Annotated in this window: 35 protein-coding genes and 1 pseudogene (1 of these 36 running past the window's edge); 11 read left to right on the top strand and 25 right to left on the bottom strand. The window is 60.1% G+C overall.

The features are described 5' to 3' along the window. Positions 1–57: 57 nt before the first annotated feature. From AC2LD7_RS06850 to hemA, 6 genes and pseudogenes are all read right to left on the bottom strand, one after another. Positions 58–252: pseudogene (locus tag AC2LD7_RS06850) on the bottom strand (LysR family transcriptional regulator); the annotation flags it as partial. Between the two features lie 18 nt (positions 253–270). Further along, positions 271–1,479, bottom strand: a complete 1,209-nt coding sequence (locus tag AC2LD7_RS06845) for an MFS transporter (protein WP_313506770.1) — start codon at positions 1,477–1,479, stop codon at positions 271–273. A gap of 57 nt (positions 1,480–1,536) precedes the next feature. Continuing rightward, positions 1,537–3,390: an asparagine synthase (glutamine-hydrolyzing) gene (asnB, locus tag AC2LD7_RS06840; protein ID WP_484597014.1), complete on the bottom strand. Its 1,854-nt coding sequence runs from the start codon at positions 3,388–3,390 to the stop codon at positions 1,537–1,539. Between the two features lie 22 nt (positions 3,391–3,412). Beyond that, the gene (locus AC2LD7_RS06835; protein ID WP_313314350.1) at positions 3,413–4,483 is read right to left on the bottom strand and encodes a Gfo/Idh/MocA family oxidoreductase; all 1,071 of its coding nucleotides are present in this window, start codon (positions 4,481–4,483) and stop codon (positions 3,413–3,415) included. After that, a complete protein-coding gene (locus AC2LD7_RS06830) occupies positions 4,480–4,983 on the bottom strand; it encodes a GNAT family N-acetyltransferase (RefSeq protein ID WP_484597013.1) in 504 nt (167 codons plus the stop codon). Before AC2LD7_RS06830 ends, AC2LD7_RS06835 begins: the two co-directional genes overlap by 4 nt. Next, a complete protein-coding gene (gene hemA / locus AC2LD7_RS06825) occupies positions 4,983–6,215 on the bottom strand; it encodes a 5-aminolevulinate synthase (RefSeq protein ID WP_484597012.1) in 1,233 nt (410 codons plus the stop codon). Before hemA ends, AC2LD7_RS06830 begins: the two co-directional genes overlap by 1 nt. 139 nt (positions 6,216–6,354) lie before the next feature. Between hemA and AC2LD7_RS06820 the strand changes: the two genes are divergently transcribed. After that, positions 6,355–7,218 carry a helix-turn-helix transcriptional regulator gene (locus AC2LD7_RS06820; RefSeq protein WP_484597011.1) on the top strand — a complete coding sequence of 288 codons (864 nt, stop codon included), beginning with the start codon at positions 6,355–6,357 and terminating at the stop codon, positions 7,216–7,218. A 483-nt stretch (positions 7,219–7,701) separates the two neighbouring features. Here the strand turns inward: AC2LD7_RS06820 and AC2LD7_RS06815 are convergent, their stop codons facing one another. The 7 genes from AC2LD7_RS06815 to AC2LD7_RS06785 form a co-directional block, all read right to left on the bottom strand. After that, entirely contained in the window at positions 7,702–8,322 is a 621-nt protein-coding gene (locus tag AC2LD7_RS06815; RefSeq protein WP_484597010.1) for a TetR family transcriptional regulator, read from the bottom strand. Positions 8,323–8,413: 91 nt separating this feature from the next. Continuing rightward, complete coding sequence (locus tag AC2LD7_RS06810; RefSeq protein WP_313314363.1) at positions 8,414–9,550, bottom strand: sodium ion-translocating decarboxylase subunit beta; 1,137 nt, start codon at positions 9,548–9,550, stop codon at positions 8,414–8,416. A gap of 10 nt (positions 9,551–9,560) precedes the next feature. After that, entirely contained in the window at positions 9,561–11,342 is a 1,782-nt protein-coding gene (gene oadA / locus AC2LD7_RS06805) for a sodium-extruding oxaloacetate decarboxylase subunit alpha (protein WP_459653482.1), read from the bottom strand. Positions 11,343–11,361: 19 nt separating this feature from the next. Next, entirely contained in the window at positions 11,362–11,610 is a 249-nt protein-coding gene (locus AC2LD7_RS06800) for an OadG family protein (protein ID WP_131647862.1), read from the bottom strand. Positions 11,611–11,637: 27 nt separating this feature from the next. Continuing rightward, entirely contained in the window at positions 11,638–14,247 is a 2,610-nt protein-coding gene (acnB, locus tag AC2LD7_RS06795) for a bifunctional aconitate hydratase 2/2-methylisocitrate dehydratase (protein WP_459653483.1), read from the bottom strand. Positions 14,248–14,870: 623 nt separating this feature from the next. Next, positions 14,871–17,216 carry an FdhF/YdeP family oxidoreductase gene (locus tag AC2LD7_RS06790; protein WP_484597009.1) on the bottom strand — a complete coding sequence of 782 codons (2,346 nt, stop codon included), beginning with the start codon at positions 17,214–17,216 and terminating at the stop codon, positions 14,871–14,873. Between the two features lie 166 nt (positions 17,217–17,382). Continuing rightward, the gene (locus tag AC2LD7_RS06785) at positions 17,383–18,282 is read right to left on the bottom strand and encodes a LysR family transcriptional regulator (RefSeq protein WP_484597008.1); all 900 of its coding nucleotides are present in this window, start codon (positions 18,280–18,282) and stop codon (positions 17,383–17,385) included. Positions 18,283–18,496: 214 nt separating this feature from the next. On the opposite strand from AC2LD7_RS06785, the gene AC2LD7_RS06780 reads away from it, so the two are divergent. The 3 genes from AC2LD7_RS06780 to AC2LD7_RS06770 all read left to right on the top strand — a co-directional run bounded on the left by AC2LD7_RS06780 (position 18,497) and on the right by AC2LD7_RS06770 (position 21,361). Continuing rightward, positions 18,497–19,438 carry a Rieske 2Fe-2S domain-containing protein gene (locus AC2LD7_RS06780; RefSeq protein WP_484597007.1) on the top strand — a complete coding sequence of 314 codons (942 nt, stop codon included), beginning with the start codon at positions 18,497–18,499 and terminating at the stop codon, positions 19,436–19,438. A 29-nt stretch (positions 19,439–19,467) separates the two neighbouring features. Then, positions 19,468–20,511: an aromatic ring-hydroxylating oxygenase subunit alpha gene (locus AC2LD7_RS06775; RefSeq protein ID WP_042926810.1), complete on the top strand. Its 1,044-nt coding sequence runs from the start codon at positions 19,468–19,470 to the stop codon at positions 20,509–20,511. A 70-nt stretch (positions 20,512–20,581) separates the two neighbouring features. Next, a complete protein-coding gene (locus AC2LD7_RS06770) occupies positions 20,582–21,361 on the top strand; it encodes an SDR family oxidoreductase (RefSeq protein ID WP_484597006.1) in 780 nt (259 codons plus the stop codon). Here AC2LD7_RS06770 and AC2LD7_RS06765 read toward each other — a convergent pair. After that, a complete protein-coding gene (locus AC2LD7_RS06765; protein WP_484597005.1) occupies positions 21,343–21,768 on the bottom strand; it encodes a VOC family protein in 426 nt (141 codons plus the stop codon). The two genes, AC2LD7_RS06770 and AC2LD7_RS06765, sit on opposite strands and share 19 nt — an antisense overlap. Positions 21,769–21,952: 184 nt before the next feature. Here AC2LD7_RS06765 and AC2LD7_RS06760 point away from each other — a divergent pair, with 184 nt between their 5' ends. The 5 genes from AC2LD7_RS06760 (at position 21,953) to AC2LD7_RS06740 (ending at position 28,813) form a co-directional block, all read left to right on the top strand. Then, positions 21,953–23,155, top strand: coding sequence for an MFS transporter (locus tag AC2LD7_RS06760; protein WP_484597004.1), 1,203 nt, complete (start codon positions 21,953–21,955; stop codon positions 23,153–23,155). Between the two features lie 201 nt (positions 23,156–23,356). Next, positions 23,357–25,597, top strand: a complete 2,241-nt coding sequence (locus tag AC2LD7_RS06755) for a CoA transferase (RefSeq protein ID WP_484597003.1) — start codon at positions 23,357–23,359, stop codon at positions 25,595–25,597. Positions 25,598–25,696: 99 nt separating this feature from the next. Continuing rightward, complete coding sequence (locus AC2LD7_RS06750; protein ID WP_021208048.1) at positions 25,697–26,434, top strand: SDR family NAD(P)-dependent oxidoreductase; 738 nt, start codon at positions 25,697–25,699, stop codon at positions 26,432–26,434. 28 nt (positions 26,435–26,462) lie between these two features. After that, positions 26,463–27,764 (top strand): acyl-CoA dehydrogenase family protein, encoded by a 1,302-nt coding sequence (locus AC2LD7_RS06745; protein WP_484597002.1) that lies wholly within the window; start codon positions 26,463–26,465, stop codon positions 27,762–27,764. Next, a complete protein-coding gene (locus AC2LD7_RS06740; RefSeq protein ID WP_484597001.1) occupies positions 27,761–28,813 on the top strand; it encodes a phosphotransferase family protein in 1,053 nt (350 codons plus the stop codon). The genes AC2LD7_RS06745 and AC2LD7_RS06740 overlap by 4 nt, the downstream gene beginning before the upstream one ends. A gap of 25 nt (positions 28,814–28,838) precedes the next feature. On the opposite strand, the gene AC2LD7_RS06735 is transcribed toward AC2LD7_RS06740, so the two are convergent. From AC2LD7_RS06735 to AC2LD7_RS06725, 3 genes are all read right to left on the bottom strand, one after another. Next, entirely contained in the window at positions 28,839–29,504 is a 666-nt protein-coding gene (locus AC2LD7_RS06735) for a TetR/AcrR family transcriptional regulator (RefSeq protein WP_484597000.1), read from the bottom strand. A gap of 157 nt (positions 29,505–29,661) precedes the next feature. After that, positions 29,662–29,883: a ferredoxin gene (locus AC2LD7_RS06730; protein WP_484596999.1), complete on the bottom strand. Its 222-nt coding sequence runs from the start codon at positions 29,881–29,883 to the stop codon at positions 29,662–29,664. Between the two features lie 212 nt (positions 29,884–30,095). Next, positions 30,096–31,370: a cytochrome P450 gene (locus tag AC2LD7_RS06725; RefSeq protein ID WP_484596998.1), complete on the bottom strand. Its 1,275-nt coding sequence runs from the start codon at positions 31,368–31,370 to the stop codon at positions 30,096–30,098. A gap of 493 nt (positions 31,371–31,863) precedes the next feature. On the opposite strand from AC2LD7_RS06725, the gene AC2LD7_RS06720 reads away from it, so the two are divergent. After that, a complete protein-coding gene (locus AC2LD7_RS06720; protein WP_484596997.1) occupies positions 31,864–32,622 on the top strand; it encodes an SDR family NAD(P)-dependent oxidoreductase in 759 nt (252 codons plus the stop codon). Between the two features lie 81 nt (positions 32,623–32,703). Further along, complete coding sequence (locus tag AC2LD7_RS06715; protein WP_181101638.1) at positions 32,704–33,060, top strand: hypothetical protein; 357 nt, start codon at positions 32,704–32,706, stop codon at positions 33,058–33,060. 118 nt (positions 33,061–33,178) lie between these two features. On the opposite strand, the gene AC2LD7_RS06710 is transcribed toward AC2LD7_RS06715, so the two are convergent. The 8 genes from AC2LD7_RS06710 to AC2LD7_RS06675 form a co-directional block, all read right to left on the bottom strand. Further along, positions 33,179–33,688, bottom strand: coding sequence for a DUF1993 domain-containing protein (locus AC2LD7_RS06710; protein ID WP_484596996.1), 510 nt, complete (start codon positions 33,686–33,688; stop codon positions 33,179–33,181). A gap of 75 nt (positions 33,689–33,763) precedes the next feature. Then, positions 33,764–35,131, bottom strand: coding sequence for a DUF1329 domain-containing protein (locus AC2LD7_RS06705; protein WP_484596995.1), 1,368 nt, complete (start codon positions 35,129–35,131; stop codon positions 33,764–33,766). A 416-nt stretch (positions 35,132–35,547) separates the two neighbouring features. After that, entirely contained in the window at positions 35,548–35,922 is a 375-nt protein-coding gene (folX, locus tag AC2LD7_RS06700) for a dihydroneopterin triphosphate 2'-epimerase (protein ID WP_255962102.1), read from the bottom strand. A 1-nt stretch (position 35,923) separates the two neighbouring features. Continuing rightward, positions 35,924–36,481, bottom strand: coding sequence for a GTP cyclohydrolase I FolE (gene folE, locus AC2LD7_RS06695; RefSeq protein ID WP_042926793.1), 558 nt, complete (start codon positions 36,479–36,481; stop codon positions 35,924–35,926). 90 nt (positions 36,482–36,571) lie between these two features. Continuing rightward, a complete protein-coding gene (locus AC2LD7_RS06690) occupies positions 36,572–37,255 on the bottom strand; it encodes a TetR/AcrR family transcriptional regulator (RefSeq protein WP_484596994.1) in 684 nt (227 codons plus the stop codon). A 14-nt stretch (positions 37,256–37,269) separates the two neighbouring features. Beyond that, positions 37,270–38,451, bottom strand: a complete 1,182-nt coding sequence (locus AC2LD7_RS06685; protein ID WP_484596993.1) for an acetyl-CoA C-acetyltransferase — start codon at positions 38,449–38,451, stop codon at positions 37,270–37,272. A 287-nt stretch (positions 38,452–38,738) separates the two neighbouring features. Further along, positions 38,739–39,641, bottom strand: a complete 903-nt coding sequence (locus tag AC2LD7_RS06680) for a hydroxymethylglutaryl-CoA lyase (protein ID WP_255962099.1) — start codon at positions 39,639–39,641, stop codon at positions 38,739–38,741. A 233-nt stretch (positions 39,642–39,874) separates the two neighbouring features. Further along, positions 39,875–40,594, bottom strand: partial view of an acetyl/propionyl/methylcrotonyl-CoA carboxylase subunit alpha gene (locus tag AC2LD7_RS06675; protein ID WP_484596992.1) — the end only. The gene runs 1,194 nt beyond the window's last position; the window shows 720 of its 1,914 coding nt (coding positions 1,195–1,914); the start codon falls outside the window, past its right edge; it ends in the stop codon at positions 39,875–39,877.

Genomic DNA, 40,594 nt, shown 5'->3' with positions numbered 1-40,594 from the left:
GCCCTGGGTCAAATTTCAATCGGCAAGGTGGGTCAATTTTCCATCAGCGCCAACATGCAACAGGACCGTGCCGGCCCAGGTGAGACGCGTTCGGCGCGTTGTGCGTTCGAACAGCTGCACACCCAAGCGGTACTCCAAGTCCTTGATGGTCCGCGACAAGGGCGATTGCTCCATATGCAAACGTTCGGCAGCCCGTGCGAAATGCAGCTCCTCGGCGACGGCCACGAAACAGCGAAGATGACGAAGCTCCAACTTGCACCTCCAGCTAGGTCAATGGTTAGTTTCAGGTTGGACTGTGCGCGGCCAGGCTCGCTGACGACGAAGGTTGAGAACCTGAAGCAGTGCGCCGAGTAAGGCGATCAAGCCGGCACAGGCAGCCAGCGTCCAGGTGGGCATCTGTAGCAGCAGGACGAAGCCTCCGGCGGCCGCACCTATGGCGCTGCCCAGGTACAGCGCCGATTCGTTGAGAGCGATCGCAAGGTTGCCATCGCCGTGTGCCTGCCTGGCCTGTATCAGTTCGTTGTTCTGCGGTACCTGCAGGGCCCAGCCTACGGCGCCCCATGCCATGATCGGCAGCATGACCAGCCATGTGCCGAGCGTGGCCGCAACCGGCAAGAGGAACAAGGAGACCGAGAGGATCACCATAATGGCGAAGACCAGCACGGGCCCCCTGACTCGATCGACAACCGGGCCCACCAGAAAGCTGCCGAGTACGCCGCCGATGCCCCAGATCCAGAGATAGGGCGTTACCGAGCGCACTGCACCGAGTTTCGGGTCGGCGAGCAGTGGGGCGATAAAGGTGTACATGCCCAGACTGGCAACGGCTGCTAGTAGGGAAATCAGTAGAATGGTCATCACTTGCCCATTGGCAAGGATCCTGAGCTTCTGCCGCAGGGAGCTGGTTGGCGCGGCTGGCAGCCTCGGCAACAGCAATGTCAGGCCTGCTAAAGCCAGCAGCCCCAGCGAGGTGACGAGCCAAAGTGCAGCTTGCCAGCCAAAGCTGTCTGCGATCATCAAGCTCACTGGAACACCCAGCACGACGCCGCTCGCCATGCCTCCCATGATGATGGCGATCGACTTTCCGCGCCGCTCGGGCGATGAGAGCGCTGCTGAGGCGCCGATGCCCATGGCGAGGTAGACGCCAGCGCCTATTCCGGCTAGGGCCCGCCAGATCACCAGTTCGGTAAACTCTGCTGCGAGGGCGCTGGCCGCGTTTGCCAGAACGAACAATCCAAGGGCAAACAGCAAACCGGTGCGTTGATGATCGGGCGGGGTCAGCGCAACGAATACCGGCGAGCCAAGGCCATAGGCGAGGGTAAAGGCGGTCACCAGTTGCGCAGCCACAGCGACCGAAACGGAAAAGGAGGCCTCAATTAGGGGAATCAGGCCTGCTGTGACATAGGAGGCCATGCCCAGCGCAAATGCACCGAGTGCGATCAGGTAGATGGGAAGTTGCTTGTTGGGATACGGGGTATTCATAGTATCGCCGCTCCATGAAGAAGGCTGGACGCGGCCGTCGGACCGCGTCGCGCTGAGTTAAAGATCGATGCTGACATCCTGTTCGGTCAGCCAGGTGTTCAGGCCAACCGCCAGCTCCATGCCCATGCGGTCGTACATGGGCGAGGTGTCGCCAACGGGTCTCTCCAGGGTGCGCTTGATCTGCGATGCATCGAGAAGGGCTCGCACAGGTGCGTCCTTGTCGGCCATGATCTGGGCGAGTGAGGTGCGAAGCGCCTGCTCGTAAGCAGGATCCTGCGTCGAGGGGTAGGGGCTCTTGACCCGATCGCTGATTGATTCGGGCAACAGGTCACGAGTCGCCGCACGCAAGATGCTCTTTTCGCGCCCGTCGAAGGTCTTCATTGCCCAAGGAATATTGAATGCGTACTCGACAAGCCTGTGGTCACAGAAGGGGACCCTGACCTCAAGACCGACGGCCATGCTCATCCGGTCCTTGCGATCAAGCAGTGTCTGGACGAAGCGGGTCAGGTTGACGTAGCTCATCTGGCGCATGCGCCGATCCGTTTGCTCCTCCGACGGTAGTACTGGGGCTTCGCTGAGCGCCTGACTGTAGCTGTCCTGTACGAACCCGGGCAGGTCTAGCTGACGTAGCAGCGCCGGGTCGAAGAGGGTCTTGCCGTCGAAGTATTTGCCAGTCACAGACACCAGCCAGGGAAAGGTCTGGGCCTGGATCGCCGCAGGGTCGTGGAACCAGCGGTAGCCCCCAAAGACCTCGTCCGCGCTTTCTCCGGACAGTGCAACGGTGGAGTGCTGGCGCACTTCCTGGAACAGCCGATAGAGCGATGGCCACATGTCGCCCCAGAAAGCAGGCGGTAGATCGAGCGCCTCGATGAGTCGATGGCGAAGCGCCGGATCGGCCAGCTCTCGGCTGTCCAGGACGATCTCGTGATGACTGCAGTGGATACGCTCAACCAAGTCGCGAACGAAGGGCGCATCAGGCGTGCCCCTGACTGCATCGCTGGCAAAACTGCTGCCGTGATCGAGAAAATCGACCGAGAACGAGTGAATGTTTTCCTTGCCTTCAGCAAGCAGTTTTCTGGACGCCAAGGCGGTGATGATCGACGAATCGAGACCACCGGATAACAGGCTGCACAGGGGTACATCCGAAACGACTTGCCGCTGCACGATATCTTCCAAAAGATCTCGCGTATGCCGGACGGTCTGGTCAAGAGTATGACCATGCTCACGAGCCTCGAGTCGCCAATAACGGTGTCGTGTGAGGCCCTGACGATTGATGCGGACGACCTCGCCAGGCAAGACTTCACGCATGCCGTCATACACTGCATGGCCCGGAGTTTTGACCATCTCCAGGATCTCACGCAGCCCGTCGGCCCTTACGGTACGGGGCACGAGCGGGTTGGCTAACAGGGCCTTGGGTTCGGACCCAAACACCACCCCGTCGACCGTCTCGTAGTAATAAAGCGGCTTCACGCCCATCCGGTCACGAACCAGCAGTAGTTCCTGCGTTGTGAGGTCCCAAACCGCGAAGGCATACATCCCGTTGAGCCGCTGGACGAATCCCTCTCCCCATTCTAGGTAGGCGCGCAGGACCACTTCAGTGTCGCTGAGGCTTTCGAAACGATGGCCGCGTCCTTTCAGCTCGGCGCGCAGTTCACGAAAGTTGTAGGTCTCACCGCTGTAGGTGATCGCCGCCGCTTCTAACCCGTCGTCGCGTCGAGCCAGCATGGGCTGCCGACCGCCTTCCAGGTCGATTATCGACAACCTTCGATGGCCAAAGCCGATTGGACCCGCTATCCAGATCCCCTCGGCGTCGGGCCCCCGATTTGCCATCGTCTCGGTCATGCGCTTCAGCATATTGCGTTGCGCCTGCATGTCTTGGCTGTAGGACAGCCATCCAACTATTCCACACATGTGGTTCTCCTACTGATATCCATCAGCCGAGGGCTTCCAGGTCGCTGCCCTCGACGAGCAAGGCGCGCTGAGCGCCACGGTTGTAACGGGCCGCGGCAGGGGTGAGCGCGCGATGCTCCAGTTGATTGAGCAATTCCTGTAGCTCGACGGCGTCGTCCAGGCTGGCGAATGGGAGGGGAGGCGGCTGGCGCCGCACGACCCAGTCAAGGACCTGTTGGCAGAACTCAGAAAGCTTGTGCAGGGTCTCGAGTCCCGACTGGCTGGGAGAGAGTCGGCGCTCGTGCAGCACGAGCGCCGTGCCGTCGATATCCCGCATCCAGATCCGCAGATGGTCATGATCCCAGCGCGGCGTATCGAAGGTCAGTCGCGCTTGGATAAGCTGGTCTTCCCGATCGACAAAGCTGAAGTCAACGGTGCGTTGGCGAACGACGTTGACGAAGCTGCTGTAGCCGGTGATTGGCGCGGAACCAAGGACAGCGGTCAGCTGCACGGTGTCGAGAACCGCAAGTCCGGATACCGAAAAGTCTGACCGGATACCCAGAACGCCATCCAGTCGCAGCGGACCCGCGGTCGGGCATACCCAGCGCAGCAGATCCAACGCATGAATCGCTTCACTGGTAACTCCGCAAGTGGGCCGGTAGTCATTGATGCGATCCTTGCCCCAATAGAAGCTGGCACGTACCAATTCCCACCCATGGCGGGCAACCCATGCACGCAAGATCTGCGTCGCCTGCGAATAGCGCTCGATCAGATTCAGCGCGAATCCGCCGACACCGCTGAGCGCGTCTTGGACGCCGTTCAGCGCGTCAGTGGGTGTGGCGAGCGGCTTTTCGCAGACGAGAAAGCCTTGGTAGCCCGCAAGCTGGCGCAATACATCGGCGTGACTTATATCGTTGGCACTGACCACTACGATATCGGGTCCGAAATGCTGGAGCGCACTGTCAATGCAGGCGAAGTAACGCAGCGGCGTAGCTTTCTGACGTCGTCCGACATATGCGATAGAGGTCGAAACACCGGCTCGGTTTGCGACATGTTCGAATGCTTGGCGAAATCGCTGTCCGGCGTAGCCCAGGCCAATAATCAATACGTTCATGCTGACGCCCCCTGGCGAAGCAGGAGGCTCTCGTCTGTTGGGCAGAAGCCAAGACGTTCGTACAGCCCGGATGCGCCTGCTGTAGTCTGGAGCGCTACCGTTGCAACGTCCCGGTTGCCAAACCAGCGAAGCAGATGATTGATGAGCTGAGTTGCGATGCCGTGCGCCCTCCATTGCGGATCAACCACAACCGACTGGATCCATCCGGACAGACCGTTAGCATTTGCAGCGGTGGGCGCCCTGAGATCGATGATTCCAGTAGCACAGCCGGCGACCTGCCGAGTTTCACGGTGCTCAGCTACGAGCACCTGCACACTGTCATGTACCCCTAGGTGCTCGGTTAGCCAGTGCTTATACGCCGTACGCCATCTTTCAGAGTCCTTCCGGCTGCGGCTGGCGTAGATGGCTGACGTACCGTCCAGCAAGAAGGACCTCAGATCTATCAGCCACTCGATGTCCTCGTGCGTCGCGTATCGCACGGTGAACGATAAGTTGTTCATCAGGCCACCTCCGAAGTGAAGGTTTTGGATGCCAAAGGGATCGCAAAATGGTCGAAGGTTTCGCGCAGGGAAATGGCTAGATTCTCGATCTGGGCTTGGCTGTGGCTGGGCGTTGCGTTAACCCGAAAGCGCTCCGTACCGACCGGCACAGATGGGTAGTTAATTGGTTGGAGATAGACCCCATGTGTATGTAGAAGCCGCAGGGCGGCAACTTTGCAGCGCTCAGCGTCACCGACCAATACCGGCAATACGTGCGTCTGCGAGCAGGGCATGACGGGAATGTCGTGTTGTTTCAAACGCTCGCGCAATAAGGCAGTGTTGATCTGTAGCTTCTGGCGCTCGTCATCGCTTGACTTGAGATGCTCGACGCTTGCCAGGCAGCCAGCCGTGACGGCAGGAGGAAGGGACGTGGTAAAGATGAAGCCTGTCGCAAAGGATCGTACTGCGTCCACGATGACGCGGGTCGATGCGATGTAACCACCGATTACGCCGATGGCCTTGGCCATGGTGCCTTGGATGATGTCGATTTCGTCGACCAGGTCGAGCTCGGCAGCGATGCCGGCCCCTCTAGCACCGTACATGCCGACCGCATGAACTTCATCGAGATAGGTCAGCGCATTGAAGCGCTTGGCAACTTCCACGATGTCGGCAATCGGTGCGATGTCGCCGTCCATCGAGTAGATCGACTCGAACACAACCAGCTTCGGTTGATTAATTGGATAGCGGGACAGTATCTGGGTCAGGTGTTCCACGTCATTATGGCGAAACACCTGCCGTTCATTCGGTGTTGCTCGGATGCCGTTGACGATCGATGCGTGATTCAGCGCATCGCTGATCACGACACAATCGGGGATTTGCCTCAGCAGGCATTGGAGGGTGGCGTCGTTCGAGCCAAAACCGGTCGGGAAAACCAGTGCCGCTTCTTTATCGTGCCAGTCGGCAAGGCTCGCCTCGAGTCGCTCATAAAGCTCGTAGGAGCCACCGATGTTGCGCGAACCGCCTGAGCCAGCGCCGTACGTTTCCAATGCCAGGTGCATCTGCTCGCGTACGGTCGGGTGCTGCGACATTCCTAGATAGTCGTTGCTGCACCATACAACGACCGGATCCGGCTGCTCGCCGTTCAGCTTGGCGAACGGATACTGGCCGCAGATGCGACTGAGAGTGGTAAAGGTGCGGTACTGGTTGGAGGACTTCAGTAACTCCAGTTGCTCACGAAGCAATGATTGGTACATCCGAATATCTCCTGAACGATCAAGCCGCTCGATGCCGGCCAGCTTTCTGGAACGGGCATTGGCGACGAGGAGTTATTCTTAATCCCGCTTCGATGGGGTTACAATTTGACCTCTTATGCTATTACTGGAGAGTAACTGGATGAGCGCGCCTCGCAGCCTTGAGCGAAACCGGGCGGAGCTGGCCAACTTTCTGCGAAGCCGCCGTGAACGTATTTCTCCACAGGACGTGGGCTTGCCTTCTGGTGCAAGACGGCGGACTCCGGGGCTTCGACGGGAGGAAGTCGCAGCCCTCGCCGGGGTAGGACTGTCTTGGTACACCTGGCTGGAGCAGGGGCGAGAGATCAGCGTATCTGCGACTTTCCTCGAAAATCTGTCGCGCACGTTGAAGCTGGACGCCACCGAAAGACGGCATCTTTTTCTGCTGGCGCATCAGAGGCTCCCGCCAGAGCCGGGCAAAACTTGGTGTGTCGTGCCACCGCTCGTTCATCGGTTGATGGCCGATCTCCCAATGCGTCCGGCGTACGTCCTCAATCTTCGCTGGGATGTGCTGGCTTGGAACGCGGCTGCAGATAAGGTCTTCGCTTTCTCGAGCGTTCCGACAGAGCGGCGCAACTTCCTTTGGCTGTTGTTCACCGCATCTTCGATGCGCGCATTGCTCGACCCGTGGGAGGATCAGGCCCTGCAAATCCTGTCGAGTTTTCGCCGTGATTTCGTCAGGGCAGCCAAGGACCCCGACATTGGAGCATTGGTTAAAGATTTGGAGAAGATCGATACCGATTTCAGGACCTGGTGGCGGCAACAGGATATTCATGGACCCTGCCAGGGCATCCGGAATTTTCAGATCGACGGGATCGGCCAGGTGGTGTTCGATCACACCTCACTCACGATCGATGTCGACCGGGACTTGCGGCTTGTCTACTATGCGGCGAAAGAGGGGCAGGTGCAAAGCCGGCATTTTGAGCACTGGCTGACGACCTTGAGCGGAAACGCGATCGGCGTGTAGCAGGCCTTTACCCAATACTTGGGTAAGTGAGGTAGGCAGGTCGCACAGAGCACATGGTTACTAAGACTTCGGTGTACGCCGAATTCAAATATTCTCAACGATACGGTGTTTCTCTCATCAGGCTGTTGGACCGCTTTGCAGCATTACGTACTTAACCGCGGGGCTTGTAAGGGCGCACGTAGCCGATGATCCCAACTGGCCTGAGGGGCTATGAAATGGCTGGAGCTACATGGGTAGGTTGGGCCAGCTGCTGATGGTTGTTGCGACCATCGACCTGATTTATTCAAGCGGCATGGCTCCTATAAAGCCTTTGTAAAAGATAAATGATCAAGTTCAACAATGCTGCCGGAAAACAGTATTTTTTTCCTTAGGGCTAATCTTTCTGACTTGGCCAGCGCATAACTCTGCGATTCGGTCACTATGTTTTGCAGCGACGTTGTCACGTCAAATCCATAAGTTCTTGAGGGCAAGGATGCCAAATCGTTAGATATTTTCCCAGTTTCTGACGAGGCCTCGAAAAAGCGGGTCGATCAACGGACCGCTGTCCCCTATTGGGTCGAACAATTGCGGGTTTCTTGTCCAATCAGTGAACAAGCCGATAATAAGAGCATGGATCGAGATTGCAGCCATTCGAGGTGTTACACCTGGCTGCAGTATCTTAATGTTGCTGGCAAGTATCTGCTCACATTGATCAATAAGCTGAATTATCAAGAAATTGTGGCGAGCTTCCGCTGCGATAAGCTCGTCGGTGAACTCGCAGCGATGCAGAAGAATTTTCATGACGCGGCTTTTTTGCTGGTCTGTCGCCAGAGCATTTAGGCCTTCTACACATAAGTCCCGTAATAAGCGCAACGAATGTTGTGAAGAATTATCAGTGGTCACTCCCATTATTTTTTCAGGCGATATTCGAACCTGGTCGAGCAGTTGGTTTAATAGGTCGGCTTTGTTTTCGAAATGCCAATAAACTGCACCACGCGTTACGCCTGCATCATGGGCAATCTGACTCAGACTCGTTCGTGTCACTCCGTTAGCTAGAAAGAGTCGCTCCGCAGATGCGAGAAGTGCCGTCCGAGTTTTTTTGGCATCTTCTTTTGTTCGTCGCATTCTTTCTCTCAAAACTTTGTCTGCTGGTCGTATTACTAGGCAGGTGTAGTTGTGTTCCTGACGACACGTGATACCTTAGCCTAGCGGTTAGTCACCCTACGAAACTCAGCAAAATGCCCGCAGCAACAGCGGAGCCGATGACCCCCGCCACGTTCGGTCCCATTGCATGCATGAGCAAGAAGTTCTGTGGATTCGCCTCGAGCCCCACCTTGTTCGACACCCTCGCAGCCATGGGTACGGCCGATACGCCTGCCGAACCAATCAGTGGGTTGATCTTGTTCGTGCTGAACATGTTCATCACTTTAGCCATCAGCACACCGGCGGCCGTTCCGCCACAAAACGCAACCATGCCGAGTACCAGAATTCCCAGGGTCTTCATCTGCAGGAAGGCTTCGGCAGACAGCTTGGAGCCGACGGTCAAACCCAAGCCGATGGTGACGATGTTGATCAGCGCATTACGCGAGGTATCAGCCAGTCGATCGACCACCCCACATTCACGCAGCAGGTTACCGAAGGCGAACATGCCCACCAGCGGAGCGGCATCCGGCAATAACATGCCAATCATCAGGGCAAGCATCAGCGGGAAGACGATCTTTTCCGCCTGACCGACATGGCGCAGCTGCGTCATCACGATGGCGCGCTCTTCCTTGGTGGTCAGTGCCCGCATGATCGGCGGCTGAATCAACGGAACCAGCGCCATGTACGAGTAGGCCGCCACGGCAATCGGACCCAGCAGGTGCGGTGCGAGCTTGGCGGTAACGAAGATCGAGGTCGGGCCGTCCGCACCGCCGATGATGGCGATCGAAGCCGCCTCGCGCATGCTGAACTCCATACCCGGAATCCCCATCGCTGCCAGCCCCAACGCACCGAGCAAGGTGGCGAAGATACCGAACTGCGCTGCCGCACCGAGCAGCAGGGTCTTAGGGTTGGCCAGCATAGGACCGAAGTCCGTCATCGCCCCCACGCCCATGAAGATCAGCAGGGGGAACACGCTGGTCGGCAAACCCACTTCGTAGAGCAGGTGCAGGATACCGGCACCCTCGGCCATGTTGGCGACCGGAATGTTGGCGAGCAGGCCCCCGAAGCCGATCGGGATCAGCAACAACGGCTCGAACCCCTTGCGAATCGCCAGATAGATCAGGGCAAGGCACACCACGATCATCAGCAACTGGCCGGGCTCCAGGTGATACAGACCGGTGCTGTGCCACAGCTTGAGCAACTTATCCATGCAGCACTCCTTAAGCGATGGTCAGCAGGCTATCGCCCACCGACACCGCGTCGCCGACCTTGACGTTTACACCCGAGACGGTGCCGGCCTTGAATGCACGGATTTCAGTTTCCATTTTCATGGCTTCGAGGATGATCACCAGATCGCCCTCCTGAACCGACTGACCGGGCTGTACGAGCACCTTGAAGATATTGCCTGCCAGCGGTGCCAGCTGAGGCTCACCAGTGCCAGCGGCCGGTGCAGAAGCGGTTGCAGCTGTTGCGCCAGAAGCGTCACCGATCGGCTTGAGTCCCTCGATGTCGCCACCTTCGTTGACCTGTACCACGTACGACTTGCCGTTGACCTCGACGGTGTAAAGCTCGGATACGCCCGCTTCGCGTGGCGCCTGCTCGTTGCCGGTCGGCATCGGCTCGAAGGCGGCGGCGTTGCCGCGGTTCTCGAGAAACTTGAGGCCGATCTGGGGGAACAGCGCATAGGTGAGGACGTCATCGATCTCGTCCTTGGCCAGCTTGATGCCTTTCTCCTGAGCCAGGCCTTTCAGCTCGGCGGTCAGCTTGTCCATTTCCGGCTGTAGCAGGTCGGCGGGGCGGCAGGTGATGACTTGCGCGCCGCCGAGCACGCGTTGCTGCAGTTCGGTATTGAAGGGAGCCGGCGCGGAGCCGTACTCGCCCTTGAGGATGCCGGCGGTCTCCTTGGTGATGGACTTGAAGCGCTCGCCGGTGAGCACGTTAATGACAGCCTGTGTGCCAACGATCTGCGAAGTTGGTGTCACCAGCGGGATGAAGCCGAGGTCTTCGCGGACGCGGGGGATCTCGGCCAATACCTGGTCAAATTTGTCGAGCGCGCCCTGCTCCTTCAGTTGGCCTTCCATATTGGTCAGCATGCCGCCAGGCACCTGCGCGACGAGGATGCGTGAATCAACGCCCCTGAGCGTGCCTTCGAATTTCGCGTATTTCTTGCGTACCTCGCGGAAATAGGCGGCGATTTCTTCCAGCAGTTCCAGATCGAGCCCGGTGTCGCGCTCGGTGCCCTGGAAAATCGCCACCACCGATTCGGTCGGCGAATGCCCGTAAGTCATCGAGAGCGACGAGATAGCGGTGTCTACGTTGTCGATGCCAGCCTCAACGGCTTTAAGGATGGCTGCCGTCGACAGGCCCGCCGTAGCGTGACACTGCATATGGATCGGAATCGACAGGTTCGTCTTAAGGCGCGAAACCAGCTCGAAGGCCGTATAAGGCGTAAGAATACCGGCCATGTCCTTGATCGCGACCGAATCGGCGCCCATGTCTTCGATCCGCTTGGCCAGATCGACCCACATCTCCAGGGTATGCACCGGGCTGGTAGTGTAGGAGATAGTGCCCTGGGCATGCTTACCCTGCTGCTTGACGACACGCAGCGCGGTTTCGAGGTTACGCGGATCGTTCATCGCATCGAAGACGCGGAACACGTCGACGCCGTTGACCGCTGCCCGCTCGACGAATTTTTCCACCACATCGTCGGCGTAGTGTCGATAGCCCAGCAGGTTCTGACCGCGTAGCAGCATCTGCTGACGGGTGTTAGGCATCGCTCTCTTTAGCTCACGGATGCGCTCCCACGGGTCTTCGCCTAGATAGCGAATGCACGCGTCGAAGGTCGCGCCACCCCAGGATTCAACCGACCAGAACCCCACCTGATCGAGCTTGCCGGCAATCGGCAGCATGTCTTCAAGACGGACGCGGGTGGCCAGAATGGATTGGTGGGCATCACGTAGCACCACGTCGGTAATGCCGAGCGGCTGTTTGACAGAACTCATGAGCGAACTCCCTTTCTGATCAACCGCGGCGCGCGCGGTGCTGATGAATAGCGGACTGGATGGCGCTCAACTCGTCGCCATCCAATTCAATAAAGGCAGAAGGGCTCGGCGCTGCATGCATGACCGGAGTCGGCGTTGGCTCGAAGCGACCCACGCAGAACGACATGAGCCGGATGCAATAGATAAGTAGGACAAGAAATACGAAGACAGAACCTAAGCCGAACAGCATAAGTTCGACGCCTTCCCAGAGGAGCTGGTTAGAAGTCATAACGGAAACCGCCTTGTTAGGTTCGAATTAAACAGCGACCACGTCAATCTTCGCCTTGGCCGCGGACTCACGGAACTCAGCGATCTGGTCGAAGCTCAGGTAGCGGTAGACATCGGCAGACATGGTGTCGATCTGTTTCGCGTACTGCATGTACTCCTCGACGGTCGGCAGCTTGCCGGTAATCGAGGCGACTGCAGCCAGCTCGGCAGACGCCAGGTACACGTTGGTGGCATCACCCAGGCGGTTCGGGAAGTTACGGGTCGAGGTAGAGACCACGGTCGAACCGGTCTGGACACGTGCCTGGTTGCCCATGCACAGCGAGCAGCCTGGCATTTCCATGCGCGCACCGGCCTTGCCGTAGATGCCGTAGTAGCCTTCTTCGGTCAATTGGTGAGCGTCCATCTTGGTCGGCGGAGCCAGCCACAGACGGGTCGGAATGCCACCCTTGACCTTGTCCAGCAGCTTACCGGCAGCGCGGAAGTGACCGATGTTGGTCATGCACGAACCGATGAACACTTCGTCGATCTGCTCGCCAGCAACGCTGGAGAGCAGGCGGGCGTCGTCCGGGTCGTTCGGGGCGCAGAGGACTGGCTCTTTCACGTCGGCCAGATCGATCTCGATCACGGCGGCGTATTCGGCGTCCTTGTCGGCTTCCAGCAGGCTCGGCTTGGCCAGCCACGCTTCCATCGCCTGGGCACGACGCTCCAGGGTGCGGGCATCGCCGTAGCCTTCGCTGATCATCCAGCGCAGCAGGGTGATGTTGGAGCGCAGGTACTCGGCGATTGCGTCTTCGGGGAGCTTGATGGTACAGCCGGCAGCGGAACGTTCGGCAGAGGCGTCGGACAGTTCGAAGGCTTGTTCAACGGTCAGGTTGTTCAGACCTTCGATTTCCAGGATGCGGCCGGAGAAGATGTTCTTCTTACCCTTCTTCTCGACGGTCAGCATGCCTTCTTGAATGGCGTAGTAGGGGATGGCATGGACCAGGTCACGCAGGGTGATGCCCGGTTGCATTTCGCCCTTGAAGCGCACCAGTACGGATTCCGGCATGTCCAGCGGCATGACGCCAGTGGCGGCAGCGAAGGCTACCAGACCGGAACCGGCCGGGAAGGAGATGCCCATCGGGAAGCGGGTGTGCGAGTCGCCACCGGTGCCGACGGTGTCCGGTAGCAGCATGCGGTTCAGCCAGCTGTGGATGATGCCGTCGCCCGGGCGCAGAGAGACACCGCCACGGTTCTTGATGAAGTCAGGCAGGGTGTGGTGGGTGTTGACGTCGATTGGCTTCGGATAGGCCGCAGTATGGCAGAAGGACTGCATCACCAGATCTGCAGAGAAGCCCAGGCACGCCAGGTCTTTCAGCTCGTCGCGGGTCATCGGGCCAGTGGTGTCCTGGGAGCCGACGGTAGTCATCTTCGGCTCGCAGTAGGTGCCTGGGCGCACGCCCGTGCCTTCCGGCAGGCCGCAAGCGCGACCGACCATCTTCTGCGCCAGGGTGAAACCCTTGCCGCTGTCAGCCGGGGCGATCGGCATCTTGAACAGGTTGGCCGGACCAAGGCCCAGTTCGGCGCGCGCCTTGTCGGTAAGGCCACGACCGATGATCAGCGGAATACGACCGCCAGCGCGGACTTCGTCCAGCAGTACGTCGGTCTTCAGCTCAAAGGTGGTGACCAGCTCGTCGCTACCGTGGCGGCGCACTTCGCCCTTGTATGGATACACGTCGATGACGTCGCCCATGGCCAGGTTGGAGCAATCGAACTCGATAGGCAGGGCGCCGGCGTCTTCCATGGTGTTGTAGAAGATCGGGGCGATCTTGGTGCCGAAGCAGAAGCCACCCGCGCGCTTGTTCGGCACGTTCGGGATGTCGTCGCCGAAGAACCACAGCACCGAGTTGGTGGCGGACTTGCGCGAAGAGCCGGTGCCGACCACGTCGCCGACGTAGGCGACCGGGAAGCCCTTGGCCTTCAGTGCTTCCATCTGCTTGATCGGGCCTACCGAGCCGGGAACGTCCGGGTTGATGCCGTCGCGGGCCATTTTCAGCATGGCTAAGGCATGCAGTGGGATGTCGGGGCGCGACCAGGCGTCTGGAGCTGGTGACAGATCATCGGTGTTGGTTTCGCCGGTGACCTTGAACACGGACAGGCTGATCTTTTCAGCCAGCGCCGGGCGGTTCTGGAACCACTCGCCATCAGCCCAGGACTGCAGTACGGCCTTGGCGTTGGCATTGCCGGCCTTGGCTTTTTCGGCGACGTCGTGGAAGGCGTCGAACATCAGCAGGGTGTGCTTGAGTTGCTCGGCGGTCACCGCGGACAGCTCGGCATCATCCAGCAGCTCGACCAGGGTGGCGATGTTGTAGCCGCCCTGCATGGTGCCCAGCAGTTCAACGGCGCGTTGCTTGTTGATCAGTGGAGAGGTGGCTTCGCCTTTGGCGATGGCGGAGAGAAAGCCTGCCTTGACGTAGGCAGCTTCGTCGACACCGGCAGGGACGCGGTTGGTGATCAGGTCGACCAGGAAGGCTTCTTCGCCGGCTGGCGGGTTCTTCAATAGTTCGATCAGGCCTGCGGTCTGTTCGGCGTTCAGCGGCAAGCCAGGAAGTCCTTGGCTGGCGCGTTGTCCGAGTAGAATTCGATAAGCTTCGAGCACAATGTTTTCTCATGCAGCCCTGAAAGCAGGCCGGATAGTCGGGTTAATTTGTAAAGCCGAGGGGGCAAAGCAAACCGAGCGTTAAGAATCGAACAGGGCCTATCTTGCAGCCTGCGGCGCTTAAGATGTCGAGGCGAATTCCAAAAATATGAACAAAATATGGATAAACGTACAGAAAGTAAGTTGCATACGGTTCGTTGTCAAACTCAAATTGGTCAAAACAAACCCGGCGTGAATCGAGGGCTGACGTGCGACCCAGCCATCGTGGTGCCGAAGCGGTTGTTTATATTTGCGGACCGGCTGCTCATGAATTCGATGACACTCCCGTTGTTATCGGAAATGGCGCGGACAAGGCGGGGTGCCTGACTCTTAGCTCATGGACTTTTTTCAGCGGCCGGATTGCTTGCCGCAGTGACGTGGATGACCGTCAGACCCGCTACTGTCAGCCTGCGATAAGCGATTTGCCCCATTTGTGAGCGACCAATGAACGCTGGGTTTGGCCAATGACACGCTGCAGCGATCCGAAGCGTTTGCGACGCGCCCAGACGCTCCCACCAACGCCGAAGGTTGCTGGGTCGCCCATCTCAGGTTGGGCTAGCTACACGGACACGTGCATCGCTTCGTCATGCATGCGCTAGCAAATCCCGCTCCGTCTGTTTTCCGTTTTTTATCACCTTGATGGCGACGAACTTGGATGTAGGTGTATGGCTTCCTTCACCGAAGCTTCCTAGCGGCACCAGTGGATTGGTCTCCGGGTAATAGGCGGCGGCCTGGCCCAAGGGGGTGTCGTAGGCGAGAAGGGTAAATCCGCGCACCTTCCGCTCGATGCCGTCGTCCCAGAGCGAGATCAGATCAACGACTTCTCCGTTCTCGAACCCGAGCCGTTGAAGATCGCTTGGGTTGACGAACACAACCTCGCGCATGCCTTTGACTCCGCGATAGCGATCATTCAGCCCATACAGCGTGGTGTTGTACTGATCGTGCGAACGCAGGGTCTGCAAGATGAGATCCGGCGTTTGGCCGTCGCGGCTGGCCTCTGCCGGCACCAGGTCCAGGGGCAGCGGGTGGTGCTTGAACTGAGCACGACCGCTCGCAGTATTCCAGGTTCGGCGTGCGGCTGCGTTGCCCAGGTAGAAACCGCCGGGCTGCTTGAGTTTGGCATTGAAGTCGGCGAAGCCGGGGATGGTTGCTTCGATCAGTTCCCGAATGCGTGCGTAATCTTCCACCAACCATTGCCAATCCACCGGATGCTTACCGAGTGTGGCGGCGGCGATGCCAGCGACGATCGCCGGCTCCGAGCGCATCTGTGGCGATAGCGGCTGCAACTGGCCCCAGGAGGCGTGAACCATGCTGAACGAGTCTTCGACCGTCACGGCTTGCGGGCCGCTGGCCTGCAGGTCGATGTCGGTGCGGCCGAGGCAGGGCAGAATAAGCGCCTGTTTGCCAATGGTCAGATGGCTGCGGTTGAGTTTGGTGCTGATCTGTACCGTCAGCTCGCAATTGCGCAGCGCTTCGTGGGTGCGGGGCGAGTCGGGCGTCGCCTGAGCGAAATTGCCGCCCAATCCGATGAACACCTTCGCCTGGCCGGCAAGCATGGCGTTGATCGCTTCGATCGTGTTGTGGCCATGTGCGCGTGGCACGCTGAACGAAAAGCGCTGCTCGATGGCATCCAGCAACGCCGCTGGCGGCCGCTCATTGATGCCCATGGTGCGATCGCCCTGGACATTGCTGTGACCGCGCACCGGACAGGCGCCAGCGCCCGGTTTGCCAAGGTTGCCGCGCAGCAGCAAGAGGTTGGCGATCTCCTGAATGGTTGCTACTGAATGGCGATGCTGGGTGATGCCCATGGCCCAGCAGACGATTGCCCGCTCTGCGTGGCGGTACATCCGCGCAGCCTGTTCGATATCGGCGCGCGACAGCCCCGATTGCCCCTCGATCAGCGACCAGGGCGTAGCGTCGATGACGTTCAGGTAGTCATCGAGCCCCTGCGTGTGCTCGCCAATGAAGGCATGGTCGAATACCGCGTCGGTGCCTTGCTGCTGTGCGTCGCGCTCCCATTGAAGAAGAAACTTCGCCATTCCGCGCAACGCTGCCAGGTCGCCGCCGAGGTTGGGACGAAAATAGGCGGTATTGGTCGGTGCATCCTGGTTGCCGAGCATCTCGAGCGGCTTCTGCGGGTGCTGGAAACGTTCCAGACCGCGTTCTTTCAAGGGATTGAAACAAACGACCTGAGCACCGCGCTCTACTGCTTCGCGAAGCGGTTCGAGCATGCGCGGATGGTTGGTGCCGGGGTTCTGGCCGAGCACGAAGATGGCGTCGGCATGAGCGAAATCATCGAAGGTAACCGTGCCTTTGCCGACACCGATGCTGCCGCCGAGCGCGACGCCGCTGGCCTCATGGCACATGTTCGAGCAGTCGGGAAAATTGTTGGTGCCGAACGCGCGACCGAACAGCTGATACAGAAACGCCGCTTCGTTGCTGGCCCGTCCCGAGGTATAGAACTCCGCCTGATGAGGCGTTTCCAGCCTGTTCAGCTGCTCGCCGATCAGAGCGAAGGCCGCATCCCAGCCGATCGGCAGATAATGATCAGTGTCGGCGTCGTAGCGCATGGGCTGGGTCAGGCGACCCTGGTACTCGAGCCAGTAGTCGCTTTGCTCGCGCAATTGGCTGACGCTGTAACGGGCGAAGAATTGGGCGTCGACACGTCTTTTGGTCGCCTCCCAGTTCACCGCCTTGGCGCCGTTCTCGCAAAACTTCACCGTATCGTCATGGGGCGAATCTCCCCAGGCGCAGCCGGGGCAATCGAAGCCGCCGTTCTGGTTGGTTTTCAGCAAGGTGCGAATGTTCTTCAGCGCGTTGCCGCTGCCCAGCCATGATTGCGCCACGCTGCGCAGCGCGCCCCAGCCACCAGCGGGACCGTGATAGGGCTGGTAACGAGAGGCAGGCTGGAAACGGGTCGGGCGGCTCATGCTCAATACTCATCTGCGCGTAGGTTCACATCGACCTCCTGTACCCAGGTAAGGCCGAGCCGTGCGCGATTTGCACCACGACCTGTGGAGCCTATGAGTTCTATGGCAACAGCGTCCAATCGCTATGTTCGATTGCGTGATCGACACGCTTGATCACCGGTTTGGCTCAATCCGGCGTGTCGACAGCGCAGAGCATGGCCTCGGCTTCGGCGAAACAGGCTTCGCCGAGCACCGAGCGTGGGGCATCGAGGCGAAGAATCAGTCCAAGCGGGGCAAGCGTGCTGGCCTCATCGATAGGCGTCAGGGTCAGATGGTCCGCCAATTCAACGAGCCCGCTGTCCAGCGGCATCACCGCGCAGCATAGGCCTGCACTGACGCCCTGCAGCAGATGATGCACCGCGTCGGTTTCCAGTTTAGGCGCGGGATTCAGGCCGCGACTGCGCAACGCGTGATCGATTGATTGCCGGAAATGCATGCCGCTCGACAACATGCCGAGCGGCAGCGTCGCCAGCGCCTCCCACGTGACAGAGGCACCTGGAAAGCGAAAGTGACGCCGGTCGTGCAGCAACCCCATCCGCGTTTCACCCAGCGGCAGGCTGGCGAAATGTGCCTGGTCGAGACGCTCTAAATAAGAGATGCCCAGGTCGAGCTGGTTCCGGTTCAGCCTTTCCAGAATCTGATCGCTGCTCAAGGCGAACAGCTGGAAGTGCAGGCTTGGATGCCGCTCGGCGAACAGGGTTACCAATTGCATCGGATTGAAACCCGCCAGCGGTACCACGCCCAAACGCAGACTGCCCACCAGCTGGCCGCGACAGGATGCTGCCTCGGCGTAGAGGCCGTCCTGCGCCGCAAGCAGGCTACGGGCCCAGGCCAGAATGCGTTCACCCTCCGGGGTAAAGCCCTCGAAACGCTGACTGCGCGTCACCAGATGCAGGCCCAGCTCATCTTCCAACCCGCGCAAGCGCATCGAAAGCGTAGGTTGAGTGACATGGCAGCGTGCTGCGGCCTGGCCAAAGTGCCGGGTTTCGTCCAGCGCTACGAGAAATCTCAGCTGCTTGATATCCAATGGTGCGTCTCAAACAAGGGGTGGCCGTATCCGTGAGGATTTGCGATCAAAACGCCTACATGTACCGGCGGACACAATATGTACAAAATATTAAAATATGCCTATTAAATGTTGTTTCGTTTTACACCAAGGTCTACTTTGGTCTGAGGCGAGGCGCCCGGATCGGGGACGTCGCCTGGCTGCATCTACAATAACAATACGAGGCAAACATTCGATGGCGACCAGCTCATGGTGGGCTTCGGCCCTTTGCGAATCCGTGAATAATGTAAAGCCTCTCGCCGTGACCTGCGGCGGGGAAGAACTGGTTCTGTTCCGCAACGCTGAAGGGCAGGTCTTCGCCCTGGAAGATCGCTGTCCGCACCGGCGGGTGCCGTTATCGCTAGGCTGCGTCGTGGGTTCCGGGCTGCAGTGTGGCTATCACGGCTGGACGTTCGATGGAGCCAGCGGCGCCTGTACCGCTATCCCGAACCTGAGCGCCAGCGAACGCGTCCCGCAGCGCCATGCGGCGCGCGCCTTTATGGCAAGAGAAAGTAACGGTTTCGTGCATGTATGGGTGGGCGACGGCGAGCCGGACGCCACCTTGCCAAGCGCCGATTATTCCCCTACGGGGCGTGAGTACACGGGAAGCGCCGTCGTCAGCATGACTCACGATGAGTACCTCGCCGTGATGCTGGATGGCCCCAACTGCCTGTTGGGCTTCGACGCAGTGCAAATAACGGATTTCTTCCTGGGCGATCCGCAACTGATGAACGACCGTCTCGTGCTCGACAGGGGCGCGGTCTGGTCGAGTCAGATTTTGCCGTCGCAGTTCGTTGCCGACTACCCGCTGATCGTTCGCACGGCGGTTCCGCTGCGTGGCGGCACCATCCGGGTGGATCTGCTGAGCCAGGACGAAACGCCGCTCAGCACGCTTTTCATCGGTGCGACCGCCAACCGACGAGGCACCACCAGCCTCTGTTGGCGCGGCTTCCAGCACACGACCAGCATGGCGGGTGCGCCGTTGCGCTGGCGCGCCTCACGGACTGCAGGCAGAGCGCCATTCAGCGTGAATGCCACGATCGATGGCTCGGCCATCGCCGCGTTACTGGTCGCACCCTCGCGTGACTTACATGAGTTGCGTCAGCAGATAGTCGTTGAACAACGCCTCGCCGTCTGACCTTCATTCAGCTGAACCCGGAGAATTCCATGCACGCCGCCACGCCTCTTTCCGATGCACAGCCGCAAGCCGCTGCGCGCCGGATTCGCAAAGACTGGACACCGACCAACTATGACCTGCGCGATACCTGGTTCCCGGTATCCCACAGCCGCGATGTCACCGAGCGGCCCATCCGCCGGATCATCCATTCCCAGAGCTATTACCTCTGGCGAAAGGACGGTCGGCCATTTGCGGCCGAGTTTCATCCCGAGCGCCTGCATGCCGAGCGTGCATCGTTCACCGAGTTTACCGGCGGTATGGGCTACTACCCGGTTGTCGAGCGCTACGGTTACATCTGGGCCTGGTATGGCAATCCTGATGCGGCCGATTCCTTGCTGCTGCCGCACATCCCGTTTCTGCCGGTTGATGGCAGTCTTCCTGGTTACACCCAGCGCACGGTTCGTTTCGATGCCAGTTCTGCCTTGTCGGTGGAAAACCTCATCGACCTGACCCACGCCGACTTTCTACACGCCAATACCATCGGCGACGGAATATCGGAATCGGACGTGGTGGAAGTGGAGTGGACCTCGGAAACCGTGACCCGTACCCGCACGGTCGCGCAGAAGTCCGTCGCGCCAGTGATGCGTTGGGTCGGCGGTGTGCGAGCGAAGTACCAGGATTTCCGCGCCGTGCTGCATATTCATCTGCGCAGCAACGTGTGTATCTCCTATCCGCGCTTTCGTCCGGGTTACGACGTGCCCAACCTGCAGCCATTCCTGCCGGTGGGCAAACACCGCTCGCGCTGCGACGTGACGTTCAACACCACGGCGGCACCGGCACCGTTCCGCTATCTGATGCCGCGTATCAATTACATCATCCAGCCGCAGGACAACTCCGTGGTGCGTCCGCAGAACCAGCGTTATTTCGAGCCGGGTGAACGCATCGACCTGCACTCGCGCTTCGATGCGCCCGGCACGCGTTATCGCTTTCAGATGGAGCAACTGGCCGAACGTCAGCGCAAGGGCGATTTTTCCTATGGCTCCGATGCCGAACCGGGTCGGGACATCACCCAATTGCTGGGTATGGACGGCTGATACCTCACCTGCGCAAGGACGTCGAACACTCAATACGCCGACACCGTTGGCAACCACAGGAAGCAGCGTTATGGATTTGGGAATCGCAGGGCGCAGCGCAATTATCTGCGCTTCGTCTCGTGGCCTTGGCAAGGCCTGCGCGCTGGCGTTGGCGCAGGAAGGTTGCCGCGTATTGATCAACGGTCGCGATGCAGAGCAGTTGGAGCGCACGGCTGCGGAAGTCGAGACCGCTACAGGTCACAGGCCGCTTGTCGTGCGCGGCGACCTGAATACCGACGAAGGCCGAGCCGCCCTGATCGCCGCATGTCCCGCGCCCGACATCCTGATCACCAACAACGGCGGCCCCGCGCCGGGCAGGATCGAAGACTGGGACCATGCGGCCTGGCTGAAGGCCATCGAGGCAAACATGTTGTCGGCGATCATGCTGATCCAAGGCGTGGTCGGTGGCATGCGCGAGCGTCGCTTCGGACGGATCATCAACATCACCTCGGCCATGGTGAAATCGCCGCGCCTGCCCTTGGGACTTTCCACCGCCTCTCGGGCAGGGCTGACGGCGTTTTCCAAGGCGTTGTCCAGCGAAGTGGTGCGCGACAACGTGACCATCAACAACCTGCTACCTGAACGCATCGAAACCGACCGCTTGCGCTACATGACCGAGCAGCTTGCCAAGCACAGAAAGCTGAGCCTGGAAGATGCGCGCACCGAGATGCTCAGGCCCGTAGCGGCGCGGCGGTTCGGTAAACCGGAAGAATTCGCCGCGGCTTGTGCATTCCTTTGCTCTGTTCAGGCGAGCTACATCTCGGGGCAAAACCTTCAAGTGGATGGCGGGAGCTACGATGGCTTGATCTGACGCGGCGGCAAGCGGGCTTTCCAGTCTTCGGGAGGCGTTTCCTCAGCCGCGAAGTCCAGCTCCACTTCCACGCCATTGGGGTCCAGGAAAAACAGCTGCCAGGTACGGACCGCCCCCGGCGCTCTGATGACACGAAATTCGATGCCGCGATCTTCGAGCAGTTGCCATGTCTGCTGCAGCCCTTCGGCCCAAAACGCCATGTGGTCGAGCACGCCGCGGCGGGGCTCTGGCATTCGCTGCACCTGCACCACGTGCAGCAGCGGGTGGCCGTTGGCATAGAGCCACAAGCCAGCCACCGGAAAAGGCGGGCGCGGGCCTTCGGTCAACCCGAGCAGGTCAATGTAGAACTCGCGCGTTGCCTGCAGCTGATCCGTCACGATCGTGAAGTGATCCATTCGTTCGATCACGAAGCTCTCCCCTGGATGTGGTTGCATCGCGTATGAACATACGCTGACATCGCGACGCTGAGTAATTGTACATATAGCTGATATCTGTCTATATTCAATATTCCAACAATAAGAATGATTTGAATGTACACATCCGATTCTGCTTCACGCCCTGCACCAATCCTTTCCGCTTACGGCACCGCTTGTGACCCTGTCGGCGTCCTCTGACGGAGCGCTCGCTGAGCCCTTTCCTTACTTCAAGCTGTGGGTCCTGGTGCTGTGCCAGATCGGCATGCACTCATGCCTGACCGGGATGCGCATGGCCGCGCCACTGCAGCTGCTGCAACGCGATATGGATGTCTGGGCGGTCGGCGTGGTGATGGCGATGTTCGCGACCGCGCCGGTATTTCTCGCCCTGACCGCGGGTCGCATGGCGGACCGACACGGCTATCACCGCCCGACACGCATCGCCGCGAGCCTGTCCTTTGCCGGCGCGGTGATCGCCAGTTCGACGAGTCATTACCTGTGGCTTTGTCTGGCTGCCGCACTCTGTGGCGGCGGCTCCAGTTTCGGGTTGATCGCGCTTCAGCGCACGGCGGCGCGCCTGGCGCGTAACACAGGCGAGCGCATGAAGGTATTTGGTTGGATCGCTATCGCGCCGGCCCTGGCCAGCCTGATCGGGCCTCTGGGAACGGGGCTGCTGATCGATCAGTACGGCTTTCGCATTGCGTTTGCGGCCTTGGCGATACTGCCCCTCGGTACGCTGTTGCTATCGCAGTGGGTGCCGCGCGAACAGATGGCCGCGCCGGTATCGCGCGAGCAGCGACGCCCTGCATGGGATCTGCTGCGCGAGCCGTCGTTTCGCCGATTGTTATTCATCAACTGGCTGGTGTCGGCCAGCTGGGATGTGCATTCCTTTGCCTTGCCGATTCTGGGCAATGCCCGGGGCATGAGCGCCTCGGTGATCGGCGCGATCCTCGCCGCCTACGCCGTCACCTCGACACTGGTGCGGCTGCTGTTGATACCGCTACTGGCCAATCGTCTGTCGCAGCGCTCGATCATCTTGAGTGCCCTGCTGCTCACCGCAGCGGTGTACGCCATCTACCCCTGGCTCGGCCCCGCCTGGGCGATGGCCCTGGGAACCGCCACGCTGGGTGTTGCGCTGGGCACCATTCAGCCTGCGTTGATGACACAACTGCATCATGTAACCCCCAGTGCGCGTCACGGCGAAGGGCTGGCGGTGCGCTCGGTATTTATCAATTGTTCCGGAGCCAGCATGCCGCTGCTGTTCGGCGTGCTGGGCGCGGCGCTTGGTGCCGCGTCACTGTTCTGGTTGATGAGTGGCGTGCTGCTGGCGGGTAGCTGGCAGGCGCGTCGGCTAGGCGCTGCCGGGGGATTGCCACAGTAAGCTGCAAAAAATCGTACGAAGTCAGTGCGAATAAACAATTTATAGGATTCTGTATAAAAACTATCAGTCTGACACTGGAATCATCCTGATTCATGCACTAGCTTCTTAATTCGCCGAACGAGGCCGGGCACGGTTTCGCTCCGGCGTAGAACAGCAGAACAGTGAAACATTGGAACAATAACAAGACACCCAGAGGTGCTTATGAACGAGTCAACGCTGCACGGCCTGCGTGTGGTCAGTCTGGGGTCGGGTATCGCGAGTGCTGCGGCGGGTTTGCAGCTGTACGAAGCGGGTGCCGAGGTGTTTCTGGTCGAACCGCCCGACAACCCGGCTCGGCGCGAGGAAGCGCTGTTCGCGGTGCTCAATCGGGGCAAGCGCAGTGTCACGCTGGATATCAACGTGCCGGACGGGCAGCAGCGGCTCGAACGGCTGCTGGCCGCGGCCGACGTGCTTATTCACGAATTCACTCCCAAGCAGGCCGCGACGCTGGGGCTCGACGATGCACAGCTGGCGCAGCGCTTTCCTGCGTTGATCGTTTCGGCCATTACCGGCTGGCCGAAGAAGCATCCACTGGCCGGGGCAGTGCCACGTGAAACGCTGGTGCTGGCACGCCTGGGCCTGCTCGACGAACAGCCGGGCCACCGCCCTGGGCCGGTCTTCGTGCGCATGCCCTTTGCCAACTGGCTGGCAAGCTGGCTGTGTGTGGTGGGCGTGATGGCGCGGTTGATCGCGCGTGATCGTGATGGCCGTGGCGGCGCCGCGCACACCAGTCTGGCTCAGGCCGCGCTGGTCCCGATGACCATGCACTGGAGCCGCGCGCAAACACCGACGCCGGTATTCGCCAAGGGGCTGGACAAGCACATTCCGATCCCGCTGCACCAGTGCGCCGACGGTCGCTGGATTCATGTGCATTACTCGCCGGATAAAGCCCCGTGGATGGCCAATGCCATGGCAGAACTGGGCGAGGCGGAAGTCGCCCGGCTCAATGCGCAATGGCCGCCGAGCCACGTGGCGCCGAATTTCGGAGCCAACCGGGCCATCATCGCCACGCGGCCCGCTCATGAGTGGGTCGAGCATTTCTGGCAGCACGATGTTTCGGCGCAGATTGCCGCGCCCTTCGGCGAGATCTATTTCGATGAGCAGGCGCGACTGAACGGATATGTGGTCGAAGTGGAAGACGCCACGCTCGGCAAGACGCTGCAACCGGGGCCAGCCTGGAAGATCACCCCACCGGCACGCATCGGCCGTTCCGCACCTCAGCCCGGCGCGGACAATGGCAGCGACTTCAAGGACTCGCCAACGCTGCGTCTGGTTCCGGGCACTGGGCGTCAGGGCGAGCCGTTGCCCCCCTTGCATGGCCTCAAGGTGCTCGATCTGGGCGCGTATCTGGCCGGGCCGTTCGCCTGCATGATGCTGGCCGATCTAGGCGCAGAGGTTGTCAAGGTCGAGGCCCCGACCGGCGATGCCATGCGCCGACTGGAACGCATTTTCAGTGGCACTCAGCGCGGCAAGCTGGGCGTAGCGCTAAAACTCGGCGATGAGCTGAGTCAACCGGCGGTCGAGGCGCTGGTGCGCTGGGCCGATGTGGTCCATCACAACATGCGCCTGCCGGCGGCGCGCAAGCTGAAGGTCGATTACGACAGCCTCAAGCGGATCAATCCGCAACTCATCTATTGCCACGTCAGCGCTTACGGACCCACCGGACCACGTGCCGATTGGCCCGGCTTCGACCAGCTGATGCAAGCCTCTTGCGGTTGGGAAGTGGAGCAGGGCGGTGCCGGCCAACCGCCGATGTGGCTGCGTTTTGGCGTTGGTGATTTCTTTGCAGGACTTTCTTCGTTGTACGTTCTGCTGTTGGGGCTTTACCAGCGCGCGCGGACCGGTGAAGGGCAGATGGTGAACGCGTCGTTGCTTGGCGCGACCTTGCTCACCATGAGCGAAGCGGTGGGCCGTGAGGACGGCAGCGTCACGCCCATCGCGCATCTGGACGCCAGCCAGACCGGCCTTTGCGACACGCACCGGCTGTATTGCTGCAATGACGGTTGGATCGCCGTGGCGGCGCTGGAGCCCGAAGAAGCGCAGCGTTTCCGTGCGCTGGCCGGAGCGGACCCCGAAACGTATTTCGTCGGGCGGACTCAGGCCGATGCGCTGTCATCCTTGAGCGCACAAGGCGTGCCCGCCGAAGCCGTTCTCGAGGCGCAGCTCGACCCCTTTCTCGACAACCCCGACCACGCCGCGGCTGGCTTGCATACCCACTATCAACATGCGGTGTACGGCGAGCTGCAACAGATTGGCGCGTTCTGGGATTTCGGTGATCTGCCGTTGTCGCTGGATCGTCCGCCGCCCGCCCTCGGCCAGCACAGCCGCGATGTACTCGGCGGGCTTGGCTTGGAAAACAGCGAACTGGAACGTCTGGCCGCGGCGGGTGTGGTTCGGCTGTAAGCAATTGATGCACGAAGGCGGCCCACTCCGGCCGAAGTCAACGATGAACCCGACCCGATCGTTCAACCGTGGGTTGGGTTGAACACACAGGAATAACGCATGAACGAATTGGATTTCAGCGGCAAGACGGTGCTGGTCGTTGGTGGCTCCAGCGGCATCGGTAACGGCATCGCGCAGAACTTCCGTCAACGCGGCGCCGAGGTGCACGTCTGGGGCACTCGTCCGAGCGCGCAGGATTACGCCGACTCGGCGGATTCGCATCTTGAAGGGCTGCACTACGCGCAGGTCGATGTCTCCAACGCCAACCTGATCGAGGCGGCGATCGTGCCGTTCACTCGACTCGACGTGCTGGTTCAGGCGCAAGGTACGGTGCTGTACGACCGTCAGGAATTTCTCACCGACGGCTTCAAGAAAGTCGTCGATATCAACCTCACCAGCCTGATGGTTTGCGCGCAGAAGTTCTTCGAACTGCTGAAGGAATCACGAGGCGCGATGCTCATCGTCAGCTCGGCCGCCGCCTTCCATTCGACCCGCGGCAATCCGGCCTACAACGCCTCCAAGACCGGCGCTTTCGGTTTGACGCGCACGCTCGGCGAGGCGTGGGCGCGTGAGGGTATCCGAGTCAACGGCATTGCGCCGGGCCTGGTGGAAACCAAGCTCACACGCATCACCACGGAACACCCCAAACGTCTCGAAGGTGCGCTACGTGGCATCCCGCTGGGCCGCCTCGGCACCCCGCAGGACATGGCCAACGTTGCGCTGTTCCTGGCTTCGCCGCTGGCTGGCTACATGCTGGGTCAGACCCTGTTGGTCGACGGCGGCATGCTGCTCGCTTGAGCGCCACTCATATTTTTTGGAGCACGACATGGCCTGGGATTTCGAAACCGATCCGGACTTTCAAACGGAACTGGACTGGATCGACCGCTTCGTCCGCGAAGAGGTCGAGCCGCTGGAACATGTACTGGGCAGCCCCTGGAACATCCACGATCCGCTGTTCAAACAACTGGTGCGTCCACTACAGGCGCAGGTCAAGGCGCGCAAACTCTGGGCCTGTCATCTTGGTCCGGAGCTGGGCGGGCCGGGATACGGCCAGGTACGCCTGGCCCTGATCAACGAAATTCTCGGCCGCGCACTGTTCGCGCCTATCGTGTTCGGCTGTCACGCGCCGGATTCGGGCAACGGCGAAATTCTCGCCCACTACGGCAGTGAGGAGCAGAAGCGCAAATACCTCGAACCCTTGCTCGATAACGAGATTGTCTCCTGCTTCGCCATGACCGAGCCCCAGGGCGGGGCCGACCCTAGCGTGTTCACCACCGAGGCCGTACGCGACGGCGATGACTGGCTGATCAGCGGCGAGAAGTGGTTCGGCTCCAATGCACGCTATGCGGCGTTCTTCATCGTCATGGCGGTAACCGACAAGAGCGTTTCGGTGCACAAGGGCACCACCATGTTCATCGTGCCGGCGAATGCGCCGGGCGTGGCCATCGTGCGCAACGTCGGCATAGCGGATGATCCGGAGGCGACGCACGCCTACCTGCGTTTCGACAAGGTGCGGGTATCGTCCGCCGACCTGCTCGGCAATCCCGGCGAAGCCTTCGTCGTCGCTCAAGTGCGACTCGGCGGTGGTCGCGTGCACCACGCCATGCGTGTGATCGGCCAGGCGCAGAGAGCGCTCGATGCGTTGTGCGAGCGCGCCCTGTCGCGCACCACGCAAGGTGGCCTGTTGGCCGAGAAACAAATGGTGCAGGAAAAGATCGCCGACTCCTGGATCGAACTGGAGCAGTTCCGGCTGCTGGTGATGCGCACCGCCTGGCGTATCGACAAGTACCAGGACTATCTGCGCGTGCGCAAAGACATCGCCGCGGTAAAGGCGGCGATGCCCAAGGTGCTGCATGACATCGCCGCCCGTGCGCTGCATGTGCATGGCTCGATCGGCGTATCCGATGAGATGCCGTTCGCCGGGTACATCCTGCGCTCCTTCCAGATGGGGCTGGCGGACGGGCCGACCGAGGTGCACAAGGTGACGGTGGCCAGACAGCTGCTGCGCGACTATCAGCCAAGCGACAGCCTGTTTCCCAGCTACCATCGCCCGACTGCGGCGGCACTGGCGCGTGAAAAATATGCTGACGCGCTGGCGACGCTGGAACAAAGCGGAGAGCAGCGTTGAGCGGCGGGGCTGACTGGCATGAGCTGGTCGATCTCGCCCGCTTGGGCGCCTGGATGGATGAGCGGGAGCTCGCGTCCGGGCCGCTGGAAAACGCCGTGCGACTGACCGGCGGCACCCAGAATCTGTTGCTGCGCTTTCGGCGAGGCGAGCGTGAATTCGTGCTGCGTCGGCCATCGGCGGCGCTACGAGAAGTAGGCGGCAAGACCATCGCGCGCGAAGCTCGCATGCTAAAAGCGCTGGCGGGCAGTCGGGTGCCGCATGCGGGCTTGGTCGCCGCCTGCGATGACGAGGCCGTTCTGGGCGCGAAGTTCTACCTGATGGAACCGGTGGATGGCTTCAACCCCAATTCCGCGGCCGGCTTGCCGCTGCCCCACGCTGCCGACCGCGACATGCGTCGGCGCATGGGGCTGGCCATGGTCGATGCGCTGCTCTGCCTTCATGAGCTGGACTATCGAGCCATCGGCCTCGACGGCTTCGGGCGCCCCGACGGTTTCCATCAACGACAAGTCGCGCGCTGGCTGCATCAGCTCGAAAGCGTCGCCGGCTATGCCGGTTGGCCGGGCGCAGACAGTCTTCCCGGACTCGACCGGCTGGCGCGCTGGCTGAATGACAACTGCCCGCAACGGTTCAGCCCCGGCATCCTGCATGGCGACTATCACCTGTCCAATGTGATGTTCAGCCGCGAGGGGCCGGCGCTCAGCGCGATCGTCGATTGGGAGCTGGCTACCATTGGCGATCCTCTGCTTGATCTGGCCTGGCTGGTGGTGACATGGCCGGACGCCAGCGGCCATGGCGCCGGCACGATCGAGGTGCATCCCTGGGACGGCTTTCCCGCAGCGGATGAATTGGTGGCGCGCTACGTGGTGGGCAGCTCCCGAAGCTTCGAAGCCTTTACCTGGTATCTGGTACTGGCGGCTTTCAAGCTTGGCATATTTCTCGAAGTCAGTTACGCCCGGGCCTGCGCGGGCAGGGCGTCGATGGAGCACGGTAGAAAGCACCACGCCTCGGCGCTGCGGCTGTTCGAGGGCGCTTTGCTACGTATCAGCTAGAAGTTCGATAGAGGATCGCGCCCGGCTAGATCGTCGGTCGGCTCAGTGGAGGTCGGTCGGATATCAGAACAGCGCTCAGCACAAAATCGATTGCATAGCTGCGCCACGCCAGCAGACCGGCGGGTGTGCTGGTATCGAACCCCGTGGCGGTGGATGTGATGTGCCGGCTGGTGAACCAGAGGGTGGTCAACAACATGGAGGCCCCGCAGAACAGACGGGTGTCTATTTGGGGCAAGAACTCACCGCTTTTAATGCCTCGGTTGAGGATTCGTTCCATCAGGTCGGTCAGGGGAACCGCTATGGAACCAAAGCGGTTCTGGTTCTGAGCACCATGCTCATAGAGGCGGAAGCTCTCCTGGGCGAGCGATCGCAACTCGGGATTCGCGCCGTACTGGTCGAAAAGATACTCCAGCAGAACGGTGAGTGCCTGGCGTGGCGGCAATTGATCAAGGTCCATCGCATGCAGGTTTTTTATGATCTGTGCAGTACTTTCATTCAGCACGCTTATGAATAGGTTTTCCTTGTTATCGAAGTACTGATAGATCAATTGGCGCGTCACGCCTGCTGCGCTGGCGATTTCTTCAAGCCTTGCGCCCGCCAGGCCTTTTTCCGAGAAGATTCGGCGCGCCTCGTCAAGCAGGCGCTCCAGCGTGGCGCGCTTTCGGGAGAAGGCTTCGCGTGGTTGTTGCATGGTGTCTCGATGTCGTGTGGGCAAGTATCAGAGCCTAAGACATCTCGTCCAAGGCAGCCAGGCCCATGAGTGGGCGTCTATTCTGCATCCGCCATGCCCGCTGTATAGATGAAGCATAGAAGCACGCACGGATTGGGTCTGGCTGCAGGTTCAACCTTTACTCTGTAATCGCCTCCAGCCAGATCGCCTCGGCAGGGCAGGCCGCAGCGCCCTCGCGAGCGCTTTCCTCCAGCTCGGGCGCAAGCCTGTCGGAGGCCAGATAAACGAGTCCGTCATCGTCGAGTTTGTAAATTTCCGGGCAGACTGCGGCGCAGAGGCCGTATCCGCAGCAACGGCTGCGATCGGCCACGACTTTGTACTGGGTTGTGTGCAGGCTCATAACGTAACTCCGGCCAGGTTTTAATGACTGAGCGCCAAATTGGCGAAAATAGGGTTAGCCCAGAGGCTAAGCCATTGCCGCAGCGGTGCCCATTGGGTTGGGTTCGGGAATATCGTTCCGGTAAACATAGTGATGGAATTTCCAGTTGGCGCTGCTGAACGGCAATCGACAGAGGGCCTTGCGGCCACCTCGTTTATCGGCTCGCTACCGCTTCAATCCCAAACCACGTGAATGTCGCGGGTGCCGCGCAGCTGGCCACCTGAAATCCTGGGTGCCGGCATGGACGGGTCCAGGCGCATGTTGGGAAAAAGATCGAGCATCGCGTTGATGGCGCAGTTCAGCTCCACCTTGGCGACGAACTGTCCAATGCACATATGCGGGCCAAAGCCAAAGCCGAAGGACGGCTTTACCTTGCGGTCGATATCGAATTCGTCCGGATTTTCAAAAATGTCTTCGTCCCGGTTGCCGGATATGGTCATGCACTGAACCATCCCGCCTTTCGGCACGACGATCCCGCCGATCTCGACCTCCTTGGAGGTCTGGCGAACCTTGAAGGTGGAAATCGGCTCATGGCGAATGCCCTCGTCTATCAGCTTGCCGATCAGGCTGCGGTCGTTGCGGATTCGCTCGACCAATTCCGGGCGTTGCATCAGGTTGGTCATGATGCAGCTGAACGTGCGAGTGGTGGTTTCGCCAGCTGCCGGCGTCAGCGAACGGACAAAAGTGGTGATCTCATGGTCGTCCAGCGAGCGGCCGTCGGCTTCAGCATTTATCAAGCGGCTGATCAGGTCGGTTTCCTGCGTGCCTTGTGCCCGCCTCGCCACCACGACTTCCTTGATGCCGTCGTACAGATGCTTGGCCGCTTGCCCTGCCAGAGGGCCATAGATTTTGGCCTTTTCCGGGTCGATCTGATTGCCCGCCACCATGGCCAGCGCCCAGGTGGCGTACGTTTTGTATTTTTCGGTGTCGCTGGTGGGAAATCCCATCAGCGCATACATGACGCGGATAGGGAAATCCAGCGCGAAGTCCATCAGGTTGGCTCGCTTGTTGGGCACGAGCTGTTGCAAATAATCCTCGCGAATCACCCGGTCGATCTCCGGTCGCCACTTGTTGACCGTCTCGGGCATGAATACCGGTTGCAACAGCGCGCGGGTCTTTCGGTGCTGCTCGCCGTCCATTGCCAGAATGATCAGTCCGTCGAAGAAGGCGCCCAGCCCTTCGGCGATGAAGCCGTTGGTATAGGTGTCAGCGTCGCGCATGATGGCCATGACGTCCTTGTGCTTGAACACCGTTACCGTCGCCTTGGCCGCTTTGGCGCCCGCATTCGTCGGTACCTTTAAATAGGTATCGACAAAGTCGCCTTTCATCACAGGTTCGTTTTGCCGGTACTGACGGCACAGCGCATGGATATCTACATCAGTGCCGAGGTAGGTGTCGCTTACGGCGTGGTAGGCCGCGACGATGTCGAGTTCTTCGAATTGGCTCACGGGTTTGGATTCCAAATGCGGGTTTGGTTTAGTTGTTCTCGCGTCTCACCGGTTTGCTCCGAACCGTTGAGACCAATGAGTGGTAACCGGGCTTCTGCCCTTGCGCGCCGGGCGCAGCTCAATGAGGAATTACCTTAACAGCCCGGATTCAGGCCGGCTGAGAAAGGGGTTTACACGGCGTAAAGTTGCCGGTCGCATAGCGACGACGACAGTAGCCACGCTTTATTTGGAATCATCGTGAGGAGCCAGGCCGGAAGGGAGAAGGGGCGCATATGTATCCCGGCTTGGCTGAAATTTCGGGTTAGCGTTTGACTTCGGGTCAAACGAAAAAGCCTGTCAAAGCGCGATGCGGCGGCACGCCATTTCTGTGCCAACTAAGCTTGTTGAAGCCTTGCGGCGTTGCAGGGCGAACAGTTCTTGCGACAACCACGCGATTGGGGGTGGATCGCCAGATTGCCACTTGATCGGACTTCCCGCTTTGTTTGGAGTCAGCATGCAGTTAAAGAATAAGCGCGTCATAGTAACGGGTGCAGCACGCGGCATCGGCGCAGCAGTAGTCAAGGCTTTCGTAAGCGAGGGCGCGCATGTGGTGAGTCTCGACTTGCGCCAGAGCGAACGGCATGACGCGGCGGAAGGCGGCGGCTGGACGCGTTCGTACAGCTGCGATATTGCGGATGCTGAATCGGTAAAACGTGCTTTTGGCTGGGCTGTCGAACAATTGGGCGGATTGGATGTATTGGTCAATGCTGCCGGAATAGCGCCTAACGCGACCGCGGATGAAATCACCCTGGATGAGTGGGAAACAGTGTTCGCCGTGAATGCCCGAGGCACCTTTCTGACCAACCGCGCGGCCTACGAGCATATGCGGCAAGGTGGTGGAAGGATTATTAATTTCGCCTCGGCTGCCGGTGTAGGAGGGCAGCCAGGTAAAGCACATTACGCTGCGAGCAAGGGCGCGGTCCTGGCATGGACGCGCACCGTCGCCCGCGAGTGGGGTCCGCACGGTATTACCGTGAACGCCATCGCTCCGGCGATATGGACACCGATGTACGACGCCACCCGAGCCAGCATGAGCGACGCCCAGTTGAAGCAGCACGACGCGGTCATGGCGGGTCTGATTCCACTTGGAGGCAGGCTTGGCGATGCCACGCAAGACCTGGCGCCCGTTCTGGTTTTTCTGGCCAGCGAAGCTTCACGCTTCATGACGGGCCAGACGCTGATGGTCGACGGCGGGATGTTGATGCTGAGTTGAGATAGCGACCGGAGCATCAGATGCCACGGATCGGCTTTGATATTCAGGGGCATTAGCCCCGCCTTACCGGAGGTAACGACAATGAACAAGAACATGTTGATCTTTTGCGGTCTGGCTATCTGTCTGCCTGTAACGGCAATGGCTGATGGGCTCGATCTGGACAAGCAGCTGAACGGTCTCGACATCGAGACCGAGGTGGTCGGTTCCAGCGGAGGAGGGAGTGCTGGCACGGCCACTGCCAGCACAACGCAGATGCTGCAAATCACTAACAATGCCGATGTCAGCGTTACCTGCGAATTGCAGCCGGGACCGGCTGAAGCTCAAAGCGATGCACCGCCACCCACCACCATCGAGCCGGGCGAACAGACCAGCCTCGCCGTGCCGGGTAAATACACCGGTGCACCCCTGCAAGCCAAGTTGGTCTGCGAGCCTCAATAAATTTGCAGTGATGCAGTGCTAAAGAAATCGCCGGGCATATGCCCGGCGACTTCGTTCTTCTGGCACCCCGTGCGGGCGCGCGCTTTATAAGCACATCCCCGCGTGCAGCACTATCGTGTTACTTGAGGCCGCCTAGGAAGTCCATCTTGCCGAGCGGTACGCCGCGGTGCCGAAGAATGTCGTAGGCGGTGACGACGTGGAAGAAGAAGTTCGGCAACGAGAATATCTGCAGGCTGCCCTGGCCGGTGAACGGAAGGTCGGCGCGCGGTGTGGCCAGTACTATCTCGCGGTCTTCGCTGCCGTTGAGATCTTCGGGGTGAACGCTTTCCAGAAGGGAGACGGTTTTGCTAATCCGCGAGCGCAGCTCGGCGAAGCTGCGATCCTCATCTTTTTGAAGTTCGGCAGGCTTGCCCGTGATGCCTGCGACAAACAGCAGTGGATGCAAGCATGCCATCTGAATCTGCTGGCTGAGGTTGAACATGTCATCGGTTAACCGGGCTTCAAGCAGGTCTTTCGGATTGGTGCCCGTTTCGTCCGCATGGGCCTGCGCCTTGACGAGGATGTTTGAAAGGTTATTCAGCAGGCGGGTGAAATAAAAAACAGATGACTGGTGCATGGTGAGCGCCATTGTCGTTCTCCTGGTGAGGGGGTTGATAGAAAGCGGCCAGCGGGAGCTACAGGCTGCCCGCCGGCGTTACTGGCGTCAGCGCTGAGTGATGCGGCTGACAATGGCTTCGGCGTTCATCTGCCGTTCAGGTAGCGCTTCCTCGGGAATCCTGAATCCGCCCTTCAGCCCGTCGTTGATCACGCCGTACATGCCCTTGTTGAAGTCGTAGATGACGTTCTTCACCGCGTATGGGATCTGCTTGTCATACAGCTGAACGCCACTCAGGAACATCGAGCGGTAGAGGTTGCCTTCCTGGTCCCAGGCGTCATACAGACCCGCGCCAAAGGTATCTTCATCCACGTAGTAGCGCCGCTTGCTGTAGACGTGGCGCATGCCCGGCTTGAGGGTGGCTTCCACCACGTAGACGCGATGCAGCTCCCAGCGCTCGTATTTCGGGTTGGCGTGGTTGTCGCTGAATTGGTCCATCTGGTCGGCCTGGAAGTTGAACTCGTAGGCGTTGTAGGGGATATACATCTCCTTCTTGCCAACGAGCTTGAAGTCGAAACGGTCCTGCATCCCAGCGAACATCTGCAATTCGTCGAACAAGGTGACGCCGCCCTGGCTCGCCACTGGCGTGTCATAGGCGAACTCCGGCGCAAGCTTCACGCGCCGTTGGCCTGGCGTATAGCTCCAAGCGCGGCGTGGCTTTTTGGTCGGATCGAGATAGTCGTTGATCCCCACCACTTCACCGGCTCGGCGTGCAGGCTGCTTGTTCAGCGAAAACACCCGCGCGTACATCTCGGGATCACGGTCATCGCGATCCGTCTGGTAGTAGGGAAATTCTTCGTAGGTCGCTTGTTCGGCCGCCTTGGTGATGGTGCCGTTGGCGTCGATGACCCAGCTGTTGGAGGACGTCGTGGTGGTGGCGGTCGGCCCGTTCTTGTAGCGCAGCAACTGGTTCCACATCACTTCATTGCCGGTTTTCGGAATCGGGAACGGAAGGCCCCCACGGCACTCCGGCTCGATGGACAGCCCCTCGTTGTAAGTGTTGCAGGCGGTGGCATTGCGCACCGTCGCTTCCATTACCTTTTCCGGATACGCGGCGGTGCGATGGCTCGGATACACGTCCATGTACCAGGTTTCGGGATTCTTCTTGAGCAGGTGCTTCTGGCCGTCGCTGAGCTTGTCGGCGTACTGGTCGGCGTTGGACGCATCGATACGGAACAGCGGCTTTTCGTCCTTGAACGGATCGGCCCAGAAGCCGCTGTCAGGCTTGAAGTCGGCAGGGGCCGTGGTGAGTCCGCCTTCATAGGCTGGAATCGTACCTTCGGCGTTACCGGCCTTGGTCGCGCCAAACCGGGTGAGCTCGTTGCCCAGTTGCTTGGCTTCTTCAGGGCTGACGGCGGCGATAGAGAAAGTCGTGATGCCGCTGAGGGCAGCACAAAGAGCGAGTTGGAGTTTCATCGGGGGGTCAGTCTCCGTTTTTGGATTTATTAATGGAGCTTCTTCGAGCAGGAGCGAGGTCGTGCATCAGGACCTACCCTAGCCGTTAACGGTTTTTGCGGCTTGCGTACCGTTTTATCTCGGGTCAAACGAAACAGCGCCGAGTCGCTGGCGAATAAATGGTGGGGTTGTAGGCTGAGGTACAGCAGCCCGTGACGGCAGGTTCCGATCGATCAACACATTGCAGGCGCCAGGCGTAAGCCTCGATTTCACGACCGACAAACAGGTACTGATGCCGATTCGACTCGCCACGCGAGCGAATCCCCGTAACCAGGAGCGACTGGTGGTTCGCTGCTCTACCTTCGGGTGAGCAGCTTTTTTTTTTCCGCACGTCCGACGACCATGCAGGCTTCGCGGTGTAGTGCTCGCCGAGGCGATCAATCGCGGTGCCCGGCCAGGGTGATCGACACGGATTCGGCAAAGCGCAGGGCATGTGGCTTGTCGATTTCCACTTCGGCATAGCGTACGGCCTGTGGTGCCATCGCCAGATCCAGCACTTCTTGGGTCAACCGCTCCAGCAGGGCGAAGCGGTTTTCCTCGACATGCCGAATGATCGCCTTGGTGATGGTGCGGTAATTGAGAGCCTGTTCGATGTCGTTATCGCGTACCGCATCGGCGGCCGGGTACAGGATGGTCAGGTTGATCAGCACGTCCTGCTTGTTACGGATTTCATCTTCCTTGATGCCGATATAGGTACGCAGGCGCAGATTCTTGACACGGATCCGCGCCATCCCCGGTTCCAGTCTCGGCATGTCAGCGGCCTCGAATGAGCTGCAGAAATTCCTGGCGGGTGTTGTACGAATCACGGAACCCACCGAGCATCACCGAAGTTGTCATTACCGAATTTTGCTTCTCGCAGCCCCGCATCATCATGCACATGTGCTGCGCTTCGATGACCACGGCGACGCCAGCAGCGTTGGTTACCTGCATGATCGCGTCGGCGATCTGCTTGGTCATGTTTTCCTGAATTTGAAGACGCCGGGCGAACATATCGACGATTCGCGCCACTTTGGACAGGCCGAGGACTTTGCCGGTAGGGGTGTAGGCAACGTGAGCCTTGCCGATGAAAGGCAGCATGTGGTGTTCGCACATTGAATAGAGCTCGATGTCACGGACGATGACCATTTCATCATTGTCCGACTCGAAAAGTGCGCCGTTGACAACTTGCTCAACGGTCTGGCCATAACCCTGGCAGAGGTACTGCATGGCTTTTGCGGCCCGCTTGGGGGTGTCCACCAGACCTTCGCGTTCCGGGTTTTCGCCGACACCTTCGAGAATGCCGCGATAGTGCTGAATCATGTCTTCGTTCATAACTGCTTCCTTAACGTTTGCCTCGATTTTCGTGGAGGCTATTGGCATTGAGGTGAAGCACCTTTGTATTGAAGCAACTGCGTCGGCTGCTCAGGCCGAGCGAGCCAGCGGTAAAGATCGTTCCGCGCTGGGTCCCGCCAGCCCACCAACCGCCATCTGCGTCACTACTGCTATAAAACCTTCGACTGCAGAGGCATCGTCCGGTGACCACCAGGTGGGCGCATCCTCGAGGATCGACATCAGGCTGCGCGCGACAGCGCTCCTTTGTTCGGCCGTGACCGGTGAGGGTATCTGCCGAAGAATTTTTTCCAAGTGATCGACGTGAGCCTGTCGAGTTGCCTCGATTGAAGCGCGTTGCTCGGCGCTCAGGCAGCGGGACTCCCGGCGAGCCAGCACCAACCGATGTTGATGCATCAGGTTGTATCGAATGTGCAGGTCGACGTAGCTGCGCAGGCGGGTCAACCCGTCCGCCTGACAGGGATCATCGGCCTCCAGTAGATCCAGCAGGTCCGTTTCGTGCTCCTCGATCAGCTCGAAAAGCAGGATTTGCTTGCTCTCCATATGGTTGTACAACGAGCCGGCCTGCATGCCGAGTGCCATGGCCAACTGGCGCAGGCTGACCGCCTGAAAGCCATGCTCGACGAATAGTGTCAGCGCCACTATTCGTAGTTGCTCATGCACCGGCGGTGTGTCAGCCCGCACCGGTCGGCTGGCGTCGCCGTGGGCGAGGTCAATCAGCGGTAGCGGTCTGCCCCGTTGGTAGCTTGCGCGCATGGAGCGGTTCACGGTCAGTCGCGCTGCAATGTCAATGCGACGCCCTGGCCACCACCGATGCAAAGCGTGGCCAGACCTTTCTTGGCGTCACGGCTCATCATCTCGTGGAGCAGGGTAACCAGCACACGACAACCGGATGCGCCGATAGGGTGACCCAGAGCGATGGCGCCGCCATTGACGTTGACCTTGTCGCTGTCCCAGCCCAGCTCTTTGCCGACCGACAAAGCTTGTGCGGCAAAGGCTTCGTTTGCTTCGATGAGCTCGACTTCTTCGAGTGTCCAGCCGGACTTGTCCAGGCACTTGCGACTCGCGTTGACCGGTCCAATCCCCATGATCGCCGGATCTACGCCAGAGCTGGCGTAACCCTTGATGGTGGCCAGAATCGGTAGGCCAAGCGCTTTGGCCTTGGACGCGCTCATCAGCAGCACCGCTGCCGCACCATCGTTAAGCGTCGAGGCGTTGCCGGCTGTGACGCTGCCGTTCTTATCGAAGGCTGGTTTGAGTTTGGCCAGAGACTGGGCAGTGGTGTCTGGCCGGGGCTGCTCGTCGGTATCGAATAGCAAGGCATCGCCTTTGCGCTGCGGAATGGATACGGGTGTGATTTCCGCCTTGAAGCGACCACCCTCGATAGCGGCCGCCGCGCGCTGTTGGGATTGCGCGGCGAAGGCGTCCTGTTCCTCCCGGGTCAGTTTGTAGCAGGACACGAGGTTCTCTGCGGTGATACCCATGTGATAGTCATGAAAGGCATCAAGCAATCCGTCCTGCAGCAGCGAGTCGGCCAGTTGGGCATGGCCCATGCGTAGGCCGGTGCGCGCCTTGGGTAATACATAAGGCGCGAGGCTCATGTTTTCCATGCCGCCGGCAATGACGATTTCGGCATCGCCGCAGCGTATTGCCTGGGCAGCCAAATGCACGGTTTTCAGGCCGGAGCCACAGAGCTTGTTCACTGTCATGGCTGGCACGCTATAGGGAAGGCCGGCATTGATCGCTGATTGCCGCGCGGGATTCTGCCCGCATCCAGCGGTAAGCACCTGGCCCATGATCACTTCGTCGACCGTGGCTGGGTCGATGCCGGTTTTCTCCAACAATGCGCGGATTACCGTGCTGCCCAGTTCCGTCGCGCTCACGTTGGCTAGCGCGCCTTGGAAAGCGCCGATTGCAGTGCGAGTTGCGGCAACGATTACAACGTCTTGCATGTTTTATCTCCTTTAACCCTGATGCCGCCGGTGAAGCGACCCTGCAGGGAGAATAAAAAAGCACCCGCCGTCAAAAGGTAGGGGAGCAGAGCGTAACGGCGGACGCTTGGGTAATTGGCGCTGCATGTGGCAGCGAGTGGCCTGCTGTATCTGTATTTCAACCGCTTCACTGACGCGCTGGAGCGCTAACCTCGACGCCTGTTTTGCGACAGCTTGTTCTTGCATTGAGCCAAACGAGTTCATGTTTGTGTTGTAAGTCGGCCGCAGGTCAGCCCATCGATTCGTTGTCACAAGGCACTCAGCCGCGCCCGCGCGACCCTCGATCCGTTGGGGCGGCCTAACAGATCGCTGATGCGTTGCCCGGCTGCGACCAGCGCATCCAGATCGATACCCGTCTCGATGCCCAGGCCGTTAAGCATGTAGAGCACATCCTCGCTGGCAACGTTGCCGCTGGCACCCTTGGCGTAAGGGCAGCCGCCGAGCCCGGCGACCGAGCTGTCGAATACGCAGAGGCCTTCCAGCAGGCTGGCATAGATATTCGCCAGCGCCTGACCATAGGTGTCGTGGAAGTGGCCGGCGAGCTTGTCGCGCGGCACCTCGCGGCTGACGGCCTCGATCAGTTGGCGGGTTTTACCCGGCGTGCCGGTGCCAATGGTGTCGCCCAGCGAGACCTCGTAGCAGCCCATGGCGAATAATTCGCGCGCGACGTGGGCGACGCGCTGCGGATCGATCTCGCCTTCGTAGGGACAACCCAGCACGCAGGACACGTAGCCACGCACCTGAATGCCGTTTTCGCGCGCCGCTTCCATCAGCGGGGCGAAGCGCGCCAGGCTCTCGTCGATGGAGCAATTGATGTTCTTCTGCGAGAACGCCTCGGACGCGGCGCCGAACACCGCGACTTCGTTGACACCGGCTTCGATGGCCGCTTCGAGGCCTTTCAGGTTCGGCGTCAGGGCCGCATAGGTCACGCCCGGTTTTTGCCGGATCTGCGCGAAAACCTCGGCCGAGCCGGCCATCTGTGGCACCCACTTGGGCGACACGAAACTGCCGACCTCGATGTACTGCAGGCCGGCGGCGCTGAGGTCGTCCACCAGCCGCACTTTGTCGGCGACGCTGATCGGCTGCTTTTCGTTCTGCAGGCCGTCGCGGGGGCCGACTTCCACCAGACGGACGTGTTTGGGCAGAGTCATGTGTCCTCCATGGGTGTCGCGATGTTTGCAGCGTCACCTGGGTTAGGGGTCAGATCGTGAGACCTTTTCATCGTGCCTGGTGGGCTGAAGCCCACCCTACAAGGCTAGTCTGTGGCGTGAGCCACCCATATAAGCGGGGTGCAGAATCTCAGCAGGGTAGGCCGGGCGGCGCTCCGCTTCAGCTCACCAATGCCATGCAGAAGTTTCCGCATCACGCCGTTTTCCATCCTGCGTCAGGCGTCTTCCAGCTCCAGCAATACCGCACCTTCGCTGACCATATCGCCTTCGGCATAAAACAGACCTTTGACCACGCCTGCCTGTTGCGCACGGATGCTGTGCTCCATCTTCATCGCTTCGAGCACGATGAGCGTGGCGCCGGCCTCGACGCTTTGCCCGGCCTCGACCAGCACCCGAACGATGCTGCCGTTCATGGGCGCGGTCAGGCCGCCCTGGTGCTGGTGGCAGGCCTCGACTTCAGCGATGGGGTCGAACGCGGTTACGGCGTGCAGCTCGCCATTCCATTCCAGATAGAGCGTGCAGCCCTGGCGGATGGCTTTTGGAAGATGCGTGATCTCGGTTGCGGCGCGACTGCTCACGCGTACCTGACGGCTCTCGCCATTGCACATCAGATGCACACTGGTTTGCGCCGGTAATCCGAAGCGCAGGCCATCGCGCTTTGCCCATGGTGAGTGGAGATCGTCTTCACGGACCTTGGCCGGCTCGGTCTGCACGAAGAGCTCGCCGGCCAGTTGCCAGAATTCATCGGCCAATTCGCCAGGTTTGCGCATCAGCTCCGCTTCATGACGCGGAATGAAACCGGTGTCCAGTTCCGCGTCGGCAAAAGCAGGGTGGCCAATTACGCGCCGCAGAAAAGCCAAGTTGGTCCGCACGCCGCCGACGTAGGTTTCATCGAGCATAGTCAGCAGTCGCAGGCGCGCTTCCTCGCGGTTCTC

The organism is Stutzerimonas sp., assembly GCF_982611455.1.
The sequence above is the reverse complement of the archived record's forward strand: the minus strand, read 5'-3'. Positions and strand labels throughout refer to the sequence as shown.

What these genes read in the sequence shown, in the direction of transcription:
- oadA (WP_459653482.1), bottom strand. Translation starts at nt 11,342, where the DNA reads ATGAGTTCTGTCAAACAGCCGCTCGGCATTACCGACGTGGTGCTACGT.
- hemA (WP_484597012.1), bottom strand. Translation starts at nt 6,215, where the DNA reads ATGTACCAATCATTGCTTCGTGAGCAACTGGAGTTACTGAAGTCCTCC.
- AC2LD7_RS06750 (WP_021208048.1), top strand. Translation starts at nt 25,697, where the DNA reads ATGAACGAATTGGATTTCAGCGGCAAGACGGTGCTGGTCGTTGGTGGC.
- folE (WP_042926793.1), bottom strand. Translation starts at nt 36,481, where the DNA reads ATGAACGAAGACATGATTCAGCACTATCGCGGCATTCTCGAAGGTGTC.
- AC2LD7_RS06770 (WP_484597006.1), top strand. Translation starts at nt 20,582, where the DNA reads ATGGATTTGGGAATCGCAGGGCGCAGCGCAATTATCTGCGCTTCGTCT.
- AC2LD7_RS06685 (WP_484596993.1), bottom strand. Translation starts at nt 38,451, where the DNA reads ATGCAAGACGTTGTAATCGTTGCCGCAACTCGCACTGCAATCGGCGCT.
- AC2LD7_RS06710 (WP_484596996.1), bottom strand. Translation starts at nt 33,688, where the DNA reads ATGGCGCTCACCATGCACCAGTCATCTGTTTTTTATTTCACCCGCCTG.
- AC2LD7_RS06790 (WP_484597009.1), bottom strand. Translation starts at nt 17,216, where the DNA reads ATGAGCCGCCCGACCCGTTTCCAGCCTGCCTCTCGTTACCAGCCCTAT.
- AC2LD7_RS06705 (WP_484596995.1), bottom strand. Translation starts at nt 35,131, where the DNA reads ATGAAACTCCAACTCGCTCTTTGTGCTGCCCTCAGCGGCATCACGACT.
- AC2LD7_RS06820 (WP_484597011.1), top strand. Translation starts at nt 6,355, where the DNA reads ATGAGCGCGCCTCGCAGCCTTGAGCGAAACCGGGCGGAGCTGGCCAAC.
- AC2LD7_RS06680 (WP_255962099.1), bottom strand. Translation starts at nt 39,641, where the DNA reads ATGACTCTGCCCAAACACGTCCGTCTGGTGGAAGTCGGCCCCCGCGAC.
- AC2LD7_RS06730 (WP_484596999.1), bottom strand. Translation starts at nt 29,883, where the DNA reads ATGAGCCTGCACACAACCCAGTACAAAGTCGTGGCCGATCGCAGCCGT.
- AC2LD7_RS06735 (WP_484597000.1), bottom strand. Translation starts at nt 29,504, where the DNA reads ATGCAACAACCACGCGAAGCCTTCTCCCGAAAGCGCGCCACGCTGGAG.
- AC2LD7_RS06745 (WP_484597002.1), top strand. Translation starts at nt 26,463, where the DNA reads ATGGCCTGGGATTTCGAAACCGATCCGGACTTTCAAACGGAACTGGAC.
- AC2LD7_RS06815 (WP_484597010.1), bottom strand. Translation starts at nt 8,322, where the DNA reads ATGCGACGAACAAAAGAAGATGCCAAAAAAACTCGGACGGCACTTCTC.
- AC2LD7_RS06775 (WP_042926810.1), top strand. Translation starts at nt 19,468, where the DNA reads ATGCACGCCGCCACGCCTCTTTCCGATGCACAGCCGCAAGCCGCTGCG.
- AC2LD7_RS06810 (WP_313314363.1), bottom strand. Translation starts at nt 9,550, where the DNA reads ATGGATAAGTTGCTCAAGCTGTGGCACAGCACCGGTCTGTATCACCTG.
- AC2LD7_RS06720 (WP_484596997.1), top strand. Translation starts at nt 31,864, where the DNA reads ATGCAGTTAAAGAATAAGCGCGTCATAGTAACGGGTGCAGCACGCGGC.
- AC2LD7_RS06830 (WP_484597013.1), bottom strand. Translation starts at nt 4,983, where the DNA reads ATGAACAACTTATCGTTCACCGTGCGATACGCGACGCACGAGGACATC.
- AC2LD7_RS06755 (WP_484597003.1), top strand. Translation starts at nt 23,357, where the DNA reads ATGAACGAGTCAACGCTGCACGGCCTGCGTGTGGTCAGTCTGGGGTCG.
- folX (WP_255962102.1), bottom strand. Translation starts at nt 35,922, where the DNA reads ATGCCGAGACTGGAACCGGGGATGGCGCGGATCCGTGTCAAGAATCTG.
- AC2LD7_RS06690 (WP_484596994.1), bottom strand. Translation starts at nt 37,255, where the DNA reads ATGCGCGCAAGCTACCAACGGGGCAGACCGCTACCGCTGATTGACCTC.
- asnB (WP_484597014.1), bottom strand. Translation starts at nt 3,390, where the DNA reads ATGTGTGGAATAGTTGGATGGCTGTCCTACAGCCAAGACATGCAGGCG.
- AC2LD7_RS06835 (WP_313314350.1), bottom strand. Translation starts at nt 4,483, where the DNA reads ATGAACGTATTGATTATTGGCCTGGGCTACGCCGGACAGCGATTTCGC.
- AC2LD7_RS06800 (WP_131647862.1), bottom strand. Translation starts at nt 11,610, where the DNA reads ATGACTTCTAACCAGCTCCTCTGGGAAGGCGTCGAACTTATGCTGTTC.
- AC2LD7_RS06845 (WP_313506770.1), bottom strand. Translation starts at nt 1,479, where the DNA reads ATGAATACCCCGTATCCCAACAAGCAACTTCCCATCTACCTGATCGCA.
- AC2LD7_RS06715 (WP_181101638.1), top strand. Translation starts at nt 32,704, where the DNA reads ATGAACAAGAACATGTTGATCTTTTGCGGTCTGGCTATCTGTCTGCCT.
- AC2LD7_RS06780 (WP_484597007.1), top strand. Translation starts at nt 18,497, where the DNA reads ATGGCGACCAGCTCATGGTGGGCTTCGGCCCTTTGCGAATCCGTGAAT.